Genomic DNA, 57,671 nt, shown 5'->3' with positions numbered 1-57,671 from the left:
TAATTAAATCAATTCCCAAGAAACCTTTGCCTAATATTAGTGCGCCCAATAGGGTTGATCGTATAGCATTAATCCAATCTGCTTGGTACAACTGACTGAATTCAATAGAATAACTAAAAACTATACTCAGACAAACAGACACAAGTAATCTTTGCTTTAAGAACAATATTCGACAGCCGAAATAAACCATACTTGCCCACAGCGCATCTCCGAAATGTCTTGATACAAATACGGGTAGAACATCTGTAAAGGATCTCGAACTAATGCCCAGAATGATGACCATAAAGAATACAATAATATACACTACTCTATTCCTCAAATCATTCAATTACAGCCCACCACCCCATCATATTTTATCCATCCGAAAAAACAGCTGTTTATACTCATTTAGGGTTCATTTTACCTTCGGCTAGAAGGGTTTGCAACTTCTTGATCATCGAACGTATTTAGAGTTCACTATTGAAAATATAAAAAAGTCATGGAGTAGGAATAATCATCCCAACTCCATGACTCTTAGATTGACAACGATTCAATCAAGCATTCTCTGCTGAAGGCTTGATTGCCATCAGGATCAGTAGCCCACCTATTCCTGCTAGAGCAGCCATCATACCGAACAGGATCCAGTGATTCACATGCTGTAACAAGGATACGATTGGAGGTCCTAGAGATACCCCGATAAATCTTGTACTACTATATAAGGATGTAATCGTCCCTCGTTGTTCTTTCTCAATACCTTCCGTAATTAACGCATCCATACAAGGAAGAGCGCTTCCTATCCCTGCACCGCAAAGAGAAAACAGACTAATCACAAAAACAATCTGACTACTAAAGCCTGTAATGATTAGACAAATGGTTATGAGCGCCATACCACCGAACCCGATCCATTTCATTCGGTTCTTATTCTGTCCAATCACTTTTCCACCGATGTAGGAGCTCAAGCAAAGCACGGCAAGTGGAATCGCCAATACTAATCCTTTGAGTACGCCATCAAGTTTATATTTCGATTCTAAGGTATCTGATAAATAGAAGAGTACCCCGAACAATATAAACATACAGATGCAACCCACAGCAAAAATGGCATATAACCACCGGCCTTTCTCCTTCAATGCATCTTTCGTTCCAGACAGGAATTTCTTTAATGAATCGTTAGATGGGGTTTTACTTGGCGTTTGGACGAGAAATATAACGAGTACCAATGAAATCATACAGAGCACAGGTATACTAATAAAGGGTAGATACCATAACACGATCCCAAGTGCTGCACCTAGAATTGGACTAATGACTTTACCCAATGTGTTCGAGGTCTCTATAATCCCCAAGCCTTTACTTACCTCTTCCTCTTGTTCAAACATATCCCCCACTAAAGGAATAACGATTGGAAATGCTCCCGCCGCACCGATTCCTTGAAGAAGTCTCCCCCCCAGTATGATCCAGTAAGCTGTCATATCAGCAGTAAGCCAAGCAGCAATGGCAGAGATCGCCCCACCCACAGCTGCGATAATTAGACTTGGAATAATAACTTTTTTCCTACCGAACCGATCTGAAAGATATCCTGCAATAGGAATTAATAGTATAGCCACAATCGCATACACCGTAATTAACATGCTTACTTTAAAAGAACTTACATGAAGTTCCCGAGAAATCAGAGGTAATATAGGAATTAGCATGGAGTTACCAAGCGTCATGATGAGCGGAATGGAGGCAAGAGCAACCAAGTCCCACTTCTTATTCTTCATTCTTAAACCACCTTTAGGGTACTTCAGACATACCTATTGTGGTTTAATTGCTCCAATCATATTCACATGATCATTTTTAGAAAGTGAAATATAACAATAGGCCCTCATAAAGGGCCTATTTCTCATTTCGATCCACTACCGTGAGTGGAGGAAATGAATCCATAACGTCAGAGTCATCTGATTCGACAAATCTCTTCAGCGAGGAAAGTTTATTCTCCCAGAAGCGTTCATAGTAAGAGACCCACTTCTTCAGTTCAAGCAATGGCTCAGGGTCTAATCGGTAACGCGTTTCTCGGCCTACCTTCTGATCCTTCACCAATCCAGCTTCCGCAAGCACTCTTAAATGCTTCGACACAGCCGTACGACTCATTGTAAAATGTCCACTTATAATGGTTACAGACATCTCCTGATCGCTAAGTAAATGTAGTAACCTGCGGCGTGTAGGATCGGCAATTGCTTGAAAGACATCATGCTTAGATGCGGGTTCAGACATTCTTAGGCCTCTACAAGCTTTCTAAGTTTGTCCACCATGCCAACCCAACCCATAGCCATTCTGTCGCGTACAATGGCATGTGTTTCACCGGATTCGGTTATACTATCCACGTCCCAACCAGAATGAATGAGTGTAAATTCCGTTGTATCATCCAATGCAATTAACTCGAACGTTAATACCCAGTCCTTACCCCAATTGAAAGATAGTTTGTTCGGTCTATCGATTACCGTCACTTTACATGGCGATTTACCGAAAGGTCCCGCTTCCAAATGAAACTCATGACCCTCGATGGGTTGAAAGTCACTTGGCATGAACCATGTCGCAATCCCCTCTGCCGTCGCAACCGCGTTCCACACCTTTTCTATTGAAGCCTTAAGAATAAGCGTTTGTCTAATTTCCGGAATATGACCTTGTACTTCTGTATGTTGCTTTTCCATTTTACTTACCTCCATAATTGTATGTTTCCATCCCGTAATTACGAAACCATTTGGTTTCATTTAATTTCATATTACGATGCCATTGGGTATCATGTCAAACCTAATTCTATTCTTGTTAGCATCTCCACAAGCTTGTCTAGCATACTTCATGTACAATTAAGCGCAAAAAAGCAGCCCCTTAGGACCGCTTAATTACTAACTTTAAGTGTACATATCTAACAACATTCACGTAAGGAGTTCGTATTTCTCTGAACTAACCTCTGTGATGAAATGACTTGGTTCTCCTAGACTATAGATGTGAAGAAGATGCATAGCACGTGTACAAACCGTATAGAACAGTTTCCGCTCACTCTCACGAGTATATGACTCATTGGAGGCGTTATATATAATTACAGCATCAAATTCCACACCCTTAGCTAAATACGACGGAATAACCAACGTTCCTTTTACAAAAGAAGGCGTTGTTTTGGTCACCTTTTTCAGTGTCAGATGTTCCTTAAGAGCGTCATAAACCTGCTTACTTTCCTCAAGTGTCTTACAAATAATCGCTGTATGTTCATAACCTTGGTCATTTAGAACTTTAATATCTTCTATGATCTTCTGGTGTAGGTGATCACGATTGGTTTCAATCACAACTATCGGCTTATCCCCTTGGCGATTAAATGGGACGATATTCTCCCCACCAGGCATCATACTCCGAGTGAAATCTACAATCTCATAGGTTGAACGATAACTTCTTATTAGGGATATCACTTCTGTTTCCTGTGGACCGTACAATTGCTGAAGCGATTCCATACTATCCAGCACAGAAGCATGCGTATAAATCCCTTGGTTTAAATCTCCAAGTGCCGTCATGCGGGCGCGTGGAAACAATCTTTTTAAATATTCAAGTTGGAATGGCGAGTAATCCTGAACCTCATCAATGAATACATAACGAATGGCATTGTTCGTCTGAAAACCTTTGACCAATTCCTGTAAATATAGATAGGGTGTCGCATCTTCATATGATAATTTGCCACTCTTCAAGTCAGCTACCGTTATTTCACTGATTTCATTCCAGTACGCAGGTAACGTACTCTGCCCGCTAACAGACTGAAGAAGTCCTTTACTTAGAAATAGTTCACGATACAATCCCTTAGCGTCCACGAAACGTTTGCGTTTAATCCATCTACGAACGGGTTTCAACCATTCATTCACAATCATACGAGCTAGTAGATCTCGCTCCTTCTCATAATCATCGAATGTGTCTTTCTTCTTATGTTGTTTCCGTCGAACACGAGTATATGCTTTCTGATATTCATCAGCACTTAGCAGATCAATCTGATTGTCTACCCAAGCTGCCTCTCGCTCATTTTTAGCGAATACCGACAATTCCTTCAGCATCCAATCCCGCATCATCTCAATACGATTATCTAACTTGACGCTGGGTTCAAAGCTATAGAACTTCTCCTTCATCGTATCTGAAGATATAATCAGTCTTCCTTGGAATTGAATGGCTCTGAACATCATTCCGCGGGACTCTAAATATTCCTTATATCGGGTAACGACCTCCAAATAAGCAGGAGAAGATTTATAATTGATGGATGCCTTCTTTACTTCGAGTGAATGTCCTTCATCTGTATTTAGCATGGTTTCCATTTGTGAAAATATATCTTCAAGTTCAAATTCTTTAGCTAGTCGAAAGTCTAAATAGGCTTGAAAAGTTGTCTGTTGCATATTCTCTTCACCAAGTTCAGGGAGAACTGAAGACACATAACTATTAAACAGAGGATTAGGCGAGAAAAGGAGTACTTGATCTGCCTTCAAGATCTCACGATATTTGTACAGTAAATAGGCGACACGCTGTAGCGCAGCAGATGTTTTACCACTACCTGCCGAACCCTGCACAACCAACATCCGACTCTTGTCATTACGTATCACTGCATTTTGTTCCTTTTGAATCGTGGCTACGATACTCTTCATTTGGTTATCAGCACTATGACTAAGCACCTGTTGAAGTAGCTCATCGCCAATCGTGACGCCCGTGTCGAACAAGACTTGAATTTGAGCATTCCGAATGACGAACTGTCGCTTAAGATTCATTTCTCCGTTGATCTCACCCATTGGTGTATCATAACTTGCCGGCCCAGGTGCACCGTCATAATATAGACTAGATACTGGCGCACGCCAGTCATATACAAGAAACGTAGCGTCATCGTCATCCAAGAAAGAAGCTATACCAAGATAGATTGTTTCCTTGTGATTCGAACCATTTTCTTCAAAATCAATCCGTCCGAAATAAGGAGACCTAACGAGTAACTTCATTTTCTTCAAGGACTCCGAAGACTGAAGGTGACTCCGTTCACGCTCTGACAATACCTGAGACTGCTGTCGTAGACTTGTAGAGGTTTCACCTAAGTCATCTGAACTACTAAAGTTCACTCTTACTTCATCCCAGAACTCCTTACGTAAATCTACGACGTCGCCGCGTACGTTACCTACTTCTCGTTGAAGTTTCTCAATTCTACGTGTAACTTTAGTCGTTACTTCATCGACTCGGTGCTGTTCGTCACGCCACTCTTGGTCGCTCGTGCCCATGGTTGTTTCATCCCCTTACTTTGTTTGACAAAATTATTGATGTGTGATATAATATACTAATATTTTGTATTTTTAAGTTTTAATTCCAATTACATAGCACGATCTATTGTAGCAATCCACTGAAAAGAAATCAAATAACATCATATATAACATTCAAACGGATATCATCTTTTAATAGATGATATCCGTTTCTTGTGTAACTATACTATATTCTTATCAATTCATGCTCATACAATGGCATCAAATAAAGGAACAATGTCAATCCCGTCTGCGGAAATCCTTACTAATCCTTTATCTGACAAACGAATTTCTGGAATAACTACAAGTGCGAGTAATGATAAAGTCATGAACGCATTATTAAGTGTACAACCCGCACGTATCAAGGCATGACTTATGGCCTCTGACTGAAGTGCCACCGTCTCGAACGGTTCTGGTGACATCAATCCACCAACAGGAAGTGGAAATGACGTGATCTCATCATTCGTCACCATAACTACTCCACCCTGCATTTCTGCAGCGAGATTTCCTGCCTTAGCCATGAGTTCATCATCATTTCCAATAACCGTCAAATTATGACTATCATGTGCTACCGTCATTGCGATTGCTGCTGGAATGTTCAATCCAAGCCCCTTCAGTATACCAAGCGCATGTCCACCATTTAATCCATGGCGTTCAAACACCCCCATTTTGCATAGGTCATCCGAAGAATCCAGATTCACATGATGGTTCTCTACTTTAACTTTGACTTTCCTTTCACGTGTATCCACGTGATTCTCAACGACTTCAATCGCTTTAGCAACAAGAGATCCATCCGCGATAGGAGCCACGATCTGGAAATCCAATTCACCCAATTGACGACCAATATGAACCGTCTCGAATGCTTCCTTAGGAATGTTGTACCCCTCCCATGTCGTCGTCATTACACCATTCTCAGCAACAACTTGACCTGAAGCAATGGTCAACACCACATCAACATCAGCTAAATTCCCATCAAGCAATATAATATCTGCACATGACCCAGGCGTAATGGATCCAATATCTCTAGCAACGCCAAACCGTTCCGCTGTATTTATGGTAGCCATTTGGAAAGCAGTCACAGGCTTAACACCTTGGGCAATCGCATGGCGTACTACAAAATTCATATGTCCTTCTCTCAAGAGAGACTCCGAACTTCGATCATCGGTTACTAGCATCATTCGTCTTGTATCTATGCCACTTTCGGTATGAGCCTTAATTGTCTCTGCCACATCATGCCAAGCAGATCCTTGGCGCATTTTGGCATACATGCCAAGTCGGATGCGTTCAATAACATCTTCTTTAGTCACACATTCGTGATCTCCACTCACTCCGCTAGCTGCGTATACAGGCAAACGCCAGTCATCCGACTTCCACGTGAAATGCCCATCTGCATATTTCCCTGCACGAAGGGTCGCCTGAATTTCACGAATCATTCTGTCATCACCATATACAACACCAGGGAAGTTCATTACTTCACCTAATCCAATCATGTCCGGACCCCAACTTAGCGCTTCGGCTACTTCTTCCGGTCCAATGAACGCCCCTGTTGTCTCGAGCCCAGGATGCGTTGAAGGAACACATGAAGCCACCTGCATGTATGCCGCTAGAGGGGTCGTTCTTGCTTCTTCTAACATAAAGCGCAGACCTTTAAGTCCCATCACGTTGGATATTTCATGCGCATCAAAGAACCCTCCAGTTGTACCTAATGGAAGTACCGCCTTTGCGAATTCTGATACAGTTAGCTGGGTACTCTCAATATGACAATGTCCGTCCAACAATCCTGGTGCTGCATATTTTCCTTTTCCATCAATGACTTTCGTGTTCTCATCTATAGCATGAGTGATATCTTTACCTACATACGCTATTCTTGAACCCTGTATCGCTATGGACATTCCCGGTAGTATTTCACCAGAAACAACATTCACCAGATTAACATTGACGAGCGCAAGCGTCGCTTTCAAATCTCCACGTGCTGTGGCTACAAGCTCAGGCATACAGTCCGCTAAAGTCGATCTGTTCGATTGAAATAATTGTGTCATAAAAAAACCTCCCTAAGATCTCTTGATGAAATAAGCATCAATGGTTTATAAGCTTGTTATGTATTATAAATGTATGTCACCTTCACGTACATTAATATTTCATAAGTTTCATAAAATCCAATCCACACCATAAAATTACCGTTACATATTATGGAAACTACAGCATAATTCAACTAATATTAGTATGATTTTCCTACTTAGATCAGCAATCCATCTTTCCATAAAAAAACTACCTTAGAAATCAAGGTAGTCTATTTCTATCTTTTCCGAAACTTATTTAACCAACTCCGCCATCTACCCGAGATCAATTTGGGCTCGACTTTATCCTCATCATATCTGTGATTGTTATCTACTAGTCGATTAAGCCGATTTAATTGAAGCCCATAATCATACATCGATGCGGCAACAATAGCTAATCGATATGACCCCTTGCCATCTTGTTCAATATAATGCTTCAGGGTTCCTTTGATAAATTCATCACTACTTTCTTCTGTCAATAAAGCGTCTGTCGTATTTGGCTTCAGCTTATGATCGAACTTGAGTAGAATATGTTCATGAAATTTAGTTAACATTTCAATCTCATCGATGAATGCTTGATCTGTATCCGATATTCGTTCCGACTGAAAGTAGTGATCTTCGATCGTTTCTAGAACTTCTCGACCTTTTTCCAGTGAATGAAACATTTGCTTATACACAACTAAGTGCCTGCTTTCATTGAATGAGTTCCGCTTTAGCTTCTTGTGTTCTTCCTCAAATAATACGTATTTATCAGATAGGAATCTTATGTCGCTTTCTAATTTGTTCTTTTCATCCTTAAATATATTCTCTTTCATCTCATCTGTAATGGATGTCCGGAGCAACAAAGACATTTGATCGAAAATACCATGAATCTGTCCATACAATTGCTGCTTCGGTTTCGGTGGAATGACGAATATATTAATTAAAAAGGCCGAGATAATCCCAATAATACTAAGTGAGAATCGATTCAAAGCGAATTGCCACTGTCCTGATGCCTCCATTACGGCAATTACAGTAACCAATGTTAACCCGATTGTATCCCCCATATTGAGTTTTAGACAAATCATAATAACTAGAATACAGACAAGCCCAACCGCAATAGGTTCACTTGAGAAAAAATACCCTGCGAGCATCGCTATAACCGCACCCAATGTGTTGGTCTGAAGTTGATCTAGAAAGTAACGCCACGAACGATAAATCGAAGGTTGCATTGCAAATATAGCCGCTACAGCAGCAATAACAGAAGGGGCTAAATCAAGCCACGAACTTAGATATAGGGCAAGGGTTACTGCAATCCCTGTTTTTAGCATACGTGCGCCAAAAGTCATAGCCAACTCTCCTTTCACAATAGGTTATACATGTATTACCCCATCCACAATCTAATGATGCATTAGCGTGATGAGGCTATTATGCATGAAATCTTAAAGATTGATCATACTAATTCTGGAAAACAATTGTATGAAGAGGTGAAATGAAACATGAATTACACGAGAAAATTTACTACACTAGCATTATCAACGATGATGGCTGGTCTTATCGTGAGCGGAACACAAATCGTTTATGCAGATGAGACGGTTCCTGTAACAGATCCCCCTCATCATAGACCACATGGAAACCATCATCAACATGGTGGTATCACAAAAGATGCAGCTCATTTACTTGGCATGGAACGTCAGGACTTATTAAAGGAATGGCAGAAGGGTAAGACTCTTGTTCAAATCGCGCAAACACAAAAGGGATGGAATGAAGAAACCTTCATCCAAAAATTAAGTGATATTGAACTCAAGAAAATCGATGCAGCCATCAAGTCTGGGAAGATAAGTAAAGAACAAGGCATTCTAATCAAGAAAAAATTGCCTGGGAAACTCAAAAACGTGCTGAATCACAAACATGGAAATCACCATGAACGGATTCCTGGCACTTTCTCACACCTATAACTTGATTACCCACCTAAACTTTAAAATCCTAACTCATCGTTAGGATTTTTGTTATTTCCTTTGAAATTATAATCATTTCTTCTTCTCAGGAGCTGACACCGGTACTTCTAGTAAATCCAGAGCGAACATGAAGATTGGTACTCCGAGAATAAGTCCCCATACACCTAAGAAGTGTTCGAACACAATCAGAACGGTGAATGTATAAAAGATTGGCAGATGCGTTTTGGAGGACATGAATTTGGGATTCATAAAATAAGCTTCAAAAGCATGTAATCCTGCCACCATAATAAGAACATAAACCACTTTTATGACACCACCAATTTTGAATGCAATCGCACACAAAGGCACTAATGAGACGAAGACACCGACGACGGGAACTAACCCCAATAGAAAGATCATGATCGAAAGAGCAAATAAGTTGGGAAATCCCATGAACCAGAGAAACATTGTTGAAATAAGACAGTTAATGATCGCGATCAAGAATTGTACTTCAATCACTTTGCCGAATGAGAATACAAACTTCTTCCCGAAATAAGCTAATTCATCATAGAAATAAGAAAATTTGCTATCCTTAAATTTCTTGCTGAACTGCGTAACATTCTCCTTCTCTAACATGAAAAATAGGCTCATAATAAGCGCGATCCCAATGTTAAAGCTCCACGTACCAATGTTAGAAATCGTCTTCACGATAAGGTCCCAGCCCTGATCCACATAACTAGCTACATCAATCTTACGAGCTGATTCCATGAGATAGTTCATCAGTTTATTATCCGTTGGTTCAAAGGGCTTACTATAAAATGCTATTACTTGCTGCACGAGATCATTCAACTGTGATATCAGCTTAGGTGCATATTTAATTGTACCAACTGTTAAGACGGTCAGAACCAGTGCATATAGAATCACAACGATTACAATACCTTTAATCTTAAAACGTTTCGTAATGTTCTTGGTAAGGAATGAATGAACACGATTGACCAGATATGTAATGATAAACGTGATTAATAAAAGGTTCATCATACTTCTAAATGCGTAAAGCGCCAAGACTAGCGTTAACAGAACGACTATTCTTTTTACTGCTGGACTTTGGAGTGATTCTTTAAATGATGTCATCACGTATGGCTAAGCTCCCTGTGTTCAAGGTATTTTTTAATATAGCTAACGGCTTCTTCTACATCATTAGCACTAATACCTATTGTATCATTAGACTTATACTGTTGAAAAGCGTGATCATACCTCGGATCATAATAATTTTCTAATAATAACTGAACGGCGGTATTATACTCATCCGCTTGCATTGCCGACTCGATTTCCTTAGCAATAGGGATGTGAATTCTTCCCTTCATCATTTGAAATGCTTGTAGGCATTCCGCTTTATGCTTAAGTGGTTCATAATCCGTAATAATCTGTTTTACACGTTCACGCATCTGCATATCAATCGTAATTACGACACCTTGTTCCTTCTTAGATACTAAGAAACTGGGAAGCACCACTTTTCCAATCCGTTTGCTTTCCTCTTCTATTAGCACATAGGGAGCATTTTGTAATTTATTAATACTTTGGAGGAGCAATGCGTCAAATGTTTTTTGGTTATGAGAATGAAGTCCAATATCACCAAAAATTGAACCCCGATGATTCGCCATTCCTTCTAAATCCATGACTGGATAACCCTCTTCTTGCAGACGTTTCAGAATCGCCGTTTTCCCTGTACCGGTATGACCTTGGATAACAATTGCTTCCGGTTCAAAGTGACAATTCTCTAGCGATTCTACCACCCATTTACGATAGGCACGCACGCCACCTGTTAGACGATATACTTGAATATCCATGAGTGAAAGTACAGTAGCTGTTGTTCTACTCCGCATACCACCTCGCCAGCAAAAGACTGCTTTACCACCTTCAATCTCACCAAATTTTCTTACAAAGTCTGGAAGTTTAGCGGACATCACCTCTAGGCCTCGGTCTTTCGCAGATTGAGAACTTACTTGTTTATACAGTGTTCCTATTTCTGCCCTTTCAGCATCATCAAATACAGGTATATTCAGACTTCCGGGAATTGTTGCATCACGAAATTCAGAAGGTGATCTAACATCGATCAACGTTATCTCATTTTTTTGTTGTAGCAATAGTAGTTCTTCTATTGTAATGTCTTGGAACAATGATTTTCGTCTCCCTTAGTACTTCATTATTATTCTACAGTAATATGTCCCGGATGAACTGAGACGACGTGACCAATACGACTTGCTTCAACGCCATTTTCAATTAGTTCAGCCAACAAATGATCTCCTTGTTCCTCAGGAACAGAGATAAGAAGACCCCCGGATGTGACGGCATCGCATAAAATCCACTGATCAATCATATCCATCGCCTCGGGATAAGTAACTGATCCTTGTAAATAAGCATGGTTATTCTTCGTGCCACCAGGAACCTTACCCTCTAAAGCTAATTCCCTTACACGGGGAAGCACTGGCACATTATTTTTCAAAATGACAATTCCTGTACCACTGCCTTTTGCCATTTCTGAAGTATGTCCAAGCAACCCAAAACCTGTAACGTCCGTACAAGCATGTACATCATAAGAATCCATCACTTCAGCAGCTGTTTTATTCAGCGTTGACATGATTTCTGTGAGTCGAATTATCTCATCTTCGCTTAGTTTATCATTCTTTAATGACGTCGTAAGAATACCTACTCCAATGGGCTTCGTAAGGATTAGGACATCCCCCGGCTTGGCTCCTGCATTGGTCCGAATCCTGTCCGGATGGACTAATCCCGTAACAGCAAGTCCGAATTTAGGCTCTTTATCATCAATCGAATGTCCACCAACAAGTGTCACACCCGCTTCTTTCAGTTTATCTGCAGCACCACGGAGAATATCTGATAGTACTTGTTTATCCAGTACAGAAATAGGAAATGCCACGATATTAAGTGCCGTCAATGGTTTACCACCCATCGCATATATATCACTGATCGCATTAGCTGCAGCAATTTGCCCGAAGGAATACGGATCATCAACAATCGGTGTGAAGAAGTCGACAGTTTGAACCAGTGCAAGTTCATCACTAATACGGTACACGCCTGCATCATCACTTGTATTAAGACCAACCAATAGATTGGGATTGTTCTCAGTAGATGGAAGTGTACGAAGTACTTCTGCTAAATCAGCAGGTCCAATCTTACAGCCGCATCCTCCTTTTGTTGAATAAGCAGTAAGCTTGATTTGATCTGTCATCATAATCATCCTCTCTATTTGAAAAAAAGCACTAACCCAAACTGTTTTATGCTGAAATATTTCCTCTGAAACACACTTGTACATTATCCCTTCATTATAAGGACACCATCTCCCTAAGTCTATTAGGATTAGGATCTGTAAAATTAAAATACCCTTAAAAAAATATCTAACTTTTTTATAAACTCTTAAGGATTGAATCTGAAACTTCTGATACACTGGTATCTAGTAAGTGCGCATATATTAAAGGGGGATTTAAGTAAATGACTGACAAACAATTAGGGAATCCAGGAAATGAACCATTCGAAGGAAAACCCGAGGAATCAAACTTAGACAATAATACAAACATTGAAAGTGAAGTTGTATTAAGCGAACCAACGACAATTACAACTTCAGAACCACTTGAATTGACAGAGGAGATTGTTGCTCAACCTCTAGATGCTCAGGATCCGTTAGACAATGCATCTGCTCCTGTTCCACCATCAAACAGTAAACGTAATCTATGGATGGGTCTTTCGCTTGTACTTGCTGTAGCACTTGTAATCGTTCTTATTAAACCACCATTTAACGGTGGTAGCAATGAGGCTGTCGCTACTGTGAATGGCGTTAAAATCACAAAGGACAAGCTGTATAGCCAATTGGTTACCATTGGTGGTGCTCAAACACTAGATAATCTCATTACAGAAGAACTTATTGACCAAGAAGTTACGAAAGCTAAGATCACGATTACAGATGCAGATCTAACGAAGGAACTGGATTCTCTCAAGAAGAGTCTTGGAACTGAGGATGCATTCAATCAAGCTCTTACCCAAGCTGGTATGACTTTGGAAGACCTTAAGAAAGAAATGAATGTACAGGTTAAAATTCGTAAATTAGTTGAGCCACAAGTGAAGATCACTGATGCAGACATCAAGAAATATTTCGAAGAAAATGTCGGTGCATTTGATACAGCAGAACAAGTACGAGTATCCCACATTCTAGTTGCTACCAAAGAAGAAGCTGAAAGTATCTTGAAGGAACTTGAAGGTGGAGCGGATTTCGCTACCCTTGCCAAAGCTAAATCTTTGGATACCAATTCCAAAGACAAAGGTGGAGACATGGATTTCTTCGCTCGCGGTGCCGTTGGGGATGAAGATTTCGAAAATGCAGCATTTGCTTTAGACAAAGGCAAACTTAGTGGTGTTGTCAAATCAGCTGGTGGATTCCATATCATTAAAGCAACAGATCACAAAGATGCACATAAAGCAACTTTAGAAGAGAAAACAACAGAGATTAAAGAACTGTTAACAAGTCAACAAATTACAAAGTTATCTTCTACTTGGTTAGCTACTCTTAAAGAAAAAGCTGATATTAAAAACACATTAGTTAAAGAAGAAGTAGCTCCGACTACAGAAACACCAGCTAAGACAGAAAAATAACATTCTTACTTTAATAGACCGCGTGGGTGATCCCATGCGGTCTATTTTTTTTGTCTATTTTTAGCTTTAATTGTTACCGATATGGTACTTAATAGGCCTTCTATCCTGAATCAACAATTATATCAATAATTATTAAGACCCATATATAGACTCTAGCTCCTATATAATGATAGTATATGAAAAAGAAGTTACATAAATTAGGAATAAGGAGGATGTTTGCTATGTCATGGCTATTTAGACTTCCACTTCATCAAAAAGTTATCGCTGGATGTTATCTTGTTGCTACCCTATTCTCTCTTCCTGTCTTTGTTACCTTTATTGTATTTGGAAAGATTTTTGTTGGAATTATACTTATTGCATTACTTCTAGCACTTACATATCCTCTTTCTCGGTTTATTGAGAAAACGCTAACATCATCTTTTGATGAGATATCTATCGTCACTACCCGAATTGCCCAAGGTGACTTTTCAGAACGGGCTAGTGAGACAGGTTCCATGGTCAAATTGAATCAGTCCTTCAATACTATGATTGATAAACTCACCACGATACTAAATGATGCATCTAGCATAACGAAACAAGTCATGGGTACAAGTCGCGGTATTACAGAAAAAAATCAGGAACTTAAGCTAGTCATGACACAAGTTGCAAGTTCATCGCAAGAACTGGCAGTCGGAGCCAATGAAATCTCTCAAGATATTGCAGGTATGACAGAGTCCATTCAAGATATTGAAGAAAAGGTAAGTAATTATACTCTTTCAACCAAAGCTATGAATGAACGTTCGATAAACACACTTCAACTCGTGGAAAGTGGTCGTGAATCCGTTGCCCAACAAGCTGAAGGCATGAAAAAAAATATTTATGCCACACAACAGGTTTCCAAAAGTATTGATGCCCTATCTAGGAACGCAAAACGTATTTCCAGAATCACAAAATCTATTTCTGATTTAGCAGAACAGACAAATCTACTATCTCTTAATGCATCTATTGAAGCCGCACGTGCTGGAGAACATGGTAGAGGATTTGCTGTTGTAGCTCAAGAGGTGCGTAAGTTAGCTGAAGAATCAGCAACGTCCACGCAGGGAGTATTCGGGTTAGTAAGAAGTATAGAAGATGATATACAGCAAGCCCTTGATAACATTCTTATCAATGAAGAAATCGTGAGTCAACAGAATGCAATGATCATTGAGGCTGAACAAATATTTTCCCAAATAATATTAAGTGTTCAGTACATATCCGAACAAATTGCTGCTTTCTCCAATGAAAGCGACATCATGTTGGAAAGTGCCCACAAGATTTCTTCATCCATTCAGAATATCTCAGCTATTACTGAAGAATCTGCAGCCGGTACACAACAGGTATCTGCATCCATGAATGATCAGATGTCTACTATCCAAGCTGTGGCTGAAGAAGCGGAGATTATGAATAAGGCTGTCTTCCAACTTCAAAAGACGATTAATATTTTCAAATTCTAATATTAAGAGCACAAATAAAGAGGCCCCTTGAGTGGGCCTCTTTATTTGCGTATGGTGCAAACACTTGGTTCCCGCCATGTATTACTTTTTATCGTCCGTAGGCTCCTGAATATCATTAGCCTTCATTTCATCTTCATCTACCGATTCAACGACTGTCCGCTGGTAGTTTCTACGTTTATCCTTATTCCGTTCTGCTCTGTTTCTTCGTATTAACCACAGAACTAACCATACAATAATCACAAAGAGTAAGATTGGAGATGCTCCAAAGAGAATAACGACCAACCACTGAAACAAGATGGTTAAAGCTGTAACGGTTCCTTTAAGTGCATCATTCGCGCGTTCGAATAAAGGCGCCTTCTCTTCCTTAATTAAGGCTGGATCCACTACCCCTTCTTGTTGAAATAATCGAATTGTAATCGTTGAGTAGGACACATTATTATTAATGTAGCGCATCCGGCCTTTGGTTTGTTCAATATCCTCCTGAATTTTTCCTAGCTCAGTTGCAAAAGCGACCAATTCGTTCGTCTTTGTTGCTTTTTCCATAAACGCTGTATACTGCTTCTCCATCACTTCTTTCACTTTAAGACGTGATTCCAGATCCACATACTCCTCTGATACATCCTGACCTTTCATACTTTGCTGTAACGATTCATGCTTTAATTTCTCTATTTTGTTTAATAAGGATGAGAAACCATTCGCCGGCACTTTAAGGACAAATGTACCTCCAACCTCTTGTGTTGATTGATCCTCTGAGAATTCCACAATATAACCACCTGAAAGTGATACCAAATTCCTCACTTCTGACTGCGATACTGAGTAATCCTTGACGCGCATGACGAGATTCGCCGTGTAAATGAGTTTCTTATTCAATCCCTCTGCAGTAGAAGGACTATTAAATCCAACTGGTTGTTCAGAAGGTACCACCGTCGTGGACGTTCCGCTAGTCTGTAGTTCTTTATCTGATAGGGCTGTCTTATCTTGCTCCTTAGGAGCCTCCGCCATTTCTTCGGCCATTGGAACGGCTTGTGATGCTTCTATACTGCTTCCATCTTGTGAATCAGCTTTTGATTCCGAATGATTAGCATTGGATGCCGAACAGCTACTTAATAACATGGATAATAACAGAATGCAAATAAACCCCCGTTTACGCATCGTATTCCTCCCATTTTCCTTCATTTTAGCATCATCAATTTCGATTTAATTGACTCTATACTCAGAGAACCGATATCAGATGCTTTCTTTAAAGACGTTTACAATACTTGGAAAGTTGCATCTGGTGAGAATAGATTGCGGTTAACAATTTATCTTGTTTGTATGAAGCTTCTACGTGTATAATGATACAGCAAACATACGTTTGCATTGTTGTATGTCAGTCAACTTCGTCAGTCACAGGAGGTCCTATGAAAGGAACTACACATCTTGCTATTGGTACGGTAATCGGCATTGCTGCTGCCATGTACTATCCATTTACGATTCAGAATGCAGCTATTTATATTTCAGTATCCGCCTTTTCTGCTCTTAGTGCAGATTTAGACGGACCTAGCATTCTAAGCTCCAGAATTGGTAAGGTCTCCAAACAACTTCGTCAACTTCTTGTCTGGATTGGCGTATTACTCACATCTGTGTTAACCTTTCTATTTCTCTCCGAACAGTCATTCTACCCCGAATATACCATCATTTGTCTGGTTGCTTTACTCTTTGGGTTCATTACCAAGGAAGGTTTAATTCGCAATGCGCTAGTTAGTGCAATAGGTGGAATAATCATGTATGGTGGCTGGTATTTTCATATGAACTGGTTAATCGGGCTTGGTCTATTCATCGCTTGGGCACCTTGGTTGAGACACCGAGGTATGACTCATACGGTGTGGGCGGTATGTATGTGGGGAATCATAAGTTATGGCATGGAACAACAGCTACAAGTTAAAGGCTTAATGGCAGTATCGACGACAAGCTACCTCTCACATCTTCTCGCTGATACATTAACACCGCAAGGTGTGAAATGGTTGTATCCTCTTTATAAGAGATCGATAAAGTTACATCTGTAATAACTTCGGACAGGAAACCAAGCGGAACTCATGATATGAACCTCTTGGTTTTTTCATTTGGATTTATGGATTTATTATAAGGGATTTACATATCATTATTTCTTTCCTCGTCCACGCCTTTATTACAAATTTCGAATACCTTATAGTATTACAATTTGAGAATTGCTCTTGAAATAAGCATAAAAATTCCAACAGAAAGGAGAGACTTTTTTCATGTAACAACTATAATTGAAGAAAATAAAAATCCTATCTAAAGGAGTCAATCAATATGACCACATATTATATAAGTAACACCGGTAATGACTCTAGTGTAGGGACCAGTACAGACAATCCATGGGCTACATTAAGCAAAATTAAACAATCAGGTATCTTATTCAATTCAGGAGATAGTATCCTTTTAAAGAGGAATGACACCTTTTACGGTAGTTTAGACTTGCCGGGAGGAATATTAGAGGATAATAGGCTACTTGTATCATGTTATGGTACTGGTAATAAGCCAAAAATATGTGGATATAAAAATCTAAATATTTCTAGTTCTTGGACGCTTCATGTAAGTGGGGTATGGAAGATATCCCTTAGAGATACCACCAAGTTCACAGGCAATATCTACACAACAGATACTAATGTAGGGTTTCTAAAAGTAGATGGGGTCATCAAAGGTTTCAAGAAATCAAAATTAACGACTCTTATCAATCCTTGGGATTTCTATTGCGATGACACTTATTTATATGTAAAAGCAACAGCGAATCCAACTACATTAAATGCTGATATTCGAGCCTCAGTTAATCTGCCTCTACATGAGAAAAAAAACAACACGAAGATAATAAGTATTGAGTTTATAGGCAGTGGTAGCCATGGGATGTCTGGAGCATCTGAAAATACAGATATTTATGATTGTGATGTTCATGAAATCGGCGGGTCTTACTTGGAAGGCTATGGTGATGGAACTGTTAGATATGGTAATGGGATAGAATGTTACTCTTATTCCAAAAATATTATCATAGAGAACAACCGAGTATATGACTGTTTTGATGCTGCTTTTACCACACAGGGTCCCATACTACAAGGTAGATCTGGATTTGAAGACATCCTAATCAAGAACAACGTAGATTGGAATAACACCCAATCCTTTGAGACCTGGGCAGAAGGGTCTGTAGCTGGAACAGGTTTTATACGGTGCAAATTCGAAGAAAATATATGTTTAAATGCAGGTTGGGGATGGGGTTATGATGTACGCTCAGACATCTATTTAGGACAAAACTTACTCCTGTACCAAATAACAGTACCTGTAGTAGATGTCACCGTAAAAAATAATGTATTCTATAATCCAAAACAGAGTGCTTACTGGGGTTCTAATTCTTTCGGTGGTAACTTTCCTAAAGGCTATAACTTGGACGGTAATCAGATTTTCATAGAAAAAGGAAAACTAATCAATGGAAATACCCTTGGTGGGACCTTCAAGATAGAGAATTATAGTTCTTTTGTGACTGCTACTGGAAAAGATAAGACATCAAGTTTCTTTATAATACCCAATAATGCTAATCAAGATATTCCTACCATGTTTACAAGCATCATAAATACGCTAGGTATATCTAATGCCAAGGACAATATATTACAATTAAATTTAAATGCAATCAAAGGCTCACTCGAAAAAGTAAAAGCATCCCTCCTATCAAGCTCCACACTCGCTGAGCAAGTTATCCACACAGATAGAGGAATAGAGTTACTACATGCTGGCTCATATGCTAAAGCAATGGGAGGGTATGTATCGTACTATACAGATGTTATAGGAACTGGCTATGCTAAGTTGTTTACAACTACCATAACTAACGGGAATTCGAGAATGGATTTAACGATGGATTACATGTTATGTGGCGATTCTGTTAATAATCGAAAAACAGTTGGTAAGGTTAATTTACAGGTTATCCCCTCCCCCGTATTAGGAACTGGAACGAAAGTTACCCTTGATGTAATTGAGTTTTTAGATTTTAACTTAGGGTTTACTAGGACAGATTTTGTTGCTGTTATAGAGAAAGAAACGTCAGGTACTGTAATCGTTTCACTATTCTTCAATGTCGCAAAAAAGGATTGGATTAGACTCTGTTATCAACCCAATTTGTTATTTACAACAAGTCCTGCAAACGAGCCATATGTATTCTATAATAATCAACCTTTAGTAACATCACTACCTACGGGAACAAAAATATTGCCTTCTAATGACACTATGTATGTCCGAAAACCAGCCGTTGGTACGACAGTCCCTACTAGCAAGCCTAGTTATATAGGTCAACAATTTATTAACACTTCTACTAAAAAGGTCTATATAGCGACAGGAATAACAGCAGTCAGTGATTGGACAGTCATGAACTAAACATTTGGTTAGATGGGGTCAGAGGTCAGTATCTCTTAAAGAGCTCTTAAGAGAGTCTACTGACCAACTCACATCAATAAGTTATTTCGATTTTACAATTAATGATTTAATCGTTTTCTTGCTCATTTGAATTAGTGTATAGACTTTCAATAGCTTCGTTCGCTTCGTATTGTTAATAATGCGGATGTGATAATTGATCTTAACCCTATCTGCCCAAAAAAACTTATATTCTTGCCGACCACTCATAAAATCAATTTCTTTCACTCCACTATTCAAATAATGCTCCATCACTCGATTCAAAAGAACTACGCCTACGCCGTATTCAGTGAATTCAGTCGAGAATGACGTAATATACAAATAAACTTTATCCCGATAAGAAAAAGTAAGCATAGCAGAAGCAATATTGCCATTAACCTCGATGTAAGAAAAATTAACACTGTTGTCTTCTTGAAAGAGTGGGATAATCTCTTTGTAAAAGGATACAACACCTGGTTCGTTAAAGAGGCTTTCCTGCCACTTTTTTTTATGTAGCTCAGTAAAACTGTTCCAAATTCGTTCATCACATGGCTCATTCAACTTAATATTCACTTCGTGCTCACGACATAACTTTCGTTCTTTGCGCTGTATGGCTTTAATTCTGTTGATATCTGCTTTTTGGTCATTGTACTTCTCCATGTTCACATATGGAGATGAGGACAATTGCCTAGTAAACATTTCAAACTGCTCCCCGAAGCATTGATGAACTAAGGCAGTCGTAGGATTGTCAGACTGAAAGCTAATCAAATCTATCCAATCCCACTCCTCTTGATAGAAAACAAGGGCTTGGAAGATTTGCTTCATCAATTTGATATGATCATATTGATTATGTAAGTAGAATGTGTTGGATTCGCCTGTACCTGAAATAATACATTGTAACGATTTCACAGTACGCCATTTCACTTTACATGTATTTATACATAAAGGCGCTATGGCTAAGCACTGAGACTCATCTGTTACTACGACGATAAATAATTGCTTATTATCGTCAAACATGTATTTTAAATAGGACTGTAGCCATTCCCATGTATCAAAAATTTCTGCACCATCTACATTGTTAATTAATTCGCGCCATTGTTCTTCCAACTTTGACAACTCTTCTACACCACGTATGATTGTAGTCTTCATAATAAGAGTTCCTAACTCCTCTCCTAAGAACAATTGTTATACTTCACCACTAACCTGAAGTTTACTGATGACTAATCTTTCGTAAATTGGAAGTAAAGATCTGTAATATTGATTTGGACTATACATTTGTGCATCAGTTATACATTGCTTACTCATTTTTAGATAACTACTGCTGTCCATGCTATATAGAAGACGAATAGAATCAGACAGTTCTCTAACATTCCCCCTTTCGAATAAGAAGCCCGACTGTCTATTCTTTATTAGCTCTCTCACACCTCCTGTTTCTGACCCTATAACAGGTGTCCCCATGCTAAACGATTCAATAATCGTCAGACCGAACACTTCATGCCAAATGGATGGAATCACGGTTGCCTTTGCTTTTAATATTAACTGCTGCAGTTCTATACCTGACTTAAAACCTAAAAACGCTATGTTGTTAATTCCTTCCGAAGACACCCTTTGTTCAAGTCGCTCTCTTTCCGGACCTGTTCCTACAATCAATAACTTGCATGAACCTTCTACTAATTTCATCGCATCTAATAAGACATCTATTCCCTTTTCTTCCGATAATCTTCCGTAATATAATAGATAGTCCTCTTTAATTTCATCACCTTGGTTTGCGGCAACTGTTGAGAAATCATTTGTTATAAAATTGGGCAAATGAACGAGTTTTGAATCCGGATATCCGTTGTTCAATAATTGCGAGTACATAAAGTTACTTGGACAAATAATAATATCCGCGATATCATATGATTTTTTGGCCTTATGATAATAGGCTTCAATCGTCAGCAACAAGCTTGCAGCTCTAGAATTTTTATGGCAGTTATTTATAAAGCAGTTGAAGTACTTATCGTTTGCACACTTTGTACAAATCTCACCTTTATTAAACAACTTATAATTGGGGCAAATCATTTTATAATCATGCGAGGTATGTACGGTAGGTATATTATATTTCTTCAGTGCATGAAACACGGATGGTGTTAGCTGATGATATACCAAATTCACATGCGCTATATCTGGTTTGGTTGCTTCGATCAGCTTGCATAACTTCTGATAGGCTTCCTTAGAGTTAATCAGTTTTAATCCATCTTTCACTTTTCCAAGAACCGAGCCATCTTCTCCATAATTGATATTATCTACAAAGTAGCCCTTATACTCACTATCCATATTCTTTTCATCTTCCATACTGAAATCAATCACTGTATGACCATTGTCTTCTAGCATTTTTTTAAGACCGAAAAAATACGTCTCGCTTCCGCCTTTAACATAATAATATTTGTTAATTAATAATATCTTCATTGATATACTCCTTTACGCTCAGAAATCTCTGTCTCCAAGTATTTCTTTCAGCGTAAGTCCTATATATTTCCTTGTCGTGCGTTTCGTTTACCCCTTGCTTAATAAGTTCAACGAATTCGTCTTTTGTCTCATATAACCACGCTGGTGAATTCATTTCTTCAACTTCATTTAACTTGGCAGAAACAGCAGGTAAGCCGGCAGCGAAATACTCGTACAATTTCAATGGGTGTATGCTATTCGTTAACTTGTTATTCGTAAAAGGCATAATACCAACATCAGCAGCTTTCAGATATTTAGGGATATCTGAGTGAGCTTTTTTTCCTAGTAATAGTAGATTGGCGTTTTCTGAAGCAATGGATTGTATCTTTTCATTTGTCCCTCCGATAATGATAAATGCCATATGTTTCAGCTTTTTAACCGCATATTGAATTAATTCATAGTCGAACCAATCGTCGAGCGCACCCACATAAACTACCTTTGGCATATCCGTAATCGGTTTATACTCTTCAGGTATTTCATCATTCGTATTTTTGAATCTCATGGTATCCACACCATTGGGGAGATAAAGAACATTTTTATTATATGTCCTCGCTTGATCAACTAAATTCTTGGCAGTAACGATCACTACGTTAGATTTCTTGATAAGTTCTGTCTGTAAATACAGTAGGTTACGGTAAGCTCCAGAAAATCCAGAAAAATCATCTGCCATCCGATGTACTAGATAACGATGCTTCAATTTCTCAGTGCTATAATACATTTTTACATTCGTCATCCATAATACATCGTATTGCTCATCCCTTAACTCTTGATGGATACTTTTTGGAGCACACTCCAAGTAATACTTCGCCCACAACTTACTATTTAGAAGAGGTAACCTGCAAAATGGAAGACTCACACGCGGGTAGTGGATATTGAGGTTTTCATTTATCTTATGATTAGACTTTTTGCTTAGGAAACTTGTGGGCTGAGGAGACCATGTGATGTGATTGCTGTCATTGGCAAACTCTTTTGCATAATAATGACTGCCAACTTGAAAAACAGTATCGTAATCCATATACTCACACATTAATATTTTCATGTACGGCTTCCTCCAATTCCTGATACAACACGGTTACTCCAACGCGAATGATTGTCATTAAAGAGTTACAATCTTATGTTGTGACTGGTTACTCACCTGTTCCTGTACTCTCGTCTTCTTCAAAAAAATCAATCCATATATCAAAATAAAAAACGTCAAAATACACATACTGTAATATTGATTGGGATTAAAATTGACGACTATAAAGTTCCCTACCATCAATGAAATAGGTAGCCAAACCTCATCTTTAAAAATTCTTGTGCTCCAAATAAATAGAATGATGTATAACATAGAAAATAATATAAAACTAATTAGCCCCTGTTCGATCAATATATTAATAAATTGTGAGTGCAGCACGATATCTTGAATTCCGTGATTTTCCTCAATATATGAATTATATTGACCCGCTCCAACACCAAACCATAAATTCTCCTTCATGATCCGAAAGGCTTCATTAAATTGTACAAATCGATTAGACTCTGTATCTCCCCTATTAATAAATAAAATTTGGTATACATCATCAAAAAATATTAGATATGCAATAACGCCCACAAAAATGGAGAGTATACCTATCAAACACCTTTTAAGTAATTGATGAGTGTCGCGAATTTTAGAGAAAATAACAAAGATTAGACATTGAATGACAATGGATAAATATCCTATCCTTGTAAAGGTTAATACCACAAATAGAATATTCAACAACACAGCTATAAAACTGAACAAATTCTTTTTTTTAAGAAAATAATATAATAATACAGAAAACAATATAGCTCCCAGATTACCCGCACCATTACTTGCTCCTACAAATCCCATTACCCTCTTCGTCACTACAGCGCCCTCATAATAATTAATAGAGTCACTTGCACTAGATAGAAGAAATGATCGATTAAACACATATTGCAACACACCCAATAATGAATTACATATTGAATACATGACGATAACCGTAAAGAAAGTGTTGATACTAAACTGATTGACAGATAAAAAGTAGAAAAATAATGCCAAGAGAATCAAGTTAATGAAAACATTAAAATGAAATGAATAGAGACCGATGTCGTATATTTGAGATATGTATACCTGTAAAAAGAGCACTAACAATACACCACTCAGTATTACAATCACACGATTAAGCTGCGTTCTTGAGATATCATCTAATTTTAATTCATTTATTTTACTAGTTAGCATCATATGCGCCAACAATGCTAAATTGTATATAAACAATATGATGAATGGCATATCAATATTAATATTTGGGTAACCGATATTAAATCGAACGTTACTAACCATACCAAATATCAAAATCCCAAGAAGAATACCCTGTATAATGTTTCCCTTAAATACATTTAGTGCGAAGATACAACCCGCCCATAAAACCGGAATCGAAAGCAAAATGATAATTAAGTACATAGTTCCCCTCTTAACGATTCATTGTAAGATCCAAAAAATTATGATCTTTAATAATCAAATATTCACCTTTCATGACAGGCAAGTTCGCGAACCCTTCATTGACACTGATGTTTATCTTATTAGGAAGCATAATTCGAAATGGTGCATTTTCACTGAACTTTAGAGCGATGAATTGATCACCATACTGATCCGAGTGCTCTAGCACAAAACTGTTCTCATTCACACTTACCACAGTGACATGGTCTCGAAGATTCACATAATCCGCCAGTTCACTTCCCGTACAATACCACACGTTTTTATCTTCTAAATAACGAAAAATACCTATTAAACTTCCTTGATCATCAAATATATTAGGACTTTGCCTTTTACCATCATCTCGTGAAGGGGCTATATGCTCTTGCACACTAATGACCAAATGATGTTCTAATAAATAATCAATCTCGCGCAACTTCCAGCGAATAAATGACTTTTTAAATATCCTCTTTATCATCCCTTTGGCCGATAGAACCATTGGATTCAGAGCGCCATTCAGAAGTCCTCCATATACGGTGGAAGGAATATCAATAACCTGATTGCTCCCAAATCTTTTTACATCAAAATTCGTAATAGGATTCTTGTCTTGCCCACAGATATCACTATCCCCTACACCTTTTGAAATGCCTCGGTTCCAATATCTGAACCACCATGAAAATCCAGATTGGTTAATACTCTCATCAGAAAAGTCATTACCAGTATATCCGCAATACTTTCCACCACGGGGTTTAACTCCGACAGCATCATGATAAATGCTAATTCCTTCATTTATTGTGTTCTTCGCTTCATCTAAACTCATAAATGTAGCCCACTCTTGAACAAAATCATCAGCCTGTTTGCCAACTTTCCCATGCGTAATCCCATGGTAAGCAAGTTCAAAATTAGGATTTTCATGAATGGACTTAAAGAACTGTTTACTTTCTTCATCCGCGTTCATTGGAAGGGACAATTGACAGAACAATGGATTCTCAAGTATGCCCACGCGAACGCCAACGGGAACGAAAAAAGTTACTTTTATGTTAGGGAAGTATTTTAAAATCACATCATTCAAATAACGAAACGACGAATTTTCTTGATTCTTGAAGTACCCCCAATCCTCCCCCAAATCTAATGACCCACTGTTATTCGTATCTACCCAGGTATTAGCTAGATCATCGATCATCAGCAACACAGGTGATTTAGCATTGTTATACCATTTACAAATTTCAATGTTCATTACTCATACCTCGTACCGTCCGAATTAGACCTCTTGTTTTCGTAAGAAATCGAAGTAACTTTGTTTTGGGTGTTGGCAGATTCCACATAGAAAAGGAATAACTCACTGAAAATCGACTCGTCCATCTGAATTTCCATGAATAACTTCCAGCTCCGAAATCAATTTGATCTCCATGATCATTTTTAAATAAATACTGAATCATTTCGATCATCATCACATCCGATACACCGTGATAATGTGAGTACTTTGGAGAATAGGCTGTATTCCACCCATAAAGCACATTCCTATATAAATAACAGGAATTGTAGATTATGATTTCACCTTCTTCAGTTTCAAGAACAAACGTAATTACCTGATCATTATCTTTAAACAATCGTTTTAGAAACTCTTCATTATTTTTGTTTTCAAATAAACTTCCCCTTTCAGATTTCCCCCTTTCATGTTGTAAATATTGTTTCTCCATTTTGTGAACCTGAGATATTCGTTCATAAATATCATCCTGGCTACCCATTACCAACTTGAACCGATATCCCGTTTGGCTACGTAACTTTTCATGCTTTTTCCTCATCTTAGTATTCATGAATTCTTTATCAAATTGTTCATATGAGGTGAAATCTTGAATATCGATCCGCGGACATGACGTTAAATAATTGATATGAGGATTATACTTATCATGTCTTAGTAAGTATCGCAGCAATTGTGTATCCTTCTGTATATGTGTCAATTCAATTCTGTCCCACCGATCAGAACTTTCCTCAATCGCATGAAAAATATCTTTGATAATGGTCAAAGAAGAGAACTTACTGCTATCCAGAATAAAGTTGAAATAATCTCCTTTTCCTAAGAAACAAAGCTCATTACACTTTATTATTTTTTTATCAATTTCCCGAATCATAAGCGGTGCAATACCTACAATCTTGCTATCCCTATAGCAGCAAATGATAAACAACTTATTACGATTATCCTGACCATATGTCAACCACCAACAATAGTTGAAGTGAAATGTACTGTAGTAAGTCACATCTAGATCCTGTTTCTCCAACCTTTCCCAATCCTCTTTAATATTTATAAACTCTTCCATTTTAGTAATTATTTTTATTTGAGTACTCAAAACTGAACTAGCTCCTTTACACAATAAATTTTTAACTCATAACTCTGAAGGAACTCCCTTATCCTCTGCCTCTTTTTTTTTACGCAATAGTGAACGTAAACGCTTCAGAACAACGACCAGTTCTTCTTTTGTAACAAAATTAAATCTGATAATTAAAAGAACAAATACGACGCATAAGACCGCGTTAAGTAATAGCTCAACAAATATCAAGTCAATGAAGTGATTACAGATGAAATAAACGCCATAAAGAGGTCCTGTTATGATTAGAAATTTATATGGATATAGCAGTCCAAATTCAAGCTTATAGTACTTTGAACCGTAATAATAAAAAACACCATTCGCTATAACATAGGCAATAACCGTTGATATGGCCGACCCATATATGCCGATCCATGGAATCAAGATGATATTAGCGGCGATATTAATGAGAGCTACGAAGATCGTAATCATCGAATTAATCTTTACTTTATTCGCAATATGAAGCCCCAACGAATAAAAGGCTATCGCTCCAGATAAGAAATATGAGAGTGCAATAATAGGAACTAAATTTCCCGCTGCACGATACTCTACGGGAGCAACCAGATCTACAGCAATATTAGCAAAAAGTGAAAGCCCCAGAACGCTAAACCACCCGATAACATTGTAGAACCGAAACATTTTACCGATTTGTTCCGCTCCATTTGCTTCTTTATAGACTGCATACTTGAAAGGTGTAAACACCGATGCAAATGGATTAATAAATACGGGATTAATTAGCATGCCAACTTTATAGCCAACAGAATACACGGCTACGGAGGACAGATTCATGTATCCCTTGATTAGAAAACGATCACTTAATGTAAGAACCCAAGCAGACACATCACCCATCAGAAGCCCTGAACCATAACGAAGCATGTTCCTTAACTGTTCTAGCTTAAGCATTGGTTTATAATTTCGAAGATCCATAATGAACAGAAACATAAAGACAGTTAGATTTCCAAAAAACTGTGCCATCAGAATTCCTACAATGCCCATCTTTAAAATTATAAAGAAAATTATTGCAAAAAAGAGTGTCGTAAGAATGCTAGAAAATTGAATGGCGCTAGATTTCAAAGCATTAAACCTCATCGAATGAAAGCTTGAATAGGTCGTATTCAAACAAATACACACAGAACTAATGATGATAAGGGGAATGAATATATGAGCATTAGGTTCTTGCCCAAACAATAAAGGAAAGAGCCATGGATTCGCAATATATGCTATTCCGATACATAAGCTACCCCAGATAAGCGAAAATGTTATCGCAGTATTTTTCAAATTGTTCTTATCCTCAAACTCGTTAAAGAACCGAACCATCCCTGAATATACACCTAGTGTTATAGCAATCCCTAAGAGTTGCTGTACACTGATAATCAAATCAAAATTCCCGTATTCCGCCTGAGATAAATTTCTTGTATACAACGGAATAAGGAATAGATTAATTAACTGCGTCAACACAGATGAGAACAAATAAATGATTCCATTGGAAAATATTTTTTTATTTTGCACATTCATCTAGAATCACGTTACTTTCTGGATCTCTTTGTCCTGCAATTTGCTGATATATATCCAACAAATCAGATGCATAATCCTTCGTCGATAGATTCATGACCCTTTGTTTATGTTCCGTATAATGTTCCATAACCTCTTGTACTTTTAGCAATAATTCCCCTCCATTTCGAGATTGAAATAAATTCGTCCCCTCAGGTCGCAAACAAACATCGCTTGCTATTGAAGGTATTGAACTATAGAGGGCTTCTGCAATAGAAACACCATATCCATCAGTCACCGTCGGCCGAATAAACAAATGACTCTTCTTCACAAGGGGATAGAATTCCGTATTCACAACCTCATAGAATAGAAACTCATCTTCCAGTCCATACTCCCTAATCCTCTTCCTAAGAACATCATAATACTGTTGCTCCTCTACACATTGACCAGACACACCCAGAAGGGCAAACAATATACGAACCCCTCTCTTCCTTATCCTTAGTTCCTTTAGGAGATCAATAAGCAGATCTACCCCATACAAGTCCTGTCCCTGATAAAACCGAATATATCCATTTGCGGTAATTACAAAATTAGCCTTCGCCATAAAATTATATACTTCATTTGGTATCGCAACATCATCATCTCCACTTTCCACAGGTTGAATATACGAGGGAATCGTTGTGACTTTATGATGAGCGAAACCTAATGCTAATAGTTTCTTAGTATTATCTTCATTGACACACACGATATGATCAATAGATCGTAGACTTGTCAGTAATATCAATCTCATCAACGGATTCGAACTCGTAATTTGATCCAATAAACTCTCACCGTGTACTGTAAGGATTATTTTTTTACCACACATTTTATAGAAACCTAGTAATATTCTTACCGTCCTACTAATGGAGTGAAAATGAAAAAGATCCCCTTTCATAAAGGGAATCTTCAGTGCTAATTTCTTATAAGATCCAATGGGGTAGACACATTCTTGTGAGAGAACTACATCAGACTCATTGTAAACATCACATGCGATCCCTCTTCCCTCTAATCTTTGCACCAATCGTTTGATATGAATAGAAATACCGCCAATAGGTGGAGGCATAGGTCCAATCATGACAATTTTCATGCGATATCTCCTTCTCGCCCTATCCGTACTTCAACACTTTTAAACTTTCCAGAAGCTCCCCTTGAGATATGATCTACAATGCGAATAGTGAACAACATCGATTCTGTAAAAATAGAGTGAAGCCTCTCCATAACTAATTTCAATTCTTCCATAACCTCATCCTCGGATTGAAACGATTCTACCAACATTTCGATTTCGTTGTACTCATGCTGAATTAATTTACAAGCGGTGACGGTCTTCGTCCCTCGAACAGCAATAGCTACTAATGCTGACGACACCATATCCCCATTAGGCTTATACATGATTTCTCCAACTCTACCGTCAATCGACTGAATCGTAGGAAATAAATATGCTATTTCATCTGGCGATGGAATCACAGGGGATGCGATATCATTCAACTCATATCGAATAAGTGGCATAACATCATTAATAAAGGATGTTCCAATAATAGCATTTGTATCTTTATCAAATTCGACATATCCATACAAAGGGAGGAAGTTATACGCTGTTGAATCCCCATTCCACCCAGCTACGACGGTTTTCTCAGATTGACCATAATGCGCGTGCAATTTCGCGTTGGGAAATGCTTTACGAATGATATCGATTTGATACCCGTACAAACTCTCTGAAGCTAATAAGATGGCTCTAGGTGTATACTGCTCCACGACATTATTCTCTAATACTAATTTGGAAAAGAGGCTTATGGATGAAGGATATCCATGGATAAATTCGTAACCTGAATCATGAATCAGTTGTAATATCTTTGGAAGATTGTTGCTTGTTAACTGGGAGACATTAATTCGGAGGACGCGATGATAATGATCCATGGTGTACTCTTCTCCCCCTGGAAAAAAACCTCTGAGCTCTACCCGTCCGTCACCTGGACGATATCCAACACTTGACCATAGATAACATGTCGCCGCCCATTCACGTTGATCGATCTTCTTATTAGCATATATCGTTAATGAGCTTCCTGTGGATCCGCTCGTTGATCCAATAGATAATCGTTTCGGATCATACTTCGAGACGAGAATATCAAGACCACTCTCTTTAACCATAGCTTTGTTTATCACAGGAATTCGCTGTATATCTGAAAAGTCTTTCAGTTGACTCGGATGAAATCCATGATCATCGTACAATTTACGATAGAAATCTGTTTCCTCGTAAGCTAACTTCACCATATTAACGAAAGAGTTGAACTGATGCTCACGAATTACATCAACAGTCATTCCTTTCATGCTCTCAAACTTATTCAACCAATCATAAAATTCCTTTCCGACATTTACGTATCGATATGGAAAGTGCGACAAAATCCCCTTCGCTATGCCCTTGATAAGACTCATTTCATTTCCCTCGTCTCTTCAAATAATCATTTCTTCGGTTACCAACGAATCAATGTACGTAACTTAGGCTCAGATCCTTTCATTCGAATCAACCTGCTCCATTCACGAACACCATATTGACTCGATACCCAACAGTTATGTATTTCTATATCTAGCGCAGCGGAAGTCGACAACTCTACTGTAAGATGTTGATGCCGCAATACAATGTGCTCCTCATGTTGAACAACCTCCACACCAGGGGCCAGTACATATGTAGCATAGTAAGAAGGAGCGTCAGTATTCAAAGATTCCATTTGCTTCAGAACATCAGTGATTTCAAGCGTATTATCTGATAAGTGAATTTCTCGCTGATGAATGACACCACACTTCTTCACGTATCCTTCATGGCTTCCGACAAAATGATTAGCATCAAATATTTCACAATTTGCAAATGTCTGCTCTCTCATTAAGAATAGCACCAACGCATCAAAGTCATTCTGCTCTTCACCATCCACTTCTATCGTATTATGCATGGATGTGCTGCGAAACAAATTCCTCTTTCGGTAATCCGCTGTATACACATAAGATCCGGGATCAATCATAATATCCAGCCCATCAATTTGTAATTCAAAGCTCAATTGATCATTATGGCTATGTGCCCCTTGTCCATGGAAGGACAGCTCGCCACAGCGAATGAGGCAGTAGACTCGCTCATTACGTAGCAGATAATATCCTCCATCCGGATAAGCCACCGATTGTAATCTAGATTCTTCAGAATCAACAACGTTCTTAAACCCACCTGTAATCCATAATGCATCCTCTTGATGATCACGCCCGGCAATGCGATAGTGATCTCGATCGAAGAATTCGCCCGCAACAGCTAACAAATGACGGTAATCATTTCGAACCCACGAACTATATTGTGACACAATCAGTAACCGCCCATCATCTGCATCACCAACAATAGGGGTTAACCCATTCGGCTTCTGCATCTGTAGGATGAACTCGCACATCTTTTCCAAGCGCTGCATATAGCCTTCAGAGAAATGAATCTCATTACGAGCGCATAATACCGTCGTATATAAGAAACATTCCGTTACTAAACGATGATATGATGTCGAAGCTTCATAATTCGATCCGTCATTATTGACTTGTATGAACATCTCCCGTTCCATTTCTGCAAGTCCATATCGGAGCCAAGCTTGTGGGTTATTGCTACTACTCCGTCTGTCTGTTATCTTAAACTCACCGAAATAGATCCCAAGTTCAATTAATCCAACGAGATTAGTTAGATAATGATTTCCTGTATGTTCTCCTGTATTCTCTAAATTGTTCATTATGAATTGTCCATGTAAGTACAATGAAGTATGTATACGTTCCCAGAATGACGATGAAATGGATGAGCTATTCAAGAAGAATTGAATCCCTGAAATCCAATTCACCGCACGAATCGCTACATCCATTGTGCACGTCCAATTCACGGACATTTCCACAGGATTGTGAACCATCCAGTCATCCAACTGATCCTGAAATTCCTTCGCGTATTTCTCATTACTCGTTAACCAATAAGCTTTACCAAGCGTAAAAAAATGCTGACAACGTGAAAGCTCCCAAGGCACTTTCACATCCGCAGCATTATTCAAATTAACAGTTTGGATATGTTTATAGAATCCATTCTTCCATAGGTCATTCGTCTTGAAATCCTTGTGCCAAGGTAACTTTTCTCCCAACTGTGTCTCTCCAGAACCTAACAAATTAAATTGGTGAAGGCAGATTCGATCCGCATCTTTAAGAATAGACTCATCCTGTTGCATTTCCTTCAGACACTCTACATAATGAGCCCTGTCCTGTATATGAAACAAATGACGGCTGCGACTTTGGAAGCCAGTAAGAAGAGCTGTGTCTAGCTGAATAGGAACAGCAAGAATCCAGTAACGTCGAATACCATATCGGATTTGCCGTACGATCTTAAACACAACCTTCTTCAATGCCATATCTAATGGCATCTCTTTCAATTGCATCATCTTAACCCTTAACGAAGACATCTATTCACACCCCAACCCTGATCTTATAAAGATAATACATGTACCAAGAATAGCAATCTTTAGTGAATGAATGAATGACCATAATGATGAGATTCTAATGTTTGTGTCTTTGATAATTCATGAAGAAATACGATCTTCCCACAGAGTCCCTTTTGCATCAACCCGAATGCTTCCTCGTATTGATCCAATCTAAACGTATGTGTTACCAATCCATCTAAATGAATAAGGCCGTTGTCGAGTAAACCTTTCATTTGATACCAAGTCTGATACATGCGTCTTCCTGTAATCCCTTCTACTCGAATCCCTTTGAAAATAATACGACCCAGATCCAGCGAAATATCTTCTGTCGGAATACCCAATAAAGATACTCTAGCTGCATTAGCAGCTGCTTCAAACCCTTCTCGAATCGCATCGGGATGACCTGACATTTCTAGCACAACTTCTGCACCTTCACCGTCTGTATGTTCACGAATTGCTCTCGATAACTGCGTAGTTGAACTGTTAATTAGAATATCTGCACCCATTTTATGAGCCATATCTAATCGATAAGGGTTAATATCAACTGCCATGATCTTACCCGCTCCACATGCTTTCGCGACGGCGATGGACATTAAACCTATTAGCCCCGAACCAATAACGGCTACCGATTTACCGACAATATCTCCAGATAATACCGTCTGAACTGCATTGCCAAGTGCATCCTGTAAACAGGCCAACTCAAATGGCATATCCGGGCTATTGTGGATGACATTACTCGCCTTTACTACAGCATATGTAGCAAAACAACCCGGTGCTGTAATTCCAAAGCTCCTTGTATTGACGCACACATGGGAGTTACCGGTTCGACATGGCTTACAATGACCGCACACCATATGACCTTCTGCGGAAACATGATCCCCAATGTTTACATTATTTACTTCAGTTCCGATAGCCTCAACAATACCAGCGAATTCATGTCCGAATACATTGGGCGTGACGACCGTCTTTGCTGCCCAAGCATCCCAATTATAAATATGTACATCCGTGCCACAGATCGAACTCGCCTTGACTCTGACTAATACTTCATCTGGCCCTATCTGGGGTACAGGGACCTCTTTATACACTGCACCCGGTTCTCGTCTTTCCTTCACAAGTCCCATCATCGTTCTCTCCACGAGATTTCCCACCTTTTATCGCTAGTGCGACATATTTAATGTTCGATTACTTTATGTGCTAACCATGGCATGGACTTAATTAAAAAATCCCCGTGTATCGATGACAATTTTCTCTTTCAGTAAATTTAGATCAATGTCATGAAATACATCATGATTGACCAACAGGAGCACAATATCCGATTTACGTATGGCCTCTTCGGTAGCCATGAGCTGAACATGATCAAGTTGAAGTGAACTCGGAAGTTTTTGTATGTTAGGCTCTACTACATTAAGTCTACCCACGCCCAATTTGGACAAATGCTCCACGATTTCAACAGAAGGACTTTCACGAAGATCATCAATATTCGCTTTAAAAGAAAGCCCTAAACATGCTATAACTGGTTCCTTAAACCGCTCAGCACGTTCCTTCACCCGTTCAACAACATATCCCGGCTTGTAATCATTGACCATTCTTGCGGTATGAATAAGTTTCGCTTGTTCCGGAGCGGCATCCACAAGAAACCATGGATCCACAGCAATACAGTGACCTCCTACACCCGGACCAGGTTGTAAAATATTCACCCGAGGATGGTGATTGGCAAGTCGAATCAATTCCCATACATTGATGCTCAAATGATCACAAATGAGTGAGAGCTCATTTGCAAACGCGATATTCACATCGCGAAAAGAATTCTCCGTAAGCTTCGCCATTTCAGCTGTTCTGGCATTCGTCTCTAATATTTTCCCACTCACAAATTGCTTATAGAATTCTACTGTTCTTAAAGTAGATTGGTTATCAATCCCACCAATGATCCGATCATTCTCAACAAGTTCTCTTAGAATTTGACCTGGCATGACCCGTTCAGGACAATGAGCAACATAGATTCGATCGCACACCGCATGCACGGATTCAGAGATATTCAAATCACTTCTCGCATCCAGAATCCAATTCGTAATCCGCTCTGTTGTTCCAATAGGACTCGTCGATTCAAGAATGACAATATTTCCAGGACGTAGATAGGGAGTAATCGCCATTGTCGCTTGATGCACATAAGAAATATTCGGCTTATACTGCTCTTGAAATGGCGTAGGTACAGCAATAATAAAGATGTCTGCCTCTATGGGCTCACTTGACACATGAAGTTGACCACTTTGGACGGCTGCTTTAACCATAATGTCCAGATCCGGCTCATAGATATGAACTTCTCCCTGACTAATTAATTCCACTGCATGCTGATCTACATCTACGCCATGCACTTGAAATCCCTTGATCGCAAGTAAACTAGCCGTTGGAAGTCCTATGTATCCGAGCCCTATAACACATATTTTCTTATCCATTTACGCGCCTACCTTTTTCCAATATTAGAATCCCTCTTCACATCTCTCGAAATAATTGTCCTATCTTTTCCGCTTGTAAGATTCTTTCCATTTCCAATAACAATGGCAATCGAATGTCCTTCTGCTGAAGTGCAAAATCAATTGTTGTTACTATAAAACCTAATTTCTCACCAACATCAAACCGATCCCCAATAAACTCATATGCAATACCACCCTGAAGTGTAATTAATTTCTGAATCGCATCCGTCAATTGAATTTCACCACCATAGCCCGCTTCTTGATGTTCAAGAATATTAAAAATTTCAGGTGTAAGAACATAACGTCCCATAATAGCTAGATTCGAGGGTGAATCTTTGGGGGCTGGCTTCTCTATGACACGCCTTAATGAATAGGTTCGACCCGTGTTACCCAATAAACCTATGGGGTCAATGATGCCGTAGCGATGGGTCTGCTCACGTGGAACCGGAGCGACACCTAACACAGAACATCCGTGTAGCTCATATTGGCTTACTAACTGCCCAATGCAAGGAATATCTGAACGAACGATATCGTCTCCTAATAACACCGCGAACGGTTCATTGCCGATAAAATTACGTGCACACCAAATGGCATGCCCTAACCCTTTGGCTTCCTTTTGGCGAATATAGTGAATCTCTACTTTCGAGGACCTGCGCACCTGCTCCAACAAATCTAATTTTCCATTTTCCATCAAATTATGCTCTAACTCAAACGCATTATCGAAGTGATCTTCAATCGCTCGTTTTCCCTTCCCCGTTACGATGATGATATCTTCAATCCCAGCTGCTATCGCTTCTTCTACGATATATTGGATGGTTGGTTTATCGACGATAGGAAGCATCTCTTTAGGCATGGCCTTTGTGGCTGGTAAGAATCGTGTACCCAGTCCAGCAGCTGGAATGATCGCTTTTTTCACTTTACCCAATGGTGGATCCTCCTCAGATGTTTCAATTTCTTTGCCATGACGTTAAACAAAAGCATCTACTTAGGCTTGCATATCCATCAGAGATGAAAGTATGAGCTATATTGTCACATAACAACATAGGTCATACTTCGATCCCGAAGTATGAAAAAACAAGGGCATTAAACCCACCCTCACACCACACTTCCGACGATGAACGTCTAAGGTACTTTCATACCCACAGCATGATCGAGTGTCTACCGTGATAAAGGTACAGTAGACATGACCTTATAACTTACAATGACATTTGCTTGTTGTTTTAATCCAGATGACTATAGTAGTTATATTGATTCGACTCGGATTTATTTAACTTTTTATTATTCAGTACGACGCCAATGATATGTGCCTTCACGTGTTCTAATCTCTCTTTAGACTTCTGGATATACTCTTGCTTCACTTTACCGGCCTGCACAACAAGAATGACTCCATCACATATTGACGCAACAATGATTCCATCTGCAACCGCCATGATCGGAGATGTATCTATTAGAATGATGTCGTAATCTCCCTTCCAACTTTCAACGACCTCATGCATTCTGCCTGATGAGAGTAGCTCTGTCGGATTCGGTGGAATCGGCCCCGCAGTAACAATCGATAGATTGTCTATATCTGTTATCCGAATGAGCTCATCTGCTGAACATTGATACGCTAATATATTGGATAGTCCCATTTTATTTGCTAAATGAAAAATATCTTGTACCGAAGGATGTCTTAGATCCGCATCAATGAGTAACACTCTCTTTCCTTCTTGGGCATAGGATACGGCTAAATTACTAATCGTCGTCGTCTTACCTTCACCTGCTTGTGTTGATGTAACTGCCATCACTTGAAGCTTTTGTTTCCAACTTGAGAATTGAATATTTGTCCGCACATTCCTATATCCTTCTGATATAGGAGACCTGCTATTGATGTTCATAATTAATTTAGGTTTAGTGGCTGACTGACGCATATTTTTCACCTGCCTTTTCTTTTGATCGTCTTCTTGAGCTTTGTCGTAGATCCCTCTTCTTGATTTTTTGAATTGTACCTAACGTTGTTAGTCCCAAGTATCGTTCAATGTCTTGTTCATTTTTTATTGTGTCATCCAAATACTCTATGAGTAATACAATCCCTATCGCCAACATGAGCGAAGCTACAAATGCGATCACTATATTTATTTTCACCTTCGGACTGACAGGTTGCGCTTCAAGCTGAGGCCTCGCTAGATCCAAGATTGAGATATTATCCACTTTCATAATGCGAGGGATCTCATCTTTGAAAACTTTTCCAATCGCATTTACAATTTGCATGGCCTGCTTGTAACTTGAATCTCTTATTTGCAATGTGATAATTTGAGAGTTCTGCGTCGTAATCACTTTAATTCGCTCCATCAAATCCTCTGATGAAACCTTTAATTCCGGATAACTCTGTACGACCTTATCCATAATCGTTGCGGAACTGATAATCACTTTATACGAATTAATAAGCAGGATATTAGAATTAATCTGGTTCATATCAAGACTCGGTTTACCTTGACTATCCATATTCGACTTATTAATGATGAGTGTACTTGAGGCTTCGTAAATTGGAGTCGTAAAGTATATAGTGTAGATTCCAATACACGATGAACAAAGAATTACAAATACGATAATCTTCCACAGTCGCTTTCTTATCATGCTTATCAATAACTTTAGTTCCATCCTGATCTCCCCTTAAGCGTGTTTTTTCCTCTATAGAAATCTATGAGAAAATCTTAATTTTCAATTTTCTTTGATTTTTTTAAGATAGCTAGTTGTATATCGAAGCTCTTTGAAGTTATAATGATACAAAACGTATCAAAGGTACATTGTTAATTTACGATACAATTTGTATCATGTCAAGTTGTTTTTACGCCTTTATTGAATATTATGGTTGATATGCTTAGGGAGGAAGATGAATGAAGATTGGGAATCGAATTGCAGAATTGCGGGAGCAGAAAGGATGGACGCAAGAGGAATTATCTACGCTTATTGGGATCAGCCGAGGGGCATTGTCACACTATGAGAAAAGCAGAAGAAACCCTGACTTCGAAACACTTACACACCTAGCAGACATCCTTCAAGTCTCCATTGATTATTTGATTGGAAGAAAGACTTTATCTCAGAACACCGTTGATCCGCCATTACAGGGGTATGTGGAATAAAGATTTGATTACTTATAACAAAACCAAAATAAGCTGCCGCTAGAATAGCGACAGCTTATTGCATTCAACTTATGATCAATATTTTCCTATATTACAAATAAACACGCTTATTTTCTTTGCCCGATTGATAAATTCCAGCAATCATCTCCTGTGTCTTGAGTGCTTCTTTTCCGTCAATATAAGGAACTTGTCCATTCTTCAACGCTTCATAGTAATCGGAAATTTGTTTCAAATGACTGACACCCCAATACATTTTGACACCTTCGCCATAATCCACTACTTCATTTGGATCCTTATCTCTCTTAATTTCTGTACCATCGTTGTATTTTATTGTCGCTTTTTCAGCAACCATCTTAGCAATACCCTTGGCACAGTGAATCTCAATCTCTACCGGAGCATCATAGCTGTAGTAATTGATTGCGAAGAATCCACCAAATATACCGTTCTTAAATTTCATAACACCCTCAACACTATCTTCAACTTCAATGGCTTCATGAGCACGATTACCAATTTGAGCATCAACATATTCTATTTCCTCACCTACGAACCAACGCATCAGGTCCATTGTATGAATGGCTTGGTCAATCAGAACACCGCCACCCTCCTTCTCCCATGTACCTTTCCAATCACTTAAGTTGTAGTATTCGTCAGATCGATCCCACGTTACCGAACACTTAGCGCCAAGTACTGAACCCAGGCTACCGTCTTGAATCGCATTCTTAATCAGCTGTGACCCTGGATTATAGCGGTTTTGAAAAATGACTCCCAGTGTTACGCCATTACTCTCGCATAGTTCCACCATTTCACGAGCATCTTCAGTACTTATACTCATAGGTTTCTCTGTCAATATATGTTTGCCCTTGCTTGCCGCGTAAGCTGTCATCGGTGCGTGTAAATAATGTGGCGTACATATATGTACAACATCAATTTCTTCTTTCTCTAACATGTCTTCATAGCTCGTATAGAAATTACAATTGTATTTCTCCGCAGCTGCCTTCGCACGATCTTCTTTGTTGTCACATACAGCGACGAGTTCAGCAACATCAGATAACTGTATAGAACTTGCATGCATGGGGAAAATGTTACCGCATCCAATAATAGCTACTTTAAATTTTTTCATGTATACAAACTCTCCTCAAGTTAATAATTTATGTTAGTATGGCATGATAATTCGTATGAATAATCAATTCTTATGCTTGCACTGTCTCCAACCAAGCTTTAGCGATGAGTGCGTGGCCTGCCGGTGTTGGATGTACACCATCTTCCGCCCAGTGTGCTGGATCAATCTGTGTACTTACTGATGCGAACAAACCGTCTAATGGAACATATAACGTATGAAATTCACGTGCTAACTCACGTATCGCTTGGATCTTAGGATCTAAGTCTTCTCTCCATGCCTTACGGTCTTCCGGTATAGGTAAACAAAATGGTTCTACCAAAATCAATTTGGCATCTGTATGTTCATTCGTTCGTTCAATCAACTTTCGATAACCTTCATAGAACTCTTCAACAGAAGTTAGATCATGATCGTCATACCTGCGCCAAACATCATTTATACCAATGTATAAAGACACCCACGTCGGATTCAAGCGTAAACAATCTTCTTCCCATCTGCGATTAAGGTCAATAACACGATTACCACTGACTCCCCGATTAATAAACTCAATCTTTTTATTTGGGTATTTACGCCCCATTTCAGCAGCGGTTAGAAAAGTATACCCAGTTCCTAAACTCCCTTTATTTAAATAGTCTCTCCCACAATCCGTAACACTATCTCCTTGAAAAAGAACAATGGCATTATTGTCAATGATAGTCAAATTAATCCCCCACTCTCTTAACGATTATGTATTCCGATACTAAAAAAAAGCCAATTGAGCGATTCCAACGGGCTTCATCGAATATGATCTATTTACGCAAACGAAGGTTTGTGGTCATTTACATTCCCACTAAGCACTTTAACATACTCTATATCGCTTCCTTCAATAGAAGGGCCTATAAACAGTGCTTTTCCTTGAAATTTACGAGCACTCATCCGATTGGATCGGGATACTGATCTTCCATTAGCTAGTGTTACACTTCTAATTGTTTCATCCTTCGCCACCCAAGGGCCTCTGGCGGGTAAATCTTGATGAGATTGACGAAAGCTGTCGTTATTATTCATTGTGTTCCCCTCCAACTAAATGCCTTATGGTACGAAGTAATTCGTCATTAAAAGAAACAATGTCTTCCAGATTATCTTCAGGTATCATTTCAACACCCGAAATGTGTACAGAAAGAACGTGTTCCCTTCCTAAAGGATAGCATAGCACATATACGTCCGCAACTTCCTTGTGTTTAAAGAACGTCCACTTACCACTATTATATACATCAAGCACATAAATGGGTTGTGACATTTGATTCAATTCTTGAACATTAAATGGATAAAACCGACCTCTTCCTACGTTTCCTCCAACTTGTCTAATCCCATCATTCCCTTTCTTTTGCCAGAAGGCTGCACCCGTGACTCGACAATGGACTGGAGAGATGAATGAATTACGAACAGCTTCGCTTAATGCGTGATATTTCTGATCTTCCGGAACCGTCACATTACGATTAAATTCCCAAAAAAAATGAAGTATGCTCTGCTTTCGTTGTAATTCTTCCTCCTTCTGTCTCAGTAGCACATATGGATCTATAAAATGCTTCTCACGTTCAATAATATCTAATATTCTTATGCATGCGGAATTTACCGCTGCTTCATAATTACGATCATTACGACATTCATATTCCAAAATTGTTAAACCCGCAAGATCGGAAAGCAAATGAAATTGTGCAATATTGACGCCATTAATGAGATCTTCCCTTTGCTCTACTTCTTGCGGAACGATGCAGAATACACGATTCCTTCTTAGTTTTCCCCAAAATAAACCCATTTCAAATATCGTATTATCTCTTGTTATGAACACATGTTTCCCACGAATAAGTGCAACGTCGTCTGGAGAAAATACAAATATTCCGTAATCACTTTGATCCAAAATACGTTCTAATGATTCCATCGTATACTCATTTGCACCAAAGGTTCCTGCAAACCAAGGTGTAACTTGAACTAATCTGCCGATTTGCGATTGAATCGCACTTGCATATCGTATGGATTCCCTTGAGGATCCAATGAATAAATTAGGTTTAATAATTTTGATAGCCAACGGCATGTTCTCCTTTATGAGAAATTAAAGAAATTCACTATCTCCCATTATACATTATTACCATTTTTTAGGGAAGTTTGTACGTGTAGGGAATTTAAGAGAATCCTATCTTTATTATATTGAGACTCTATAGACAAGAAAAATAGAGCCTGTCTTCTCGGTATAATCCGAATGGAGACAGGCTCTTTACTACATTATTATCTATTTCGATATTAATAAGGATCCGCTGAGTGTCCTTTGCTTTCTGCTTCTTGAAATCCTTCTTTCGTATGAACCGCTCCTAAGGGTGCACCAAATTCCGTATCTAATCCACTTGAATTACCTGATTGAATACCATCCATTGGCCCTAACCCTTCCGCTACCCTACGTCCATAATCCGGATCACACTTCGTGAACAAATCTGTCATTCCTTGTTGAATATGTTGAGGCGCTGGTTTCAGTGTACCCACGAGATTGAGAATGAGATCATCACGTTCCCAGTCTTCAAATGCCCTATATTGTTCACCCGCGTATTTAAAATCATTCGTACGTTCAATGACTTGGCGTACTAAATTACCCTCGATGTGCGGTGTATACTCCTTACCTGTCTTAGTCGCTTCATGCAGACCGCCTAGTGTTGAAGGCTCATAATTAATATGTGGATTCTGACCTGGCGCTTTATCCACACGATAAGCCATTTGTCCATCACGTTGATTCGTAGCAACATGTTTCTTCGGAGCATTGATCGGCAACTGTAAGTAATTCGGCCCAACCCGATATCTTTGCGTATCCGAATACGAAAGGGTTCGACCTTGGAGCATTTTATCATCTGAGAAATCTAGTCCATCCACAAGTACACCCGTACCAAATGCTACTTGCTCCACTTCAGCAAAATAATTCTCCGGATTACGATTGAGAACCATACGTCCGACAGGGAGGAACGGAAATGCATCCGTCGGCCACAGCTTCGTGTCATCTAACGGATCGAAATCAAGTTCTGGGTGTTCATCATCACTCATAATTTGAACACACAGCTCCCATTCTGGGAAATTTCCAGACTTGATTGCCTCATATAAATCTTGCGTCGCATGATTGAAGTTCTTACCCTGAATTTCTTCTGCTTCTTGCTGCGTTAAATTCTTGATTCCCTGTTTAGGTTCCCAATGATACTTGACCAGAACAGCCTCACCTTCTGCATTCACCCATTTATATGTATTGACTCCCGAACCTTGCATTTGCCGGAAGTTGGCTGGAATCCCCCAAGGTGAGAACAAGAATGTAATCATCATCATCGCTTCCGGTGTATTCATAATAAAATCGAAAATGCGCACGCCATCTTGAACGTTCGTCACTGGATCTGGTTTAAAAGCATGAATGAGATCAGGAAATTTGATAGCATCCCGAATAAAAAACACTTTCAAGTTGTTACCTACGAGGTCCCAGTTACCCTCATCCGTATAAAATTTAACTGCAAACCCTCTCGGATCACGGAGCGTCTCTGGCGAGTGCCCCCCATGGATAACGGATGAGAACCGGACGAACACAGGTGTCTCCTTGCCCTTCTCTTGAAAAAGATTTGCGCGAGTATACTTCGCAATAGGCTCGTTCCCAACAGTTCCGTAAGCCTCAAATATGCCATGAGCACCCGCGCCGCGTGCGTGTACAACCCGTTCAGGAACACGTTCTCGGTCAAAATGAGTGATCTTCTCAATAAAGTGATAGTTCTCTAGCGTCGTTGGCCCGCGACTACCCACCGTACGCATACTTTGGTTATTATCAATTGGATGCCCCTGACGATCTGTCAGTGTCGTCTCATCTTCACCTGGGGCCATTCGTGGATCCATTGAGCTTCCCACGCCGTGAATAGACGTACCCGAAGTCTCTTTATCCTGTGTATCCCTTCCTCGTGTTCTTTCGCCACTCATTTAGCATAACCTCCTTTAAATGTCATAATTATCATGTACTTCATGTCAGTGAAATATGCAACAATGTAACATGTAAAGCGTCATTCATACCCAACGATAAAGTGAAAAAACCAAAAACCTACCACCTCAAATGAGAGATGATAGGTTTAGAAGACAATTACTATTTCTTTGTTTTTTCACGCCATTTACTTAACCGGTCAACTGAACCTATTAACGCTGGTATTAATATTGGCAACATCACGAAACTTAGTAACAATAGTCCAATAATAACGGTAGTCGCTACTTCAATCAGTGTCATAACCCCTGAAGGAATTAAGGAGGCAAATGTCCCTCCAAGTATAATCGCTGCTGAGATGACTACGCCACCAATATGACGTGCTGCATCCACAATAGCCTGAATCGGATCATCTTCCAACTCTTGATAACGCATCATCAAGAAGATACTATAATCTACGCCTAATGCCACAATCATTATGAAGCTAAAGAATGGCACATTCCAACCCAAAGCATCAACATTGAATACATAAGTACTTAGTAATTCACTCATCCCAAGCGCAGTATAGTACGCTAGAATCAAGGAACCAATGATAAACAATGGTTTTAACAACGAACGCGTGAGGACGATAAGGACAATTCCTATCCCTATCAACATGATCGTTGCTGTACGGGCAAAGTCACTACCTGATATCTCTTCAAGATCAATATTCTGAGATGTCTTCCCACCGATAGCTACCTCAGCATCGCTTAAATCACTACCTTTTAAAGTAGCGTCTATGGTTTGCTTTAAGGTCTTAACGATAGACATCGCTTCTTTCGAGTACGGGTTCACATCCAGAATAATATTCATTTGCGTAATCGTCCGATTATCTGACATATACATATCCAACGCTTTCTGAAAATCATCACTTTGAAATACATCTTGTGGAATATAGAACCTTTCTGATGCTTGAGATTCACTCAGACCACTTAAATATCCTTGAGCATTCATGAGTCCGTCACTTACTTTACCTAATCCCTTCGTACTTTCTGAGAGACCTGACTTTAAAGCTTCCATTTGGCCAGATAACTCAGAAAGACCCGACAAGAGCTGTTGCTGACCATCATTGATTTGTGTTAAACCTGATTCAAGTTGCGGCGTCTTATCGGCCATTTCACTTGAACCATTTGCAGCTGTTTGAATACCTTCTTTTAAAATAACTGAACCTTCATGCAGCTGATTCACACCCGCCTGCACTTTAGAATAACCAACATCCACTTGTTCAAGAGAAGCATTAGCTGCCTTAAATGACGCAATCGCTGAATCATACTTTTTCGTTAAATCACTCAACTTCGTTGATAGTTCCTCCAATTGCTGTTTCCCACCCGTTGCAATCCTAAGAGAGTTCTGGACATTCACATTCTCACTTAGTTCAGGGTTGGTATCCAACAGGTTGGTCATAGATTTCTCAATTTGTTCATACCCTTGGCCGGCCCCATCTATCTCTTTACCTATATTACTAAAATGTTCGCTGAAAGAGGCTAAACCACCATTAAGTTCAGAATACCCTGCGAGCAATTTAGATGTTGAGCTTGATAGAACTTTCATGTTCGTGTTTATCGAAGCTAAGCCGGTATCTAGTTCTTTCGCACCTTTCACCCCGTCGTTCATACCATTCGTTAATTTATTCAGTGCTTCCCCCAGAGTAGAGACACCGTTCTTCACTTCAGTTGTACCATCAATAAGCTTCTGTACGTTATCAACACCACTTGATTCTGACTTATTAAATTGGTCTTCTGCAGAAGACAAACCCTCATTTATTTTCCCAACACCAACGTTGGCGTCACTAAGTCCATCATTAAGTACTTTGGCCTGATCATTAATATATAACTCACTTATTTGGTCACCTGCTGGACGAGTCGAGGTAAATACTTTCGATACCCCATCTACATTAGAAATCGTCTCAGCTAATTCATCTAATACCTGTAAAGTCTTCGCATTATCTAAAGGTTGATCCGATCGTATAACAAGCGCTGTAGGTGAAGAGAAGCCTAATGAATAATGATCTTCGATCACATTAATCCCTTGCTTGGACTCGTACCCATTATCTACTTCCAGTAGATCATTATAGCTAAGTGAATCACTGTACTTCACTAAAAAAGGAATACATATGATAGCAACAAACAGAAGAGATACTAAAGGTTTTGTTACAGACGTCTTAGCTAAGAATGACCATATCTTACTATCCCCATGACCTTCAAAACGTTTAAGTGGCCAAAACATCTTCTTGCCTAACAACGCCATAAAGAATGGATTCAGCGTCATTAATACAAGAAGGAGGACAGCTACGCCAATAGCTACGGCTGAACTTGCTTGATATAGTCTGAATTCTGCTAATAGGAGTGCCATAAACCCTATAAATACAGCTAAACCACTGTATAAAACTGTTTTTCCAGATGCCTTGTACGTTTCTTTTAGAGCATCAAGTACGTTCTCTTGCTTACTTAGTTCTTCCTTAAATCTTGTGAAGAGAAGAATATTATAATCCGTGCCAATTCCAAATAGAATGACCACTAAGAACACTTGTGTAAAATTAGAAAATGGATAGTTAAACTTATCCACCATGTGTGCAATGATTCCCATCGATACAAGATAGGATACTCCGACTGAAAGTAGTGAAACAAAAGGCACCACCGGTGAACGGAATACAAGAATCAATACGAGAATAATAAATATTATCGCGATAATCTCTGTTTTCTTAACCCCCTCTTGTGTAGATTGAGAGAAATCTTCTAACACTAATCCGGTACCGGTTAAATAAGTATCCACATCATCCATATGTACGATGGTCCTAAGTTGATCTGCTACTTCTGAGATCGTTCCCTTATTCTTGTTAACCGCAATTTGTGTTAATATCGTCGTCTGATCCTTAGATAACAACTGAGCTTCCGTCTGCTCATTATCCATGTGAGACACAATATTCGTAACCCCAAGCTGTGCCTGCTTCTCCTTCAGAACACTAATGACATCCTCAATGTGTGTTTTCTGTTGGCCAGTTAATTTATCCTCAGTACCACTGTTAAATACAGCAATAATCTGATAGGTTTCTCCACTCTCTGTACTCATCTCATCGATCATGGCTTGAGCCACGACACTTGGTGCCGTATCTGATATCGTAATTTGCCCTTTATCTCTTACCAGCTGATTCATATCAGGCATGGTCATGACTATCACAATCGTAATCAGTATCCATATAACGAGAGAAGCGAATCTCCAGTTCTTAGGCCTTTTCATCGCGTATAACCTACCCTTCAAAGATGATATTCATATCTATATTACAGAATAATGTTCAATTGCCGTTTATAAAGGAAATTATATAGGAATGAATATTCATTCCTATTGTGACAAACGATTAGAATTAGTGGATTCTAATCGCATTCCAACAACATTCTTCAATACTATTCAGCAGTTCTGGACTTTCCTGAATAACACCCACTCGAATCAACCTAAATAAATTTGAAAATGCTCCATATACAATCGCAATCAAAGCATCCGATTCTAATAAACACAGAACACCTTGCTCCTTGCCATGTTCAATAAAACTCTTCAGGAAACCGAGAAATTCTTGAAATATTTGTTTACTTTGTTCATCTAGATAATGTCCACTACAATGGGAATCAATGAAATGTAGTGCATGTGTATTATGTTTCGCATAATCAACCATGACATTAAATAAGACATGAAACTGTTCTCGAACATCCTTCGTTGTAACCACACTTGTTGATTGGAAAGCTTCTAAGAATTTTTGAATACACTCTTGAAACAAAGCGTTAACTAGAGCCTCTTTATTCTCAAAATAGCGATATATGGTGCCTGCACCTACTTTAGCATTATCCGCGATCATGGGTACGGTTGTAGCGTCATACCCTCTTTCAGCGAATAAGAGTATTGCAGCTGTCATAATATCATCTCGTTTATTACTAGCCATTTAGCCACCTCCAATCATCCGGAATGAATATTCATTCATTATAAATCCAAAATAATCCGATGTCAAAATCATTTCTGTTTGTCTTACGTTATGTAGCAAATACTATAGTATAATAAACTTCCAAACTATTTTTTGAGGAGCGAGCATACCCAATGAAGATTCAAATCACAGCGTTAGCAGAACAGAAATTAAGAGAAGCCCTTGGAGAGCAACCAGGATATTTCAAAATTCTTTTTGATACCGATGGATGTGGCTGCGACGGAATAACAGTCCTGCTGATCACAAGCGAACCAGACAACGGGGATATCGAAATCGATGCTGGCTCTCTTCCATTTATCATCAATGCTCAGCAGGCCATTTTCTACGAAGAGTTGATGCTCCTTGACGTGGAACGTAACTACCCTTCATACAAACTATCCAGCAATTCAACCATTTATAGTAGTAATGTGAAAACAAGAGATATCCGGATTAATGATACAACAACCAAGTAATTACGGGAGCTACACATGAACCCGCAATTGCACACACAGTCATCGCTACCGAACTCATCGAGACGGACTCCTCACCGTATTCCATCGCTTTGGCTGTACCCAGTGCATGAGAAGCCGTCCCGAGTCCAATACCGATGCCAACTTCACCTTTAATTCTGAAGAATTTAATAATGTAGGGTCCGCCAATAGCTCCCGTAAAGCCTGCAAGCATTACAAATGCGGAGGTTAAGGAGGATTCTCCTCCCAGGTTACTCGATATTTGAATGGCTACGGCTGTAGTAATGGATTTAGGTAACAATGAGATCACGTATAGTTTGGGAAATCCCAACGCCATCGCTAGAAAGATCCCACTGAACATTCCGACAATTAGACCCATAAGCGTGCCTCCTAGGATCACTGGAAGATTTCGGCGAAGAACGTGGCGCTGCTTATATAAAGGATAGGCTAATGAGACGACGGCTGGGCCCAGTAGTTGATTAATCCATTGACCACCAATCATATACGTGTCATAGGGGATCCGAAAAAACAACAGCAGAACAACAATCGTAAACGATGCTGTTAGCGCCGGCATGAGTACGGGAATATGAAAGCGTCTATACAACATAGACATAAATACATAAATACTTACATTAATTAGAACAATTACTACTGCAGTCAGAACCGTCATTCCTCTTCTCCCTTCTCTCTAATATCACTCACACCGCTTCCATTGCTCCGTCCTGCCAACCATTGGCTCGAATGTGCAGCTACCCCAATCGTCAACACCGTACTTATGATAAGTATCACGATCAATAATAAGCCCCTTCCACTGAAAATATCCAAGTGATTCACAATCCCTGACGTCGCAGGAATAAAAAATAACGGAAGGTATGAAAGAATGGCGGACGAGCCATGCTCGATCCATCTCACAGGGACTACCTTGCATAATAGCAACACAAAGAGCAGGAGCAACCCTACAATACTTCCTGGAATCGGGAGATGAAGTAGCTGTTGTATATAGTCACCAGCCAAATAAAACAAATATAACAATCCAACCTGAATAATGATTCGAATGATTTTCATGATGCTAAAATTCCCTTCGTTAATGAACGTATAATTTCTATGTATTAAATAACACGAACTCTAACAGAGTAACAGAGTTTTCATGATTTTTTCAATCGTTTTTATGAATATCTTATGAATTTACATCATCTATCAATAAAAATAGACATTTTGGTTACTGTAAGGGTTATATAAGTACAAATTTTTGTTATAATCAATTCACATCGCGTTTTTTAAATTCAGATATAGACAAAGGGGACGTTACCATTGACCAAAATCATTAAAACCTTAACTATTGCCGGAAGTGACTCAAGCGGAGGAGCAGGCATTCAAGCGGATTTAAAAACTTTTGAAGAATATGGAACTTACGGTTTCAGCGCACTGACTACCATTGTTACGATGGATCCAGACAACGGCTGGCACCACAATGTATATCCAATTGATGCGGCTATCGTTGCAGAACAACTGAAGACTATATTCGCAGGTGGACCCGTCGATGCTATGAAGACAGGTATGCTCGGAAGTGTTGAGATTGTTCAAGTAACAGAGCAAGCCATCAAGAATAATCGCCAGACCAATGTAGTTATTGATCCGGTCATGGTATGTAAGGGCGAAGACGAGGTTCTGAATCCTGAGAGTGCTCATGCCATTCGCGATTTACTACTTCCATTAGCAACAGTAGTAACTCCTAATCTATTTGAAGCAGGTGTGCTGTCCGGTCTTGGCAAACTCTCTACGATTGAAGATATGAAGGAAGCTGCTCGCCTTATTCATGAACTAGGAGCGAGTAATGTTGTCGTTAAAGGAGGCAAGTCGCTAGACGGAGATCAAGCTGTAGATGTCTTCTTCAATGGTTCTGATTATACTGTCTTTACAGCCGACAAAATTGAGCCCGCAACAAATCATGGCGCAGGTTGTACCTTTGCAGCAGCGATAGCTGGAGGTCTCGCAAATGGTCTGTCTGTTGACGAAGCCGTAGCAAAAGCAAAAGATTTCGTCTTGGCTGCCATTCGCAACGGCTTTGCGTTCAATGAATATGTAGGACCTGTATTCCATGGCGGATATCGCTTGGAGCAGTAGAATAATATAGTTCCATTTGTACGAATAAGAAATAATGGCAGTCTAGAAGGTTACTAAGCCCTCTAGACTGCCATTTTTATTGATCAGCACATCTTATTAAAATGTTTCAATCTCATTTCAACCTTCTCTAGATTATTAAATTTTTCACCTATATTTCCTCTAAGATTTCATATATATTTAAGTGGGTTTCAATTTAATTTCTGGAGTGATTGCTTTGAGAATATTGACAGAGAGACTTGAACTTCTTCCTATTGATTTAGATATTATTCATTCATCTTTATTCAAGAAATACATAAAGAATAGAAAGAACTATAAGCCATACCTTAAAGCACTAAGTAAAGATTCTGATTTATTAGGTTGGGGAGTATGGTTAGTGGTAAGTAAAAATAGCAATGTAATAATTGGTGATATTGGATTTAAGGGTAAGCCGATTGATGAAACAGTCGAAGTAGGTTACGGCTTCTCGCCACATGCTCGAAATAAAGGTTATGCAACTGAAAGCGTTACTGCCCTAATTGAATGGGCGTTCTCAACAAATCGAGTTGAAAAAGTAATGGCTCAATGTCTTAGTGATAATCATTCCTCAATAAAAGTTCTCGAAAAGATAGGAATGCAACGAACTGAAATTAATGATGAATTGATTACATGGAATCTCCATAAAGTATAATTCATCTTAATCCGCTCTTTGCTAGTTCCACTTTGCGATATAGAAAACAATGGCAGTCTAGAAGGTTATTAAACCCTCTAGACTGCCATTTTTATTGGTCAGCATTCTCTATTGCATCTGGAGACAGCGCTCCAATAACTGTTCGATCGTACTTATTTTAATTGGTTTATTCACGAAATCTATCATACCTAGAGACAAACACTGATCTTTATCGATCTCTGATAATCTTGATGTCACAGCTATGATATCAGGTCTGACCTGTTCCGGTATTTCCTCTACAATCATACGTGTCGTCTCAAATCCGTCCATTTCCGGCATTTGGAGATCCATAAAAATGAGATCATATGATGATCGCCCGAGCATTTCCATCACCTCATGACCATTCTTCGCACAATCAAAGGTATGCCCTAATTTATATAAAATACGTTCCATCAACATTTGGTGTATCGGATTGTCTTCTGCCACGAGAATGTGTAATTTGTCAGTCGCAGAAGTAATGTTATGACTTATTGTTGTATCCTCTTTTTCTACCTGGATGTGGGATGTGGATTCCGAGAAGAAAAAGGACGTTGTTCTAATTGTGAAAATAAAAATAGCACCATTCTTCACATCTTCTTGCGCATGAATATGTCCGCCCATCAATTCAACAAGGGTTTTACAAATCGCTAATCCAAGCCCAGTACCTCCATACTTACGTGCCATAGAAGAATCCAATTGAGAGAATGGTTTGAATAAATCGACCATTTTAAGTTGAGGAATGCCAATACCGCTATCCTTAACAACAAACTCAATCTCTAGAGCACCATTTGGAAGTGATATTGGATTAACCGTTACATAAACCCCACCGCTCTTCGTAAATTTAACAGCGTTACCAATGACATTAATCAATACTTGTCGAAGTCGTGTGGCATCACCAACAATGAGCTCAGGAATCTCAGCATCGATATAATACTCCATTTTCAGATCACGCTCTAAGGCTGCAGTAAATAATTCAAACGTTTCATGGAGCAAGGACTGTAAATCAAGCGGTTCCTCTTCTAGTTCCATTTTGCCAGATTCCATCTTGGAGAAATCTAAGATGTCGTTGATTAAAGACATGAGTGCATCCGCACTGTTATGTATAATTCCAGCAAATCTTCTTTGTTCAGGATCAAGATCCAGTTCGAGAAGTAAGTCTGTCATCCCAATAACCCCATTCATAGGTGTACGAATTTCATGGCTCATCATGGCTAGAAATTCAGATTTGACGCGTAGGGCACTCTCCGCTTCTTCCTTCGCCTGCAATAGATCCCGATCCAACCCTTTGCGCTTCGTAATATCTCTAGCAATAACGTAAACACCGACAACTTTTACTCCAATAACGATAGGAATATTAATCACATCATAGATAAAGGTCTCGCCATCAGCATTCATCTCCTGTGTTTCATACCTTTGTACGATTCCGTTCACCGATTGTTTGAAATAGTGTTCTGTGCTCGATAAATGATCTTGGGAGGTAATTGTGCGGAAATTTAACTTTCGCTGCTTGATTTCAGCACTTGTTATCCCCATTATTTTCTCGAAAGCTGGGTTGATAGACATATAATTACCTAGTATATCTAACGAATATATAAGATCTGGATGATGTTCGAACAAGGTTGCCGCGTCCCTAAATCGTTCCAACCCCTTATTACTTCGTTCCAGTTCAGCTTTGATCGCTTCTAGTTCTTTTTTTTGTAGATCCAATTCAATAAATACTTTTACCTTACTTAGTAAAATATCCGTATTCACCGGTTTGAATAAGAAATCGACGGCGCCGGTTTCATAACCTTTATATACACTAGCGTCTTCTTTGTGAATAGCCGTTACGAAAATAATCGGAATACGTTGGGTCTTCTTATTACCCCGTAGAATCTCAGCAAGCTCAAATCCATTCATTTCAGGCATATTTACATCCAGTAATAATAGTGCGAAATCATGCCGAAGTGTTAATGCTAAGGCTTCAATGCCTGAGTGCGCTTTATGAAATTCACAATCCAATGTATTTAATATTTTCTCCATCGCATATAAATTTTCTTCTCGATCATCTACGACAAGTATTTTGGCGATTAACTTTTCCTTTATAGCCATATTAGGCATAAGTACCCTCCTTTCTTCTTTCTTGCGCTTAATTAAGCAGCCATACTCGTATCAAAGATAAGAGATTATCCGTATCTATTGGCTTTGTCATATAATCATTGGCGCCTCCATCAATACATTTCTCACGGTCACCCACCATGGCATTTGCCGTTAATGCGATAATGGGTAGCTTATTGAACTGAGGGTTCTCCCGAATCCTCCGCATGGCTTCATAACCATCCATGACAGGCATCATGATATCCATAATAACCAACTCAATTCCCGCTACCTGATCCAGCATTTCCAAAGCAAGCTTACCATTATCCGCCATGATCACGTCCATTTCGTAATGCTGTAGCACCTTCGACATCGCAAATGTATTTCGTATATCATCATCCACTAACAATATTTTCTTACCTCTCAGCGTTTTATCTGTATCTCGCAACATGCGATCCCTTTGTCTCTGTTCAAATGGGAGTGAAATATTTACGTTATGCAAGAACAATGATACTTCTTTCAATAAGTGATTCTGAGAATTAGCACCTTTGATGACAATGCTATCAGTAAACTGATACAATTCATTATATTCCGCTTCTGACAATTCTTTACCCGTGTTGATAATGATCGGAGGCATATGCGTTTCCTTTGATTCTTCAAGTCTTGTTAGTAATTCAAACCCTGTCATGTCAGGAAGTTTCAAATCCAGAATTATACAATCATAGTCTTGCAATCGTAATCTTCCTAGCCCCTCTGCTCCGGTATTGACACAATGAATCTCAATTTTTTTATTCTTCAACATTTCATAAATCACCTTCTGATTATGGACATCATCCTCGATAACAAGCACCTGTTTAATGCGTTCATTCATAATGTCATCAATCCTAGTAAAAATAGAATCCAAGTCCATGATGCTTACAGGTTTTGAGAGAAAACTAACTGCCCCTTTCTCAAGAGAAGCATCTCTTTCTTCTTTGCCCGTAATGATATGAACAGGAATATGCCTTGTTTCACTATCATACTTCAGTAAGTCAAGCATCTTTAGTCCACTCATATCAGGAAGGTCTAGATCTAGTAATACAGCACTAGGCATATGTTTCTTTATTAGCTGAAGACCGCTGAATCCATCCTCTGCTACGATACATTTGAAGCCTTTGGTCTTGGATAGATCCAACAATATCTTCGCAAAATTCTTATCGTCTTCTACAATTAAGATCACTTTCTCATTCTGATGAGGCTCTATTTCTTCGCGGTCGTCTGCAATGAAAATTTCAATCCTTTGTGCGGTCTTTGTCTCATTCATTGTAGGTATTAATAACTCCTCAGTAGGATTTAATGAGGATTCCTTCTCAGAAGAAACGATGTCCTTAAAGAATGCCATCCCGTTCATCGGATCACCCGTTGATGAGATATTCTCCATATCAAACGGCAGGAATAAAGTAAACGTACTCCCTACCCCCTCTTGACTCACCAGTTGGATTTCGCCACCAAGAAGCTTCGCAAGCTCCCGAGAAATGGTTAAACCTAATCCAGTTCCTCCATATTTACGGCTTGTGGAGCCATCCGCTTGCTGAAACGATTCAAATATCGCCTTTTGCTTATTGGGTGCGATTCCAATGCCTGAGTCCGTTACGATAAACGCCAAAGTATTGTTTACGCTGAGCGTCTTATTTATAAATTGGACATCCTCTCCCGGTCGACAGACTCGTAGAGATACCGTTCCAGTAGAAGTGAACTTAAATGCATTAGACAAAAAGTTGGTTAGTATTTGTTCCGTACGCTGTCCATCCGTTCTAATGGTCCACGGTGTGCCTGCTTCTATCTGCAGTTCGAACTGTAGCCCTTTCTCCTGCGAAATAACATTGAATTGATATTTCAGGTTGTGGACAATGGATTCAAGCTTTACTTCTTCAGGTATAACATTTAATTTCCCGGCCTCTACCTTCGACAAATCCAAAATATCATTTATGAGTGTCAACAAATTCAGACCACCACTATGAATGATTTGTGCCGACTCAATTTGATCCCCCGTCAAATTCCCCTCCAAGTTATTAGCCAGGAGCTTCGCCAGGATCAACAGGCTGTTAAGTGGTGTTCTTAACTCGTGAGACATGTTCGCTAAGAATTCAGACTTGTAATTACTCGCTAACTCCAATTCGTTCGCTTTCACCTCAAGATCGTCCTTCGACAATTGAATCATTTCATTCTGTTTGACAATATCCATGGTTTGCATTTCCAAACGTTTCGTCTTTACAGCCATCTCATCGTTAATAACTTGTAATTCCTCACTTTGAAGCTTCAATTTCTCTTCAGATAACTTCAACATGTGAGTCTGCTCTTCTAACTCTTCATTCGATTTCCGTAATTCTTCTTGTTGAATTTGTGCTTCCTCAGCTAATAATAATGCTTTTTCAGCAAGAAGCTGTGACTCTAATAGAGATTCTTCCGTACGTTGACGGCTTGCAGCGCTATTGATAATAACACCTAAGGGTGTAGCTAATAATTCAAGTAAGTTCTGCTGTGTAGGTGTGAATGCTTTGAAGGAAGCTAGTTCTATGACAGCTACAACTTCTTCTTCGAATATAATAGGCATCACAAGAATAGTCAGCGGTTTGCCTTCCCCAAGCCCCGAACTTATTTGAATATAATCATTAGGTACCTGAGTCAACAAAATCGGCTTTTTCTCCAATGCACATTGTCCGATCAAACCTTCTCCTAGTCGAAAACGAAGGGAGACATTCTCCCTTTCTTTATAGGCATAGCTACCTAGCAGTATAAAATCACCTATGTGTTCGGAATTTTTTCCGGTCTCTTTCACATAAAATACACCTTGCCCGACTTCAATCAGTTCGGATATTTCAGAAATGAGCATTTTGACCAACTTCTGTAGGTCTGTCATCCCTAATGAAAGTTCTGTCAAACGAGCAAGCTCAGCCTTCAACCAATATTGTCTTTCTTTTTCGGCCATCATTTCATGGAAGGTAAACCATACTTGTATGAGCAGCGAAAGAGAAACGAATATAATCAGAAAATTAAGTAGAAACATAAAGACGAGCCAACCGAGCGCTTGCCCCCTGCTTTGTTCTATTTGGCTGGCTACACTTGCTCCAAATTCATCTTCCGCTTGCTTCATTAGATCAATTTCATCCGTTGACTGCTGGTACCAATACTGTGGATCCACGCTTAGATTCTTTCCATTAACAGCGTCCAACACAAGATGTCGAATACGATTTGCTTCATTAACGACTTGCCCTTTCACAATCGACTTATGTAGACTAAGCCAATCCCGATTCGCATTTGCAGTAAATCTACTGAAATAAAGCTCTCGTTCATTTTCCAATAAACCTAGGTTATTCTTATCCGTCTCCTTTATCTGTTTTGCATATAAGATACGAGAAATCAGGATTCGCTCTTGGCTCAATGTAAATTTGCTTTTGGAAAAGCTCTGAAATGCTGTAAGCATACTTGCGATTTCTATATTCGAACTCGTAAGTTTCATCTGATCTATCACATTAAAAAACGATCCAAACGTATCATCATAGTACGTAAGAATCGTTGTCCCATCCAATGTGTGGTTGTCGATTAAATCCCGTTGATCATCAAGCTTATCCAGCTTTCCTATGGCGAGGATTAGATTATTCCCAAAGTTGCCGTCCTGATCATTTTTTGAAAAAGTTAGTACGTAATCTTTAAGATTATCGATACTTTGATTCGAAATCTGTCGTTGACCAATCATATTACTCCACATAAGTTCTGATGGATCAGCGTAATAACTTGCTACCATAGCCTGTTCCCTCTGAAGCTCATGAATCACGTCTAAAGCCTGCACTACAAGTTTGGTCTTGCTTTCTAATTGACCTAACTCAGCCCGATCGTTAAGTTGGGTAATAATCGCTGTAACAGAGAAATATAACAATCCTATCATGGGAATTAGAACCATCACCATTAGCTTGCTATTAATCTTCAAATTCTTCATCCACAACATTCCAGGTACCCTCTTTTCTCACTCTAGCAAAACACGTTCTATCATTTCTTACTCTATTTCCAAATATAGTCTCTATATAAGAAGGGTAACACATACAGTAGCAACAAAGATATAAGTGAATCTCTATGGATGCTGTGTATCAAAACCATATCTAACAGGTGTCGATATAAATAATAACTTAGGGATTTTTATGTAAGAAAGAACCCGCTCACGTTGATATGCTCCCCTTATAGTAGACAGAAAAAAGCAAGCCGATTAATCTGTCTATTATGGAGGGGATTTTTTTATGGGCGAAATTAGGAAGACTTACGATGTTACATTTAAGAAAAAGGCAGTCAATCTCTATCTCAAAAAGGGAATGAGCTACAAGAGTGTAGGTAAAGAATTGGATATCGACCATTCCTTAGTCCGACGTTGGGTGAATCATTTTCAAGCGGAGGGAATGAAAGGACTGGAGGAGAAAAGAGGCAAAGCAATAGGCCCTGGAGTTGGTAGACCGAGAACTCGATCAGAAGATCCTGAGGTTAAGCTAAAGCGCCTTGAAGCGGAAAACG

The 57,671-nt window shown here is 39.1% G+C and carries 47 protein-coding genes (1 of these 47 running past the window's edge); 10 read left to right on the top strand and 37 right to left on the bottom strand.

What is annotated here, in order from left to right; genetic code table 11:
- The 7 genes from BW961_RS23780 to BW961_RS23750 all read right to left on the bottom strand — a co-directional run.
- Nucleotides 1-328, bottom strand: partial view of a ribosomal maturation YjgA family protein gene (locus tag BW961_RS23780; RefSeq protein WP_244556042.1) — the 5' portion only. It extends 80 nt beyond the left edge of the window; only the first 328 of its 408 coding nucleotides appear in the window; its start codon is at nucleotides 326-328; its stop codon lies beyond the left edge, outside the window.
- A 205-nt stretch (nucleotides 329-533) separates the two neighbouring features.
- A complete protein-coding gene (gene bcbE / locus BW961_RS23775) occupies nucleotides 534-1,736 on the bottom strand; it encodes a bacillibactin exporter BcbE (RefSeq protein ID WP_068588285.1) in 1,203 nt (400 codons plus the stop codon).
- Nucleotides 1,737-1,851: 115 nt separating this feature from the next.
- Nucleotides 1,852-2,229 (bottom strand): ArsR/SmtB family transcription factor, encoded by a 378-nt coding sequence (locus BW961_RS23770; protein WP_068588281.1) that lies wholly within the window; start codon nucleotides 2,227-2,229, stop codon nucleotides 1,852-1,854.
- Nucleotides 2,230-2,231: 2 nt separating this feature from the next.
- Entirely contained in the window at nucleotides 2,232-2,666 is a 435-nt protein-coding gene (locus BW961_RS23765; protein WP_068588276.1) for an SRPBCC family protein, read from the bottom strand.
- 225 nt (nucleotides 2,667-2,891) lie between these two features.
- Entirely contained in the window at nucleotides 2,892-5,243 is a 2,352-nt protein-coding gene (gene helD / locus BW961_RS23760; protein ID WP_068588273.1) for an RNA polymerase recycling motor HelD, read from the bottom strand.
- Between the two features lie 227 nt (nucleotides 5,244-5,470).
- Nucleotides 5,471-7,300, bottom strand: coding sequence for an adenine deaminase (locus BW961_RS23755; RefSeq protein ID WP_068588270.1), 1,830 nt, complete (start codon nucleotides 7,298-7,300; stop codon nucleotides 5,471-5,473).
- A 257-nt stretch (nucleotides 7,301-7,557) separates the two neighbouring features.
- Complete coding sequence (locus BW961_RS23750; RefSeq protein WP_068588267.1) at nucleotides 7,558-8,646, bottom strand: FUSC family protein; 1,089 nt, start codon at nucleotides 8,644-8,646, stop codon at nucleotides 7,558-7,560.
- Nucleotides 8,647-8,796: 150 nt separating this feature from the next.
- Here BW961_RS23750 and BW961_RS23745 point away from each other — a divergent pair, with 150 nt between their 5' ends.
- Complete coding sequence (locus BW961_RS23745) at nucleotides 8,797-9,255, top strand: hypothetical protein (protein ID WP_068588265.1); 459 nt, start codon at nucleotides 8,797-8,799, stop codon at nucleotides 9,253-9,255.
- A gap of 72 nt (nucleotides 9,256-9,327) precedes the next feature.
- Here BW961_RS23745 and BW961_RS23740 read toward each other — a convergent pair whose 3' ends face one another.
- Genes BW961_RS23740 through selD form a run of 3 tightly spaced genes read right to left on the bottom strand, consistent with a single transcriptional unit; the run spans nucleotide 9,328 to nucleotide 12,487 of the window.
- Entirely contained in the window at nucleotides 9,328-10,365 is a 1,038-nt protein-coding gene (locus BW961_RS23740; RefSeq protein ID WP_068588261.1) for an AI-2E family transporter, read from the bottom strand.
- On the bottom strand, nucleotides 10,365-11,411 hold the full coding sequence (mnmH, locus tag BW961_RS23735) for a tRNA 2-selenouridine(34) synthase MnmH (RefSeq protein WP_068588258.1): 1,047 nt from the start codon (nucleotides 11,409-11,411) through the stop codon (nucleotides 10,365-10,367). Before mnmH ends, BW961_RS23740 begins: the two co-directional genes overlap by 1 nt.
- Before the next feature lie 29 nt (nucleotides 11,412-11,440).
- On the bottom strand, nucleotides 11,441-12,487 hold the full coding sequence (gene selD, locus BW961_RS23730; protein WP_394327635.1) for a selenide, water dikinase SelD: 1,047 nt from the start codon (nucleotides 12,485-12,487) through the stop codon (nucleotides 11,441-11,443).
- A 257-nt stretch (nucleotides 12,488-12,744) separates the two neighbouring features.
- Here selD and BW961_RS23725 point away from each other — a divergent pair, with 257 nt between their 5' ends.
- On the top strand, nucleotides 12,745-13,899 hold the full coding sequence (locus tag BW961_RS23725) for a foldase protein PrsA (RefSeq protein ID WP_082867566.1): 1,155 nt from the start codon (nucleotides 12,745-12,747) through the stop codon (nucleotides 13,897-13,899).
- 221 nt (nucleotides 13,900-14,120) lie between these two features.
- Nucleotides 14,121-15,371 carry a methyl-accepting chemotaxis protein gene (locus BW961_RS23720; protein WP_068588255.1) on the top strand — a complete coding sequence of 417 codons (1,251 nt, stop codon included), beginning with the start codon at nucleotides 14,121-14,123 and terminating at the stop codon, nucleotides 15,369-15,371.
- An 81-nt stretch (nucleotides 15,372-15,452) separates the two neighbouring features.
- Here the strand turns inward: BW961_RS23720 and BW961_RS23715 are convergent, their stop codons facing one another.
- The gene (locus BW961_RS23715) at nucleotides 15,453-16,523 is read right to left on the bottom strand and encodes a DUF4349 domain-containing protein (RefSeq protein WP_068588253.1); all 1,071 of its coding nucleotides are present in this window, start codon (nucleotides 16,521-16,523) and stop codon (nucleotides 15,453-15,455) included.
- 248 nt (nucleotides 16,524-16,771) lie between these two features.
- Between BW961_RS23715 and BW961_RS23710 the strand changes: the two genes are divergently transcribed.
- The gene (locus BW961_RS23710; RefSeq protein ID WP_068588251.1) at nucleotides 16,772-17,416 is read left to right on the top strand and encodes a metal-dependent hydrolase; all 645 of its coding nucleotides are present in this window, start codon (nucleotides 16,772-16,774) and stop codon (nucleotides 17,414-17,416) included.
- A 268-nt stretch (nucleotides 17,417-17,684) separates the two neighbouring features.
- Entirely contained in the window at nucleotides 17,685-19,787 is a 2,103-nt protein-coding gene (locus BW961_RS23705) for a hypothetical protein (RefSeq protein ID WP_068588248.1), read from the top strand.
- Nucleotides 19,788-19,868: 81 nt separating this feature from the next.
- On the opposite strand, the gene BW961_RS23700 is transcribed toward BW961_RS23705, so the two are convergent.
- The 15 genes from BW961_RS23700 to BW961_RS23630 all read right to left on the bottom strand — a co-directional run bounded on the left by BW961_RS23700 (nucleotide 19,869) and on the right by BW961_RS23630 (nucleotide 38,226).
- A complete protein-coding gene (locus BW961_RS23700; protein WP_068588245.1) occupies nucleotides 19,869-20,951 on the bottom strand; it encodes a GNAT family N-acetyltransferase in 1,083 nt (360 codons plus the stop codon).
- Nucleotides 20,952-20,987: 36 nt separating this feature from the next.
- Nucleotides 20,988-22,250: a glycosyltransferase family 4 protein gene (locus BW961_RS23695; protein ID WP_068588242.1), complete on the bottom strand. Its 1,263-nt coding sequence runs from the start codon at nucleotides 22,248-22,250 to the stop codon at nucleotides 20,988-20,990.
- Entirely contained in the window at nucleotides 22,231-23,328 is a 1,098-nt protein-coding gene (locus BW961_RS23690; protein WP_068588239.1) for a glycosyltransferase, read from the bottom strand. The genes BW961_RS23695 and BW961_RS23690 overlap by 20 nt, the downstream gene beginning before the upstream one ends.
- A 57-nt stretch (nucleotides 23,329-23,385) precedes the next feature.
- Complete coding sequence (locus tag BW961_RS23685) at nucleotides 23,386-24,735, bottom strand: O-antigen ligase family protein (protein ID WP_068588236.1); 1,350 nt, start codon at nucleotides 24,733-24,735, stop codon at nucleotides 23,386-23,388.
- A gap of 10 nt (nucleotides 24,736-24,745) precedes the next feature.
- Entirely contained in the window at nucleotides 24,746-25,984 is a 1,239-nt protein-coding gene (locus BW961_RS23680; protein WP_068588233.1) for a hypothetical protein, read from the bottom strand.
- Complete coding sequence (locus BW961_RS23675) at nucleotides 25,974-27,095, bottom strand: GNAT family N-acetyltransferase (RefSeq protein WP_068588230.1); 1,122 nt, start codon at nucleotides 27,093-27,095, stop codon at nucleotides 25,974-25,976. Before BW961_RS23675 ends, BW961_RS23680 begins: the two co-directional genes overlap by 11 nt.
- Before the next feature lie 36 nt (nucleotides 27,096-27,131).
- Nucleotides 27,132-28,628, bottom strand: coding sequence for a lipopolysaccharide biosynthesis protein (locus BW961_RS23670; RefSeq protein WP_068588226.1), 1,497 nt, complete (start codon nucleotides 28,626-28,628; stop codon nucleotides 27,132-27,134).
- Nucleotides 28,612-29,730, bottom strand: a complete 1,119-nt coding sequence (locus BW961_RS23665) for a glycosyltransferase family 4 protein (protein ID WP_068588223.1) — start codon at nucleotides 29,728-29,730, stop codon at nucleotides 28,612-28,614. Before BW961_RS23665 ends, BW961_RS23670 begins: the two co-directional genes overlap by 17 nt.
- Nucleotides 29,727-31,073, bottom strand: coding sequence for a phenylacetate--CoA ligase family protein (locus BW961_RS23660; RefSeq protein WP_068588220.1), 1,347 nt, complete (start codon nucleotides 31,071-31,073; stop codon nucleotides 29,727-29,729). Before BW961_RS23660 ends, BW961_RS23665 begins: the two co-directional genes overlap by 4 nt.
- A 38-nt stretch (nucleotides 31,074-31,111) precedes the next feature.
- Nucleotides 31,112-33,097 carry an alginate lyase family protein gene (locus tag BW961_RS23655; RefSeq protein ID WP_068588217.1) on the bottom strand — a complete coding sequence of 662 codons (1,986 nt, stop codon included), beginning with the start codon at nucleotides 33,095-33,097 and terminating at the stop codon, nucleotides 31,112-31,114.
- Nucleotides 33,098-33,156: 59 nt separating this feature from the next.
- Nucleotides 33,157-34,251: an L-threonine 3-dehydrogenase gene (tdh, locus tag BW961_RS23650; RefSeq protein WP_068588215.1), complete on the bottom strand. Its 1,095-nt coding sequence runs from the start codon at nucleotides 34,249-34,251 to the stop codon at nucleotides 33,157-33,159.
- A gap of 75 nt (nucleotides 34,252-34,326) precedes the next feature.
- Nucleotides 34,327-35,568 (bottom strand): UDP-N-acetyl-D-mannosamine dehydrogenase, encoded by a 1,242-nt coding sequence (gene wecC, locus BW961_RS23645; protein WP_068588210.1) that lies wholly within the window; start codon nucleotides 35,566-35,568, stop codon nucleotides 34,327-34,329.
- A 37-nt stretch (nucleotides 35,569-35,605) separates the two neighbouring features.
- On the bottom strand, nucleotides 35,606-36,511 hold the full coding sequence (gene galU / locus BW961_RS23640) for a UTP--glucose-1-phosphate uridylyltransferase GalU (protein ID WP_068588206.1): 906 nt from the start codon (nucleotides 36,509-36,511) through the stop codon (nucleotides 35,606-35,608).
- Between the two features lie 295 nt (nucleotides 36,512-36,806).
- Nucleotides 36,807-37,463: a CpsD/CapB family tyrosine-protein kinase gene (locus tag BW961_RS23635; RefSeq protein ID WP_326112957.1), complete on the bottom strand. Its 657-nt coding sequence runs from the start codon at nucleotides 37,461-37,463 to the stop codon at nucleotides 36,807-36,809.
- A 13-nt stretch (nucleotides 37,464-37,476) separates the two neighbouring features.
- The gene (locus BW961_RS23630) at nucleotides 37,477-38,226 is read right to left on the bottom strand and encodes a YveK family protein (RefSeq protein WP_068588200.1); all 750 of its coding nucleotides are present in this window, start codon (nucleotides 38,224-38,226) and stop codon (nucleotides 37,477-37,479) included.
- 236 nt (nucleotides 38,227-38,462) lie between these two features.
- Here BW961_RS23630 and BW961_RS23625 point away from each other — a divergent pair, with 236 nt between their 5' ends.
- Nucleotides 38,463-38,708: a helix-turn-helix domain-containing protein gene (locus BW961_RS23625; RefSeq protein ID WP_082867564.1), complete on the top strand. Its 246-nt coding sequence runs from the start codon at nucleotides 38,463-38,465 to the stop codon at nucleotides 38,706-38,708.
- A 91-nt stretch (nucleotides 38,709-38,799) separates the two neighbouring features.
- Here the strand turns inward: BW961_RS23625 and BW961_RS23620 are convergent, their stop codons facing one another.
- The 7 genes from BW961_RS23620 to BW961_RS23590 all read right to left on the bottom strand — a co-directional run bounded on the left by BW961_RS23620 (nucleotide 38,800) and on the right by BW961_RS23590 (nucleotide 47,759).
- Nucleotides 38,800-39,828 (bottom strand): Gfo/Idh/MocA family protein, encoded by a 1,029-nt coding sequence (locus tag BW961_RS23620; RefSeq protein WP_068588197.1) that lies wholly within the window; start codon nucleotides 39,826-39,828, stop codon nucleotides 38,800-38,802.
- A gap of 70 nt (nucleotides 39,829-39,898) precedes the next feature.
- Complete coding sequence (locus tag BW961_RS23615) at nucleotides 39,899-40,525, bottom strand: SGNH/GDSL hydrolase family protein (protein WP_068588194.1); 627 nt, start codon at nucleotides 40,523-40,525, stop codon at nucleotides 39,899-39,901.
- A gap of 92 nt (nucleotides 40,526-40,617) precedes the next feature.
- The gene (locus BW961_RS23610) at nucleotides 40,618-40,869 is read right to left on the bottom strand and encodes a hypothetical protein (protein WP_068588191.1); all 252 of its coding nucleotides are present in this window, start codon (nucleotides 40,867-40,869) and stop codon (nucleotides 40,618-40,620) included.
- Nucleotides 40,862-41,896: a TIR domain-containing protein gene (locus BW961_RS23605; protein ID WP_068588188.1), complete on the bottom strand. Its 1,035-nt coding sequence runs from the start codon at nucleotides 41,894-41,896 to the stop codon at nucleotides 40,862-40,864. Before BW961_RS23605 ends, BW961_RS23610 begins: the two co-directional genes overlap by 8 nt.
- 206 nt (nucleotides 41,897-42,102) lie before the next feature.
- Nucleotides 42,103-43,713 carry a catalase gene (locus BW961_RS23600; RefSeq protein ID WP_211269774.1) on the bottom strand — a complete coding sequence of 537 codons (1,611 nt, stop codon included), beginning with the start codon at nucleotides 43,711-43,713 and terminating at the stop codon, nucleotides 42,103-42,105.
- A 241-nt stretch (nucleotides 43,714-43,954) separates the two neighbouring features.
- Complete coding sequence (locus BW961_RS23595; protein ID WP_068588181.1) at nucleotides 43,955-47,065, bottom strand: MMPL family transporter; 3,111 nt, start codon at nucleotides 47,063-47,065, stop codon at nucleotides 43,955-43,957.
- Nucleotides 47,066-47,189: 124 nt separating this feature from the next.
- Nucleotides 47,190-47,759, bottom strand: coding sequence for a TetR/AcrR family transcriptional regulator (locus BW961_RS23590; RefSeq protein ID WP_170878604.1), 570 nt, complete (start codon nucleotides 47,757-47,759; stop codon nucleotides 47,190-47,192).
- A 152-nt stretch (nucleotides 47,760-47,911) separates the two neighbouring features.
- On the opposite strand from BW961_RS23590, the gene BW961_RS23585 reads away from it, so the two are divergent.
- Nucleotides 47,912-48,250, top strand: coding sequence for an iron-sulfur cluster biosynthesis family protein (locus BW961_RS23585; RefSeq protein WP_068588177.1), 339 nt, complete (start codon nucleotides 47,912-47,914; stop codon nucleotides 48,248-48,250).
- Here BW961_RS23585 and BW961_RS23580 read toward each other — a convergent pair.
- Both BW961_RS23580 and BW961_RS23575 read right to left on the bottom strand, forming a co-directional pair.
- Nucleotides 48,228-48,917: an LrgB family protein gene (locus BW961_RS23580; RefSeq protein WP_068588174.1), complete on the bottom strand. Its 690-nt coding sequence runs from the start codon at nucleotides 48,915-48,917 to the stop codon at nucleotides 48,228-48,230. The genes BW961_RS23585 and BW961_RS23580 overlap by 23 nt on opposite strands.
- Nucleotides 48,914-49,312, bottom strand: a complete 399-nt coding sequence (locus tag BW961_RS23575) for a CidA/LrgA family holin-like protein (RefSeq protein ID WP_068588169.1) — start codon at nucleotides 49,310-49,312, stop codon at nucleotides 48,914-48,916. The genes BW961_RS23580 and BW961_RS23575 overlap by 4 nt, the downstream gene beginning before the upstream one ends.
- A 246-nt stretch (nucleotides 49,313-49,558) precedes the next feature.
- On the opposite strand from BW961_RS23575, the gene thiD reads away from it, so the two are divergent.
- On the top strand, nucleotides 49,559-50,371 hold the full coding sequence (thiD, locus tag BW961_RS23570) for a bifunctional hydroxymethylpyrimidine kinase/phosphomethylpyrimidine kinase (RefSeq protein ID WP_068588165.1): 813 nt from the start codon (nucleotides 49,559-49,561) through the stop codon (nucleotides 50,369-50,371).
- A gap of 214 nt (nucleotides 50,372-50,585) precedes the next feature.
- Nucleotides 50,586-51,038 (top strand): GNAT family N-acetyltransferase, encoded by a 453-nt coding sequence (locus BW961_RS23565; protein ID WP_068588162.1) that lies wholly within the window; start codon nucleotides 50,586-50,588, stop codon nucleotides 51,036-51,038.
- A 108-nt stretch (nucleotides 51,039-51,146) separates the two neighbouring features.
- Here BW961_RS23565 and BW961_RS23560 read toward each other — a convergent pair whose 3' ends face one another.
- Both BW961_RS23560 and BW961_RS23555 read right to left on the bottom strand, forming a co-directional pair.
- On the bottom strand, nucleotides 51,147-53,156 hold the full coding sequence (locus BW961_RS23560; protein ID WP_082867562.1) for a response regulator: 2,010 nt from the start codon (nucleotides 53,154-53,156) through the stop codon (nucleotides 51,147-51,149).
- 28 nt (nucleotides 53,157-53,184) lie between these two features.
- A complete protein-coding gene (locus BW961_RS23555; RefSeq protein WP_068588158.1) occupies nucleotides 53,185-57,117 on the bottom strand; it encodes a response regulator in 3,933 nt (1,310 codons plus the stop codon).
- Between the two features lie 286 nt (nucleotides 57,118-57,403).
- On the opposite strand from BW961_RS23555, the gene BW961_RS23550 reads away from it, so the two are divergent.
- The coding region (locus BW961_RS23550; RefSeq protein WP_076577007.1) for a transposase at nucleotides 57,404-57,671 on the top strand (268 nt) is incomplete at its 3' end.

This window comes from Paenibacillus macquariensis (assembly GCF_900156375.1).
In the GTDB taxonomy this organism is placed as follows: domain Bacteria; phylum Bacillota; class Bacilli; order Paenibacillales; family Paenibacillaceae; genus Paenibacillus_AQ; species Paenibacillus_AQ macquariensis.
The sequence above is the reverse complement of the archived record's forward strand: the minus strand, read 5'-3'. Positions and strand labels throughout refer to the sequence as shown.

Excerpts from the sequence above, each read along its gene's own strand:
- BW961_RS23600 (WP_211269774.1), bottom strand. The coding sequence starts at position 43,713 with ATGGATCCACGAATGGCCCCAGGTGAAGATGAGACGACACTGACAGAT.
- BW961_RS23610 (WP_068588191.1), bottom strand. The coding sequence starts at position 40,869 with ATGAATAATAACGACAGCTTTCGTCAATCTCATCAAGATTTACCCGCC.
- helD (WP_068588273.1), bottom strand. The coding sequence starts at position 5,243 with ATGGGCACGAGCGACCAAGAGTGGCGTGACGAACAGCACCGAGTCGAT.
- BW961_RS23595 (WP_068588181.1), bottom strand. The coding sequence starts at position 47,065 with ATGAAAAGGCCTAAGAACTGGAGATTCGCTTCTCTCGTTATATGGATA.
- BW961_RS23665 (WP_068588223.1), bottom strand. The coding sequence starts at position 29,730 with ATGAAAATTGTCATGATTGGACCTATGCCTCCACCTATTGGCGGTATT.
- BW961_RS23585 (WP_068588177.1), top strand. The coding sequence starts at position 47,912 with ATGAAGATTCAAATCACAGCGTTAGCAGAACAGAAATTAAGAGAAGCC.
- BW961_RS23655 (WP_068588217.1), bottom strand. The coding sequence starts at position 33,097 with ATGTCTTCGTTAAGGGTTAAGATGATGCAATTGAAAGAGATGCCATTA.
- BW961_RS23605 (WP_068588188.1), bottom strand. The coding sequence starts at position 41,896 with ATGCCGTTGGCTATCAAAATTATTAAACCTAATTTATTCATTGGATCC.
- BW961_RS23700 (WP_068588245.1), bottom strand. The coding sequence starts at position 20,951 with ATGAAGACTACAATCATACGTGGTGTAGAAGAGTTGTCAAAGTTGGAA.
- BW961_RS23590 (WP_170878604.1), bottom strand. The coding sequence starts at position 47,759 with ATGGCTAGTAATAAACGAGATGATATTATGACAGCTGCAATACTCTTA.
- BW961_RS23705 (WP_068588248.1), top strand. The coding sequence starts at position 17,685 with ATGACCACATATTATATAAGTAACACCGGTAATGACTCTAGTGTAGGG.
- BW961_RS23695 (WP_068588242.1), bottom strand. The coding sequence starts at position 22,250 with ATGAAGATATTATTAATTAACAAATATTATTATGTTAAAGGCGGAAGC.
- BW961_RS23630 (WP_068588200.1), bottom strand. The coding sequence starts at position 38,226 with ATGGAACTAAAGTTATTGATAAGCATGATAAGAAAGCGACTGTGGAAG.
- BW961_RS23560 (WP_082867562.1), bottom strand. The coding sequence starts at position 53,156 with ATGCCTAATATGGCTATAAAGGAAAAGTTAATCGCCAAAATACTTGTC.
- BW961_RS23575 (WP_068588169.1), bottom strand. The coding sequence starts at position 49,312 with ATGAAAATCATTCGAATCATTATTCAGGTTGGATTGTTATATTTGTTT.
- BW961_RS23770 (WP_068588281.1), bottom strand. The coding sequence starts at position 2,229 with ATGTCTGAACCCGCATCTAAGCATGATGTCTTTCAAGCAATTGCCGAT.
- BW961_RS23765 (WP_068588276.1), bottom strand. The coding sequence starts at position 2,666 with ATGGAAAAGCAACATACAGAAGTACAAGGTCATATTCCGGAAATTAGA.
- BW961_RS23680 (WP_068588233.1), bottom strand. The coding sequence starts at position 25,984 with ATGAACATTGAAATTTGTAAATGGTATAACAATGCTAAATCACCTGTG.
- bcbE (WP_068588285.1), bottom strand. The coding sequence starts at position 1,736 with ATGAAGAATAAGAAGTGGGACTTGGTTGCTCTTGCCTCCATTCCGCTC.
- BW961_RS23660 (WP_068588220.1), bottom strand. The coding sequence starts at position 31,073 with ATGAGTCTTATCAAGGGCATAGCGAAGGGGATTTTGTCGCACTTTCCA.
- BW961_RS23670 (WP_068588226.1), bottom strand. The coding sequence starts at position 28,628 with ATGAATGTGCAAAATAAAAAAATATTTTCCAATGGAATCATTTATTTG.
- BW961_RS23710 (WP_068588251.1), top strand. The coding sequence starts at position 16,772 with ATGAAAGGAACTACACATCTTGCTATTGGTACGGTAATCGGCATTGCT.
- BW961_RS23685 (WP_068588236.1), bottom strand. The coding sequence starts at position 24,735 with ATGTACTTAATTATCATTTTGCTTTCGATTCCGGTTTTATGGGCGGGT.
- BW961_RS23580 (WP_068588174.1), bottom strand. The coding sequence starts at position 48,917 with ATGACGGTTCTGACTGCAGTAGTAATTGTTCTAATTAATGTAAGTATT.
- BW961_RS23620 (WP_068588197.1), bottom strand. The coding sequence starts at position 39,828 with ATGAAAAAATTTAAAGTAGCTATTATTGGATGCGGTAACATTTTCCCC.
- BW961_RS23750 (WP_068588267.1), bottom strand. The coding sequence starts at position 8,646 with ATGACTTTTGGCGCACGTATGCTAAAAACAGGGATTGCAGTAACCCTT.
- BW961_RS23715 (WP_068588253.1), bottom strand. The coding sequence starts at position 16,523 with ATGCGTAAACGGGGGTTTATTTGCATTCTGTTATTATCCATGTTATTA.
- BW961_RS23720 (WP_068588255.1), top strand. The coding sequence starts at position 14,121 with ATGTCATGGCTATTTAGACTTCCACTTCATCAAAAAGTTATCGCTGGA.
- BW961_RS23690 (WP_068588239.1), bottom strand. The coding sequence starts at position 23,328 with ATGAAAATATTAATGTGTGAGTATATGGATTACGATACTGTTTTTCAA.
- BW961_RS23725 (WP_082867566.1), top strand. The coding sequence starts at position 12,745 with ATGACTGACAAACAATTAGGGAATCCAGGAAATGAACCATTCGAAGGA.
- BW961_RS23755 (WP_068588270.1), bottom strand. The coding sequence starts at position 7,300 with ATGACACAATTATTTCAATCGAACAGATCGACTTTAGCGGACTGTATG.
- BW961_RS23745 (WP_068588265.1), top strand. The coding sequence starts at position 8,797 with ATGAATTACACGAGAAAATTTACTACACTAGCATTATCAACGATGATG.
- BW961_RS23635 (WP_326112957.1), bottom strand. The coding sequence starts at position 37,463 with ATGAACATCAATAGCAGGTCTCCTATATCAGAAGGATATAGGAATGTG.
- BW961_RS23740 (WP_068588261.1), bottom strand. The coding sequence starts at position 10,365 with ATGACATCATTTAAAGAATCACTCCAAAGTCCAGCAGTAAAAAGAATA.
- BW961_RS23555 (WP_068588158.1), bottom strand. The coding sequence starts at position 57,117 with ATGTTGTGGATGAAGAATTTGAAGATTAATAGCAAGCTAATGGTGATG.
- selD (WP_394327635.1), bottom strand. The coding sequence starts at position 12,487 with ATGATGACAGATCAAATCAAGCTTACTGCTTATTCAACAAAAGGAGGA.
- BW961_RS23625 (WP_082867564.1), top strand. The coding sequence starts at position 38,463 with ATGAAGATTGGGAATCGAATTGCAGAATTGCGGGAGCAGAAAGGATGG.
- wecC (WP_068588210.1), bottom strand. The coding sequence starts at position 35,568 with ATGGATAAGAAAATATGTGTTATAGGGCTCGGATACATAGGACTTCCA.